This is a genomic window from Neobacillus niacini, from assembly GCF_000759675.1.
GTDB classification, from domain to species: Bacteria; Bacillota; Bacilli; order Bacillales; family Cytobacillaceae; genus Neobacillus; species Neobacillus niacini_A.
Window position 1 is genome coordinate 173,014 of the sequence record NZ_BAWM01000152.1, and the last position, 57,671, is coordinate 230,684.

At 38.3% G+C, this 57,671-nt stretch carries 54 protein-coding genes and 1 other annotated feature (2 of these 55 only partly in view); of the genes, 10 read left to right on the plus strand and 44 right to left on the minus strand.

What is annotated here, in order from left to right; all coding sequences use genetic code 11:
• From TR08_RS27245 to sppA, 6 genes are all read right to left on the minus strand, one after another.
• Nucleotides 1-626: the 5' portion of a class I SAM-dependent methyltransferase gene (locus TR08_RS27245; protein WP_045523629.1), read on the minus strand. The gene continues 358 nt to the left of window position 1, outside the view; only the first 626 of its 984 coding nucleotides appear in the window; its start codon is at nucleotides 624-626; its stop codon lies off the left edge, out of view.
• A gap of 71 nt (nucleotides 627-697) precedes the next feature.
• Nucleotides 698-1,198, minus strand: coding sequence for a thiol peroxidase (gene tpx, locus TR08_RS27250; protein ID WP_045523632.1), 501 nt, complete (start codon nucleotides 1,196-1,198; stop codon nucleotides 698-700).
• 169 nt (nucleotides 1,199-1,367) lie between these two features.
• Nucleotides 1,368-1,850 carry a GerW family sporulation protein gene (ytfJ, locus tag TR08_RS27255; protein ID WP_045523638.1) on the minus strand — a complete coding sequence of 161 codons (483 nt, stop codon included), beginning with the start codon at nucleotides 1,848-1,850 and terminating at the stop codon, nucleotides 1,368-1,370.
• 17 nt (nucleotides 1,851-1,867) lie between these two features.
• Nucleotides 1,868-2,560, minus strand: coding sequence for a DUF2953 domain-containing protein (locus TR08_RS27260; RefSeq protein WP_045523640.1), 693 nt, complete (start codon nucleotides 2,558-2,560; stop codon nucleotides 1,868-1,870).
• 84 nt (nucleotides 2,561-2,644) lie between these two features.
• Nucleotides 2,645-3,190: an RDD family protein gene (locus tag TR08_RS27265; protein WP_081954674.1), complete on the minus strand. Its 546-nt coding sequence runs from the start codon at nucleotides 3,188-3,190 to the stop codon at nucleotides 2,645-2,647.
• A gap of 12 nt (nucleotides 3,191-3,202) precedes the next feature.
• Nucleotides 3,203-4,213, minus strand: coding sequence for a signal peptide peptidase SppA (gene sppA / locus TR08_RS27270; RefSeq protein WP_045523642.1), 1,011 nt, complete (start codon nucleotides 4,211-4,213; stop codon nucleotides 3,203-3,205).
• Nucleotides 4,214-4,371: 158 nt separating this feature from the next.
• Between sppA and TR08_RS27275 the strand changes: the two genes are divergently transcribed.
• A complete protein-coding gene (locus tag TR08_RS27275) occupies nucleotides 4,372-5,190 on the plus strand; it encodes an NAD kinase (RefSeq protein ID WP_045523644.1) in 819 nt (272 codons plus the stop codon).
• 44 nt (nucleotides 5,191-5,234) lie between these two features.
• Here TR08_RS27275 and mbcS read toward each other — a convergent pair whose 3' ends face one another.
• The 6 genes from mbcS to refZ all read right to left on the minus strand — a co-directional run bounded on the left by mbcS (nucleotide 5,235) and on the right by refZ (nucleotide 12,448).
• The gene (gene mbcS / locus TR08_RS27280; protein WP_045523646.1) at nucleotides 5,235-6,818 is read right to left on the minus strand and encodes an acyl-CoA synthetase MbcS; all 1,584 of its coding nucleotides are present in this window, start codon (nucleotides 6,816-6,818) and stop codon (nucleotides 5,235-5,237) included.
• 153 nt (nucleotides 6,819-6,971) lie between these two features.
• Complete coding sequence (locus TR08_RS27285) at nucleotides 6,972-7,178, minus strand: alpha/beta-type small acid-soluble spore protein (RefSeq protein ID WP_045523648.1); 207 nt, start codon at nucleotides 7,176-7,178, stop codon at nucleotides 6,972-6,974.
• A 102-nt stretch (nucleotides 7,179-7,280) separates the two neighbouring features.
• Nucleotides 7,281-8,486 carry a tRNA uracil 4-sulfurtransferase ThiI gene (gene thiI, locus TR08_RS27290; RefSeq protein WP_045523650.1) on the minus strand — a complete coding sequence of 402 codons (1,206 nt, stop codon included), beginning with the start codon at nucleotides 8,484-8,486 and terminating at the stop codon, nucleotides 7,281-7,283.
• A 1-nt stretch (nucleotide 8,487) separates the two neighbouring features.
• Nucleotides 8,488-9,630 carry a cysteine desulfurase family protein gene (locus TR08_RS27295; protein ID WP_045523657.1) on the minus strand — a complete coding sequence of 381 codons (1,143 nt, stop codon included), beginning with the start codon at nucleotides 9,628-9,630 and terminating at the stop codon, nucleotides 8,488-8,490.
• A gap of 206 nt (nucleotides 9,631-9,836) precedes the next feature.
• Nucleotides 9,837-11,522: a septation ring formation regulator EzrA gene (ezrA, locus tag TR08_RS27300; RefSeq protein ID WP_045523659.1), complete on the minus strand. Its 1,686-nt coding sequence runs from the start codon at nucleotides 11,520-11,522 to the stop codon at nucleotides 9,837-9,839.
• Nucleotides 11,523-11,818: 296 nt separating this feature from the next.
• On the minus strand, nucleotides 11,819-12,448 hold the full coding sequence (refZ, locus tag TR08_RS27305; protein ID WP_045523661.1) for a forespore capture DNA-binding protein RefZ: 630 nt from the start codon (nucleotides 12,446-12,448) through the stop codon (nucleotides 11,819-11,821).
• A 155-nt stretch (nucleotides 12,449-12,603) separates the two neighbouring features.
• Between refZ and TR08_RS27310 the strand changes: the two genes are divergently transcribed.
• Nucleotides 12,604-13,086 (plus strand): GAF domain-containing protein, encoded by a 483-nt coding sequence (locus TR08_RS27310; RefSeq protein ID WP_045523663.1) that lies wholly within the window; start codon nucleotides 12,604-12,606, stop codon nucleotides 13,084-13,086.
• 27 nt (nucleotides 13,087-13,113) lie between these two features.
• Here TR08_RS27310 and megL read toward each other — a convergent pair whose 3' ends face one another.
• Nucleotides 13,114-14,301: a methionine gamma-lyase gene (gene megL, locus TR08_RS27315; RefSeq protein WP_045523665.1), complete on the minus strand. Its 1,188-nt coding sequence runs from the start codon at nucleotides 14,299-14,301 to the stop codon at nucleotides 13,114-13,116.
• Between the two features lie 431 nt (nucleotides 14,302-14,732).
• On the opposite strand from megL, the gene rpsD reads away from it, so the two are divergent.
• The gene (gene rpsD, locus TR08_RS27320) at nucleotides 14,733-15,335 is read left to right on the plus strand and encodes a 30S ribosomal protein S4 (RefSeq protein ID WP_045523667.1); all 603 of its coding nucleotides are present in this window, start codon (nucleotides 14,733-14,735) and stop codon (nucleotides 15,333-15,335) included.
• Nucleotides 15,336-15,472: 137 nt separating this feature from the next.
• The gene (locus TR08_RS27325; protein ID WP_370576417.1) at nucleotides 15,473-15,901 is read left to right on the plus strand and encodes a hypothetical protein; all 429 of its coding nucleotides are present in this window, start codon (nucleotides 15,473-15,475) and stop codon (nucleotides 15,899-15,901) included.
• A 55-nt stretch (nucleotides 15,902-15,956) separates the two neighbouring features.
• Here the strand turns inward: TR08_RS27325 and TR08_RS27330 are convergent, their stop codons facing one another.
• The 14 genes from TR08_RS27330 to TR08_RS27390 all read right to left on the minus strand — a co-directional run bounded on the left by TR08_RS27330 (nucleotide 15,957) and on the right by TR08_RS27390 (nucleotide 34,405).
• Nucleotides 15,957-17,543: a SagB family peptide dehydrogenase gene (locus TR08_RS27330; RefSeq protein ID WP_045523669.1), complete on the minus strand. Its 1,587-nt coding sequence runs from the start codon at nucleotides 17,541-17,543 to the stop codon at nucleotides 15,957-15,959.
• A 22-nt stretch (nucleotides 17,544-17,565) separates the two neighbouring features.
• Nucleotides 17,566-19,503 (minus strand): TOMM precursor leader peptide-binding protein, encoded by a 1,938-nt coding sequence (locus TR08_RS27335; RefSeq protein WP_045523670.1) that lies wholly within the window; start codon nucleotides 19,501-19,503, stop codon nucleotides 17,566-17,568.
• Complete coding sequence (locus tag TR08_RS27340) at nucleotides 19,503-21,449, minus strand: putative thiazole-containing bacteriocin maturation protein (RefSeq protein ID WP_045523672.1); 1,947 nt, start codon at nucleotides 21,447-21,449, stop codon at nucleotides 19,503-19,505. The genes TR08_RS27335 and TR08_RS27340 overlap by 1 nt, the downstream gene beginning before the upstream one ends.
• Nucleotides 21,450-22,021: 572 nt before the next feature.
• Nucleotides 22,022-22,357, minus strand: a complete 336-nt coding sequence (locus TR08_RS27345) for a heterocycloanthracin/sonorensin family bacteriocin (protein ID WP_193747861.1) — start codon at nucleotides 22,355-22,357, stop codon at nucleotides 22,022-22,024.
• 261 nt (nucleotides 22,358-22,618) lie between these two features.
• Complete coding sequence (locus TR08_RS34135) at nucleotides 22,619-22,693, minus strand: hypothetical protein (RefSeq protein WP_370576427.1); 75 nt, start codon at nucleotides 22,691-22,693, stop codon at nucleotides 22,619-22,621.
• A gap of 193 nt (nucleotides 22,694-22,886) precedes the next feature.
• Nucleotides 22,887-23,399: a hypothetical protein gene (locus tag TR08_RS27350; protein ID WP_045523676.1), complete on the minus strand. Its 513-nt coding sequence runs from the start codon at nucleotides 23,397-23,399 to the stop codon at nucleotides 22,887-22,889.
• A gap of 179 nt (nucleotides 23,400-23,578) precedes the next feature.
• Nucleotides 23,579-24,148: a molecular chaperone TorD family protein gene (locus TR08_RS27355; protein ID WP_238579260.1), complete on the minus strand. Its 570-nt coding sequence runs from the start codon at nucleotides 24,146-24,148 to the stop codon at nucleotides 23,579-23,581.
• A 44-nt stretch (nucleotides 24,149-24,192) separates the two neighbouring features.
• Entirely contained in the window at nucleotides 24,193-27,291 is a 3,099-nt protein-coding gene (locus TR08_RS27360; protein ID WP_045523680.1) for a molybdopterin-dependent oxidoreductase, read from the minus strand.
• Entirely contained in the window at nucleotides 27,281-28,558 is a 1,278-nt protein-coding gene (gene nrfD, locus TR08_RS27365; protein WP_052427651.1) for an NrfD/PsrC family molybdoenzyme membrane anchor subunit, read from the minus strand. The genes TR08_RS27360 and nrfD overlap by 11 nt, the downstream gene beginning before the upstream one ends.
• Nucleotides 28,559-28,571: 13 nt before the next feature.
• On the minus strand, nucleotides 28,572-29,465 hold the full coding sequence (locus tag TR08_RS27370; protein ID WP_045523682.1) for a 4Fe-4S dicluster domain-containing protein: 894 nt from the start codon (nucleotides 29,463-29,465) through the stop codon (nucleotides 28,572-28,574).
• 16 nt (nucleotides 29,466-29,481) lie between these two features.
• Nucleotides 29,482-29,685 carry a twin-arginine translocase TatA/TatE family subunit gene (tatA, locus tag TR08_RS27375; RefSeq protein ID WP_045523684.1) on the minus strand — a complete coding sequence of 68 codons (204 nt, stop codon included), beginning with the start codon at nucleotides 29,683-29,685 and terminating at the stop codon, nucleotides 29,482-29,484.
• A 292-nt stretch (nucleotides 29,686-29,977) separates the two neighbouring features.
• The gene (locus tag TR08_RS27380; RefSeq protein WP_193747862.1) at nucleotides 29,978-31,321 is read right to left on the minus strand and encodes a sigma-54-dependent transcriptional regulator; all 1,344 of its coding nucleotides are present in this window, start codon (nucleotides 31,319-31,321) and stop codon (nucleotides 29,978-29,980) included.
• Entirely contained in the window at nucleotides 31,290-33,398 is a 2,109-nt protein-coding gene (locus TR08_RS27385) for a PAS domain-containing sensor histidine kinase (RefSeq protein ID WP_238579261.1), read from the minus strand. The genes TR08_RS27380 and TR08_RS27385 overlap by 32 nt, the downstream gene beginning before the upstream one ends.
• Entirely contained in the window at nucleotides 33,398-34,405 is a 1,008-nt protein-coding gene (locus TR08_RS27390) for an ABC transporter substrate-binding protein (protein ID WP_045523687.1), read from the minus strand. The genes TR08_RS27385 and TR08_RS27390 overlap by 1 nt, the downstream gene beginning before the upstream one ends.
• Before the next feature lie 136 nt (nucleotides 34,406-34,541).
• Here TR08_RS27390 and TR08_RS32880 point away from each other — a divergent pair, with 136 nt between their 5' ends.
• Both TR08_RS32880 and TR08_RS33745 read left to right on the plus strand, forming a co-directional pair.
• Nucleotides 34,542-34,694 carry a hypothetical protein gene (locus tag TR08_RS32880; protein WP_193747863.1) on the plus strand — a complete coding sequence of 51 codons (153 nt, stop codon included), beginning with the start codon at nucleotides 34,542-34,544 and terminating at the stop codon, nucleotides 34,692-34,694.
• 55 nt (nucleotides 34,695-34,749) lie between these two features.
• A complete protein-coding gene (locus TR08_RS33745) occupies nucleotides 34,750-34,881 on the plus strand; it encodes a hypothetical protein (protein ID WP_274521061.1) in 132 nt (43 codons plus the stop codon).
• On the opposite strand, the gene TR08_RS32270 is transcribed toward TR08_RS33745, so the two are convergent.
• A complete protein-coding gene (locus TR08_RS32270; protein WP_152597540.1) occupies nucleotides 34,878-35,066 on the minus strand; it encodes a DUF6954 family protein in 189 nt (62 codons plus the stop codon). The two genes, TR08_RS33745 and TR08_RS32270, sit on opposite strands and share 4 nt — an antisense overlap.
• A 218-nt stretch (nucleotides 35,067-35,284) precedes the next feature.
• Nucleotides 35,285-36,541, minus strand: a complete 1,257-nt coding sequence (gene tyrS, locus TR08_RS27400; protein WP_045523690.1) for a tyrosine--tRNA ligase — start codon at nucleotides 36,539-36,541, stop codon at nucleotides 35,285-35,287.
• Between the two features lie 54 nt (nucleotides 36,542-36,595).
• Nucleotides 36,596-36,811: a binding site (T-box leader), on the minus strand.
• Nucleotides 36,812-36,956: 145 nt separating this feature from the next.
• Between tyrS and TR08_RS27405 the strand changes: the two genes are divergently transcribed.
• A complete protein-coding gene (locus tag TR08_RS27405; protein WP_045523692.1) occupies nucleotides 36,957-39,701 on the plus strand; it encodes a transglycosylase domain-containing protein in 2,745 nt (914 codons plus the stop codon).
• Nucleotides 39,702-39,738: 37 nt separating this feature from the next.
• On the opposite strand, the gene TR08_RS27410 is transcribed toward TR08_RS27405, so the two are convergent.
• From TR08_RS27410 to TR08_RS27420, 3 genes are read right to left on the minus strand one after another with little or no spacing between them, the layout of a single operon-like run.
• Nucleotides 39,739-40,914 carry an acetoin utilization protein AcuC gene (locus TR08_RS27410; RefSeq protein ID WP_045523694.1) on the minus strand — a complete coding sequence of 392 codons (1,176 nt, stop codon included), beginning with the start codon at nucleotides 40,912-40,914 and terminating at the stop codon, nucleotides 39,739-39,741.
• Nucleotides 40,911-41,558: an acetoin utilization AcuB family protein gene (locus TR08_RS27415; protein ID WP_045523696.1), complete on the minus strand. Its 648-nt coding sequence runs from the start codon at nucleotides 41,556-41,558 to the stop codon at nucleotides 40,911-40,913. Before TR08_RS27415 ends, TR08_RS27410 begins: the two co-directional genes overlap by 4 nt.
• Nucleotides 41,559-41,587: 29 nt before the next feature.
• Complete coding sequence (locus TR08_RS27420; RefSeq protein ID WP_045523697.1) at nucleotides 41,588-42,220, minus strand: hypothetical protein; 633 nt, start codon at nucleotides 42,218-42,220, stop codon at nucleotides 41,588-41,590.
• Between the two features lie 201 nt (nucleotides 42,221-42,421).
• On the opposite strand from TR08_RS27420, the gene acsA reads away from it, so the two are divergent.
• Nucleotides 42,422-44,140: an acetate--CoA ligase gene (acsA, locus tag TR08_RS27425; protein ID WP_045523699.1), complete on the plus strand. Its 1,719-nt coding sequence runs from the start codon at nucleotides 42,422-42,424 to the stop codon at nucleotides 44,138-44,140.
• A gap of 103 nt (nucleotides 44,141-44,243) precedes the next feature.
• Here acsA and ccpA read toward each other — a convergent pair whose 3' ends face one another.
• From ccpA to TR08_RS27450, 5 genes are all read right to left on the minus strand, one after another.
• Entirely contained in the window at nucleotides 44,244-45,242 is a 999-nt protein-coding gene (gene ccpA, locus TR08_RS27430) for a catabolite control protein A (protein ID WP_045523701.1), read from the minus strand.
• A gap of 223 nt (nucleotides 45,243-45,465) precedes the next feature.
• The gene (locus tag TR08_RS27435) at nucleotides 45,466-46,542 is read right to left on the minus strand and encodes a bifunctional 3-deoxy-7-phosphoheptulonate synthase/chorismate mutase (RefSeq protein WP_045523703.1); all 1,077 of its coding nucleotides are present in this window, start codon (nucleotides 46,540-46,542) and stop codon (nucleotides 45,466-45,468) included.
• A gap of 217 nt (nucleotides 46,543-46,759) precedes the next feature.
• The gene (gene ytxJ / locus TR08_RS27440) at nucleotides 46,760-47,092 is read right to left on the minus strand and encodes a bacillithiol system redox-active protein YtxJ (protein ID WP_045523705.1); all 333 of its coding nucleotides are present in this window, start codon (nucleotides 47,090-47,092) and stop codon (nucleotides 46,760-46,762) included.
• An 88-nt stretch (nucleotides 47,093-47,180) separates the two neighbouring features.
• Nucleotides 47,181-47,549, minus strand: a complete 369-nt coding sequence (locus TR08_RS30590) for a YtxH domain-containing protein (protein WP_052427652.1) — start codon at nucleotides 47,547-47,549, stop codon at nucleotides 47,181-47,183.
• 28 nt (nucleotides 47,550-47,577) lie between these two features.
• Nucleotides 47,578-48,039, minus strand: coding sequence for a DUF948 domain-containing protein (locus TR08_RS27450; protein ID WP_045523707.1), 462 nt, complete (start codon nucleotides 48,037-48,039; stop codon nucleotides 47,578-47,580).
• A 213-nt stretch (nucleotides 48,040-48,252) separates the two neighbouring features.
• On the opposite strand from TR08_RS27450, the gene TR08_RS27455 reads away from it, so the two are divergent.
• Nucleotides 48,253-49,368, plus strand: a complete 1,116-nt coding sequence (locus TR08_RS27455; RefSeq protein WP_045523710.1) for an aminopeptidase — start codon at nucleotides 48,253-48,255, stop codon at nucleotides 49,366-49,368.
• 192 nt (nucleotides 49,369-49,560) lie between these two features.
• Here TR08_RS27455 and murC read toward each other — a convergent pair whose 3' ends face one another.
• The 7 genes from murC to TR08_RS27490 all read right to left on the minus strand — a co-directional run bounded on the left by murC (nucleotide 49,561) and on the right by TR08_RS27490 (nucleotide 57,389).
• Nucleotides 49,561-50,862 carry a UDP-N-acetylmuramate--L-alanine ligase gene (murC, locus tag TR08_RS27460; protein ID WP_045523713.1) on the minus strand — a complete coding sequence of 434 codons (1,302 nt, stop codon included), beginning with the start codon at nucleotides 50,860-50,862 and terminating at the stop codon, nucleotides 49,561-49,563.
• 347 nt (nucleotides 50,863-51,209) lie between these two features.
• On the minus strand, nucleotides 51,210-53,756 hold the full coding sequence (locus TR08_RS27465) for a DNA translocase FtsK (RefSeq protein WP_081954675.1): 2,547 nt from the start codon (nucleotides 53,754-53,756) through the stop codon (nucleotides 51,210-51,212).
• Between the two features lie 93 nt (nucleotides 53,757-53,849).
• Nucleotides 53,850-54,662, minus strand: a complete 813-nt coding sequence (locus TR08_RS27470; protein ID WP_045524271.1) for a DUF1444 domain-containing protein — start codon at nucleotides 54,660-54,662, stop codon at nucleotides 53,850-53,852.
• Between the two features lie 98 nt (nucleotides 54,663-54,760).
• Nucleotides 54,761-55,075 carry a thioredoxin family protein gene (locus TR08_RS27475; protein WP_045523716.1) on the minus strand — a complete coding sequence of 105 codons (315 nt, stop codon included), beginning with the start codon at nucleotides 55,073-55,075 and terminating at the stop codon, nucleotides 54,761-54,763.
• Between the two features lie 16 nt (nucleotides 55,076-55,091).
• Complete coding sequence (locus TR08_RS27480) at nucleotides 55,092-55,583, minus strand: hypothetical protein (RefSeq protein ID WP_238579262.1); 492 nt, start codon at nucleotides 55,581-55,583, stop codon at nucleotides 55,092-55,094.
• A 153-nt stretch (nucleotides 55,584-55,736) separates the two neighbouring features.
• Nucleotides 55,737-56,255 (minus strand): DUF84 family protein, encoded by a 519-nt coding sequence (locus tag TR08_RS27485; RefSeq protein WP_045523718.1) that lies wholly within the window; start codon nucleotides 56,253-56,255, stop codon nucleotides 55,737-55,739.
• A 60-nt stretch (nucleotides 56,256-56,315) separates the two neighbouring features.
• The gene (locus TR08_RS27490) at nucleotides 56,316-57,389 is read right to left on the minus strand and encodes a M42 family metallopeptidase (protein WP_045523720.1); all 1,074 of its coding nucleotides are present in this window, start codon (nucleotides 57,387-57,389) and stop codon (nucleotides 56,316-56,318) included.
• A gap of 168 nt (nucleotides 57,390-57,557) precedes the next feature.
• On the opposite strand from TR08_RS27490, the gene TR08_RS27495 reads away from it, so the two are divergent.
• Nucleotides 57,558-57,671: the 5' end (the start) of a PepSY domain-containing protein gene (locus TR08_RS27495; RefSeq protein ID WP_045523721.1), read on the plus strand. It continues 213 nt past the right edge of the window; the window shows 114 of its 327 coding nt (coding positions 1-114); it begins with the start codon at nucleotides 57,558-57,560; its stop codon lies off the right edge, out of view.

The following is a 57,671-nucleotide window of genomic DNA, read 5'->3' on the forward strand; positions in this document are numbered from 1 at the left end:
GCCTTTAATTGATAATCTGACGCCCGGACATCATTGGGATAAAAGCCTACTGGTAAATCAGCTATCACCGCATCTACCGGATCAATAAATAAAGGTTCAAGACTATCCTGATTAAAAAGCTCTATCGGATGCTCTTGTAAATTTGCATTTATATAGGCAAGTTTAATTAACAGGTCATCTATATCAATACCAATCGATTGTACATTTTTTTGCAATTGATTTAATACAGTTGTTAATAAATTTCCTGTTCCTATAGCCGGGTCTAGCAAGCGGAAGGAAGACTGCTTCATAAATTTATCCACTAGATAGCTAATTAACATTCCCACACTATCAGGCGTCATTTGATGGTTAGGCTGAACATTTTCTTTCATCCCTTTTAAGATGACGAGCTGATAGGCTTTTCGAATTTCTTCTTTTGTAAAATTGTCTAAATTGATTTCTTTGTATTGTTTCTCAAGTCTTTTAAAGGTTATTTCACTTACTTCATTCTGGAGAACAGAACCGTTAAATAAATTTTCTCCTGTTTCGGCTAATGCCTCTAAATATGTACATGATAGTTCTTCCTGTAAAACGAGAGCAGTTTCATTGAATAAAGTGAAAAGCTGCTCGACTGGAGCCATTTTCATACTGTACCTCCTAATACAAATAAATAAAAAGGCCTCATCCAATTGACGAGGCCTTCTATCGTCATTATTAATTACTTTGCATCCCTAGCTGCTTCCAATGCTGCTTCATAGTTCGGGTGATTTGTTGCCTCACTTACATATTCCACATAAGTAACAGTATCACTAGAATCGACAACAAATACGGCACGAGTCAATAATCGTAGTTCTTGAATCGCAACACCGAATGCTTCTCCAAAAGAAAGGTCACGATGGTCTGATAATGTTTGGACATTTTCAATACCGTTTGCTCCACACCAGCGTTTTTGCGCAAATGGCAAGTCCATGCTGATTGTTAAGATTTTTACATCTCCTAAGCTATTTGCTTCTTCATTAAAACGGCGTGTTTCTGCATCACACACTCCGGTGTCTAAAGAAGGAACGGCACTGATTAAACGAACCTGCCCTTTAGTACTTTCTAACGTTACAGGTGATAAATCATTTGCTAATACACTGAAATTAGGAGCTTTGTCGCCCACCTTTACTTCGTTACCTAGCAATGTTACTGGGTTCCCCTTAAAAGTTACGTTTGCCATTTTAACATCCTCCTTTTTCGTACGAACAAAAGCGATTTAATTACCGCCCTCATTACAATTATGTACAGTGTAAATATATCTTTTCAGAATTTTTTTTGCAATGATTTAGACTCCCTCATTCATGAAAAAAGTTAACCTCCCCTTATGTTCGGAAGATTAACTTTTGCACCTATATATCAAACTCTTGCTTAGGAGATTCGTTTTTTTTGGATTGCCCCGATCCCTGTTGCTCATTTTTCTTCGAGAACATTTGCTGAATCTTATCCACGGCTTGAGGTGCCATTTCTAAAATCTTCTCATAAAGATGGGTACTTTCGTCAAGATGAAGCATTTTTACTCCACTAGAATTAACAATTAAGAAAGCAATTGGAGTAATGGAGACTCCTCCACCGCTACCCCCGCCGAAAGGAAGCTTTGATTGACCTTGACTTTGACCTTGTTCCTGCTGACCCTTCGATTGCTGCGAAGAACCACCCTCTAGTTTAAACTCGCTTCCACCTGCAGCAAATCCAAAGCCAACTTTCGAGACGGTAAGAATGACGCTGCCATCAGGAGTTTCAACAGGATCACCAATGATCGTATTAACGTCGATCATTTCTTTTAAACTTTCCATTGCAGTTGTCATTAAACCTTGAATTGGATGTTCAGACATGGCTGTTTCCTCCTCTTTTACACAGTTTTAGTTTTTTCCTTCGAATAGGCAGTATTCATTTTGAGATTCGGGCGTCCGCCCTTCCAGAATTTAATAAGTTTTAATCCTGCTAAAATAGCATACCCGATACGAAACTGAAAAATACATGTGATTCTGGTTTGAATGATCGCCAATTGAAAATGGGGCGTTACCGATAATATCGGCATTTCCTTCATCCTTAAAAAGTTACTGAGCATACCCACGATACTCCCTTTAATGGTCCAAAGTACACCGGTAATGATGCCTGTATGTGCAGCATCACCTACTCCAACTAATGAATGCCATTCGAAATGCTTAATTATCGTTTTTTTCAAAAATTTACGAACGATGACACTCATATGAAAAACATGCTGCATCAATTCTCTTGCGTTGGTTAATTTTGTCATAATATAATCCTCTGTAATTTGTTCTACCTTTGTTTGGGATGTATATACGTTTGAATCTCCCATTTGAGTATTTCCCTTTACGACAATACTCGGCGAATTATCATCAATTTTTATTAGTGGGATATTCACTTTATATTTAATTAATCCAAACCAGATTCTAAACTCTATTTTTAAATCATCACTGTCATTATGATGAAAATAATTAAGACAGATTGTTAATTTCGAAAAAATGATTAGTAGAATTAGTAAAATAATTATGATGAGTGCTGTGTACAGCCAAACCAATTTTTTCACACCCTTTCAGCCTATTAGTATCACCTTAAGAGAAAAAAATAAACCCGCTAACGAGTCGTTAGCGGATCTTGAGTTTTATCGTTCGACATGGACAACAGAGGTGTCTGTAAATAGGTCGTGTAGACCTTGTTTCTTTGGCAAAAAAGCAACAAGGATATATCCTACAACCACTGTTGCAGAGATAAATCGACCAATCCATTCTCTAAAAAGAATTGTTCCCCATGATAATTTTTCACTCTTCAAATCAATTACTCTTATCCCAAATACCATTTTCCCAAGTGTTTGATTAAAATACTTTGTCATTAACACAAAATATAAATAAAATATGATTGCTGAAGCTATAGAAATAGGGGCAAACATATTAAATTCTAGTAACGGAATCTCAAGCATTCGAAATAGAGGCTTAACAATTAACCGCTCAATACTCCCTATAACAATCAAATCTAGCAGGTATGCCCAGAACCGCATCCAAAAACCAGCATACCGAATAGAGTTTTTATCAAGGTCATAAGTTGAAGTGGTAGAAAATTGCTCTTCATTTGGTACCAAATTTTCCTCAGCAATAGTTGTGCCTATGGTTTCTTCTGACTGAGTTAAGCTTTTTTGATTTTCATTTTCCATTTGTTGTCCCCCCTACTCTGCATATAGATACATTAGACGCGGAGAATTAGGTCTTGATAAAATTTCCATAAGTCCAGCCATCTCACTATCAGCTCCGATTAATTTTTGGACCTTTAAATTTAGCAGGGAACCAAATCCAATTGCATCAGTGTAGCGGACAACCTTAGCATCTTTTAACTTCTCCTCTTCCATCATCTGCTCGATCACATCTTCTAGGTACCCAAAACCATCAATTAAGTTTAGCTCTTTCGCTTGTCTTCCATCGTATATTCTTCCATCGGCTATCTTTTTCACCTGATCAGTTGTCATATTTCTGCCTTCTGAAATTACCTTAACAAACCCCTCATAAGAGTTGTCGATCATTTTTTGAAGGATTTGCCGTTCTTCTTCTGTCATTTGACGGGTTGGGCTCATGATATCTTTATATTGACCGCTTTTGATGGTTACAAAATCCACCCCATACTTATCAGCCAATCCTTCATAATTAATTCCTTGCATGATTACTCCAAGAGAACCTGTAAGAGTTTCTTCGCTTGCATAAATCTTTTTAGCAGGAGCAGCAATATAATAACCACCAGAGGCTGCCATGGAGCCCATTGAAACATAAACTGGTTTCTTTGTCTCCTTTTGAATTTCTACTAATTTATCATGAATTTCAGCACTTTCGACTACACCGCCACCAGGAGAGTTAACCTTAAGAATAACCCCTTTAATGGTATCATCATCTTTTATGTAATCTAATTTTTTCATAAATCCTTGATGATTGTATCCAGCAGCTTGAAATAAAGACTCTGCATCAGTTGTGTCCTGAATAACACCATCAACGTCCAGAACCACAATCTTTTTCATTTCATTTCCTTCTTGCACAATTTCCTCTGTAAAAGGCTGCTCCGTTGCTGCTAAAAGCTCACTTATATCGGTTTCAACACCCTTAAAAGCAAATGCAGATAAAAAATTAATCATGACAGATACAAAAAATAATGCCGCTGCAATTCCAAGAGCTGCCCAGCGTTTCCCATTCATGTAGAGAATCCTCCTATAATTCATATTAATTTCACTTACATAATTTAATATTGTTTCAAAATAATGCTAAAATTAAAGCAGACTATCTAAGTTTATCAAAAAATAAAAGCTTCATGAGTATTTTTTTCAAAATTTACAACCAAAATTTGGAGGGTATTATGACAAATAGACGTAATATTTACTTTTATCATCATTTAGATAAAGAAATGCTGGAAAAAGTCGGCAATTTAGATGAGTCCGCACAGCAGTACGGTTTAACGATTGTAAATGACCACCGCAACGCCAATATTATTGCAAGCATCGGTGATGATGGTACTTTCCTTCAGGCTGTCAGGAAGACCGGTTTTCGTGATGATGTACTTTATGGTGGTATCACAACAAAGGATAGTTTGAGTATGTATTGTGATTTCAAAATTAATGATTCCTCAAAAATGGTTGAGGCTGTTTCTAAAGTTGAGGCTGTTTCCAATGAGGATTTAAAGGTACGTCGTTATCCTATTATCGAAGTAATGGTAGACGGTCAAGGGATATTTCCATGCCTGAATGAGTTTAGTATTCGCTCATCCATCATTAAAACACTTGAATTAGATATTTTTATTGATGATCTACATTTTGAAACCTTTCGTGGAGATGGATTAATTGTCGCTACACCAACAGGTAGTACAGCTTACAATAAATCCGTTAATGGCGCAGTAGTAGACCCGTTAATACCGTGTATGCAGGTGAGTGAGGTTGCGTCTATTAATAATAACAAGTATCGTACATTGGGTGCTCCGTTTGTTATAGGGGGTAACCGTGCCCTTACACTGAAGGTTATTTCCGAAGGCAATGCGCATCCTACAATGGGCTTAGATAATGAGGCAATCAGCATTCGCCATGTTGATAAAATTCAAATTAGACTCAGTGATAAAAAAATCAAAACCCTAAAACTAAAAGACAATTCCTTCTGGGAAAAAGTTAAGAGGACTTTTTTATAAGGTAAAAAAGGCTGTCGAAAATTACGACAGCCTTTTTTGCCTTACTATTGTTTAATGGATTGTAATTCTTGTTGGCGAAGTTCAATTCGACGAATTTTACCTGAAGTTGTTTTTGGCAGTTCAGACAAGTATTCGATTTTTCTTGGATATTTATAAGGTGCAGTGAGTGTTTTAACATGCTCTTGAAGATTTTTTGTTAATTCAGGGTCATTTGCATCGACATCCTCTTTTAACACGACAAAAGCCTTTACAATAAAGCCGCGAATTTCATCAGGACTAGCCACAACCGCACATTCTTTTACAAATGGATGTTTTACAAGTGCATCCTCTACTTCGAAAGGACCAATGGTATAGCCTGAGCTGATAATGATATCATCACCGCGGCCTTCAAACCAAAAGTATCCATCTTCATCTCTTTTTGCCTTATCTCCTGTTATATAATAATCACCACGGAATTGCATGGCTGTTCTTTCTGGATCCTTATAATAATTTTTAAATAAGGCTGGTGTTTCCACGTGCACTGCAATGTCCCCAACCTCGCCTACTGAACAGATTTCACCATCTTCATTAATGATTTCTACCCGATTGCCTGGAGTTGGTTTTCCCATTGAACCAGATTTTAACTCCATTCCTTTTGTTATGCCAACCAGCAAGGTATTTTCTGTTTGCCCATAGCCGTCACGGACATCAATATTAAAATGTCTCCTAAAAGTATCAATAACCTCACGATTAAGTGGTTCCCCAGCGGATACTGCACTATGAAGATGAGGTAATTTGTATTCACCTAGGTTCTCTACTTTTGCCATTATCCGATATTCTGTTGGCGTACAGCAAAGGACATTAACGGAATATTTCTCTAGCAAGCTTAAATATTTTTGTGGCTCAAACTTGCCATTATATACTAGCCCTGTTCCTCCTGAACCAAGCACAGATAAAAATGGACTCCATATCCACTTTTGCCAGCCAGGCGCCGCCGTAGCCCAAACTGTATCACCATCTTCAATACATAGCCATTTTGGTGCAGCTGTTTTTAAATGTGCGAATGCCCATCCGTGTGTATGTACAACCCCTTTTGGATTACCGGTTGTTCCTGATGTATAGGATAAAAACGCCATATCTTCACGGAGTGTGTCAGCAAGTTCGAAATCTTGTGAAGCCGCTTTCATCTCTTCTTCTAAATAAATCCAGCTTTCCTGCTTTTCTCCAACCGAAAACTTCACAAGTGGTTGCGGACTTGTAATATTTTCAAATTGAACGACAAACGGGTAATAACTGACTACCGCTTTTACATCCCCATGTGAAATACGATATTGCAGGTCCTTTTCTCGCAGCATTTCTGAGCTTGGAATGACAACGAGTCCAGCTTTTAAAGCCGCTAAGTAAACAACATACGCTTCAATTAGTCTTGGAATGATAACAAGGACAACATCGCCTTTTTTAAGACCATTTTGTGTAAAAACATTTCCCGCTTGGTTCACCCTTTTTAATAATTCTTCATATGTAACCTGTTTTGTTTCACCTAATTCATTTTCCCATTTTAATGCTAATCTTTTTGGATCTTTTGCAAATTGTTCAACTTCCGATACAAGATTATACTTTTCTGGTGCAATAAATTCTTCGCGGTTCATGTTTCTCCCCCTCATTCGAAATAAATACTTCATCACAAATATTATTATACAAAATTATTCAAAAATTTAAAATTATTATATTAAAAAAAATACTTTTACAAATTAAAAAAAGAGTGGGAAAAATCCCACTCTCTGTAGCCATCTTATTCATTTTTATCGTGAAAATCCGCCGCCTAATTGAGACTCAGCCATTGCGACTAAACGCTTAGTGATTTCACCACCAACAGAACCGTTAGCGCGTGAAGTAGTATCCCCACCAAGTTGTACACCAAATTCAGTAGCAATTTCGTATTTCATTTGAGAAAGAGCTTGCTCTACACCAGGTACAAGTAATTGATTTGAGTTGTTGTTATTAGCCATGTGATATCACCTCCTTGTGAGTATAGAATGTGTAGAATCACATGGCTATATTCCATTTTAAAATTGGTAATTGTTCACAAATATTTAACAAATTCTTTAGAATTAAAATAAATCATCGAATTCTGAGCCTGGTTTGCTGTCGGGTTTAATTGTAAGTGTTTCTGTTCCCTGGATGGCTTCCTGAATCAAATGTTCAAAATCAAAGAAACTTTCGTAGTGCATGACTTTTTCCCTTTTCGGCTTTGTTTTTGGTGAAGAAGGAACAAAAATCGTACAGCAATCCTCAAAAGGTCTTATAGAAATATCATAGGTATCAATGTCTTTGGCTATTTTAATAATATCATTTTTGTCCATTGTCAGTAGTGGCCTTAGGATAGGCGTATTCGTTACTTCATTGATTGCGAACATGCTTTCCAATGTTTGACTGGCAACCTGCCCAAGATTATCTCCGGTAATAATTGCAAGAGCTTCCTGTTTTTTTCTAATCTCATCAGTAATTCGAAGCATGAATCTTCTTGTCGATGTCATCGAATAATTTTCAGGAATTTGTTCTTTTATTGTTTGCTGTATGGCAGTAAACGGGACAATATGAAGCTTCATTGAGCCAAAAATTTCAGCTTGCTTTTTGGCTAAATCAATTACTTTCTCCTTGGATCTTTCACTTGTATATGGTGGACTAAAAAAATGCACAGCTTCTATTTCTACCCCGCGTTTCATGGTCAAATAGCCTGCTACCGGACTATCAATTCCTCCTGAGAGCATTAACATCGCTTTTCCACTTGAACCAACAGGTAACCCGCCTGCACCTAAAATGTTCTCACATGACATATAAATTGCGTCACTTCGAACCTCAATTTTTAAATTAATATCTGGATTTTTCACATCAACCTTTATTCCAGGGATATTTTCTAAAATATGACCACCAAAAGTATGGTTGATACCCTCAGTATCCAATTCAAAAGATTTATCAGACCGTTTAGGAGTTATTTTAAAGGTTTGCCCCTCTTTGTATAGTCTTTTAACTAATGAAAGTGCAGCAACTTTCATTTGTTCAATATCCCTCTTCACTTTTATCGCAGGACTAAAGGATTGGATACCAAATATATTTTTTAATGCCTTATTGATTTCTTGGGCATTCTCACCATTTAATAATACATACATTCGATCTCGCTCAGCCCGTATTTTAATCTTTGGAAAGGGAGCCAGCGCAATTCGAACACTCTTCCGTAACTTGTCTACAAACTTATTTCGATTCCTGCCTTTGGTGGAGATTTCACCATAGCGAATCAGTATATGATCATAATTCATATTATTTCATAACCTTTCTTAATTGTTTGGCAGCTTCTTCGATTGCCACAATTACTTTTTCTGCCTCATCTTCAGTATTATCATACGATAAGCTTATTCTAAAAGCACTGTCAGCCAAATCATCAGGAACCCCCATCGCTAAGAGTGTCTGACTTGGTAATTGTTTCTTAGAAGAACAGGCACTTGTTGTCGATAAATAGATTCCTTTTTGCTCTAAAGTATGAATTAAAACTTCTGCTTTAACTCCTTTGATTGAAAAGTTTAGAATATGGGGGGCAGAATTTTCTAGCGGCGTATTGATCGAAAGGTCATCTATCCTGCTTAACCCTGTTCTTAAAAGTGATTTAACCCGTTTCATTCTTTCTAAATCTAATTCACTTCTAGCTAACGTCATCCTTAGAGCCTTTGCCATAGCGACAGCACCTGCTACATTTTCCGTACCACTTCTAACTTTCCATTCTTGGTTTCCGCCCGAAAGGAGCGGGTCCAATCTAACACCTTCTCTAATAAAAAGCGCACCAGTCCCCTTTAATCCATGAAACTTATGTGCTGAAAATGAACATAAATCCACACCATTTTCAATTAAATTTACTGGAACTTTTCCGACCGCTTGTACAGCATCTACATGAAAGAGAATGGTCGGATAATGCTTCAAGAGTTTTCCAATTTCTGCAATTGGCTGTATGGTCCCGACCTCGTTATTTACCTGCATAACCGAAACAAGTATTGTATTCTTTTGTATAGAAGCTTTTACATCCTCTAAATTAACTCTTCCAGTATGGTCAGCTGGTAGATACGTAATGTCGAATCCTAGCATTTTTAACTGTTCCATTGCCCCGCGAACAGATGGGTGCTCAACACTAGATAGAATCAAGTGTCTCCCTTTATTTTTATGTAACATCGCTGTTCCTTTAATAGCTAAATTATTACTTTCTGTACCACCAGAGGTAAAATATATCTCTGTTGGTTTTACAGATAGAAGGTTAGCTACTTGTGAACGCGCCTGTGTGAGAAGTTTTTCAGCTTCCAGCCCTAAGCCATGCAGGGAAGATGGATTGCCAAAAAATTCACTAGAAACCTTCACAAAAGAGTCTAAAACCTCCTTAAAAGGTCTGGTTGTCGCACTATTATCAAAATAAATCATCTTTTAAACACCTCACCTTTGCAGGACTAAATCTTACCACAAACTTAATCAATTGAAAAAGGTTTGTGGATGGCTTTGTTAAACAATACTGTTGATTTCCACTCCAGGCGCTTCGCGTTCCGCTCCAATTAACAATGAGCTTTAACAAAGCCAAACAAATAAAAACCGATTCACCATTTTTTGGCGGAATCGGTTTTTATTTTTTATTACTTTCCAACGGTTTCCTTAATTTTCTTTAAGACTCCCGGGTCAATGGATTCAAGGGAAGCAGCAGCCTGCTCTAAAGCTTCCTGATACTCAAACTGTCTAAATGCCTGTTCTGCATCAATTAGTCCTTTAGCAACAGATGGATGCTGACTCCGGTATCTATTTCCATATTGAATCGCCTTTTCAGCGAGCATTACATTTTCAATCAGTTCAGTTGTTGTATTAGATAATTTTTCAACTGTTAAAACGGCAATCTCTAAATATTGATTTAGCGCTGAAACGTTAAGTGGCTTTTCCTGAAGCTGGAGCTTTACGTTTTGGATGCTTTCATTTGTATCTTCAAATAGATACTTATAATCTTCTGGTAATCCTGGAATATTGCTCTTAGATACTAAACGGATCGTTTCGCCCACTTTTTTGGTTAATTCCCTTAGTGTTTCACGCGCTTCGAACTCATCTTTTCTAAGTGCCTGGAGCTTTAGACCAAAATTTTCTTGCTCTTCCTGAATCATTTCAATATGCGTTTTAATTTCTTTAAGTTCTTCACAAAGAATCGTTAATGCCGTTTCATTGATATTTATTTTTTCAATCAAGATGTCATAATGCTTTGTAACAGAAGCAAGCTGTTTTTCTAAGTGCCTTTGAATTTCAAAATCAATTTCCGTTAGATGATAGCTTTCTTGAACATGCTTTACTTCATTAGAGAGATGGTCATGTTCTTCAAGGACAGAGGATAATAGTCCACTCATACCTTTTTCATTTTGAAGGATAAAACGCTTGGCATTCACTTCTTTTTCTAGTAAGTCAAAAAGAATGTCAATTCGTTCTTTCACTTCACTAATGCCTTCAAGCGCTTCTTCCATTTTTGTCTCTTCAATAAAGGCTAAATACTCAACCAATTTTCCTCGTAAACTTTCGATTTCATTCTCTAATTGAATATGACTTAGATAATACCCTTTTTCAGTCATTTCACGATACCCTTCTAGAATATCAGTCAATTGAGCTGGTATTAGAGATTGACACTCTATTAACAGCTGAGGAATGGTATCCATACTATTTTTAACATTCATTAGTCGATCATGGATCGCTAAAACAAGTTCGCGTGCTTCAAGATAGTTACCATGTTCAGTTTTCTCGTCAAATTCATGAAACTTTTTCGTAACGTCATCCAGTTGAGTTTCTAAATATTTTTCGGATTTTCCAAAGCTATGACGATGAGCTAGCAGCGTTTTTTTCGTTTCCCGGTATAATTCTTTTAACTGCTCAATTTCAGTTCTGTTCTTTTCTTCACTTCCGACAAGTTCATGGAGTTCCTCAACAATTTTATTAATCTCATTTTCAGTTGCCTGTAACTTTTCTTTGGTTTCCTGTTGTATAGCTTTTGCTTTATTAAAACGGTATTTGTCGATATATTCTTCAGCGTCAAATAACATCTCTTCCAGATTTGGTAATTTAACCGTAACAATATCGTCCCATTGATTACGCCAGCCCTCGAATAATTCTTCGGTTTGTCCGGTCATATTCAATTGTTTTACCTTTGACATTTCATCCAATATTGGTCGATTAAACAAATCGATTTTCCAGGCTTCTAACCTATCCATTTCTTTAAAATACTTTTTCTTTATAAAATACCCCATTACAAATAAGGCTAGTAGTAGGATAATAAATCCAATAAAATATTTCACATTCAAGCCCCCTGTTTCAAACACTTCATATAAATCTTCAAAGCGCTAGATACTAATCTATTAAAAACCATCATTATTCGGTAAAGTTCAATGCCTCTATGATACCATGTAAACGACATTTTTTGACTATTATTTTCAATTTTATTGAAAAAGAAATTTTCATTTATTATTTTATGACAAAAATCTAAGTGAAAAGAGGATTAGCTTTTAAACTACAAATTAAAAAGCACTTGCTTGAAGGAAATTTGCTTTCCAAGCTAGTGCTTATCATATAAATATCCGTTTATTTGTCTCAACTACAATATAGCCTCTTTCTTTTCAATAATTTTTGATCCTAGTGTGTTTTCAATCCAACTGTTGATTTCTTTTAAGTACTTTTGTTCAAAGAACCTTTCATTTGGAAAAATATAAAGTACCTCTCGTAAATAATGAGCATTAATAAACGGCATCATAAGTAAGCCCTTGTATTGGATAATCAAGTAAGCAATAGAATGCGGACGGAATTCTTTTCTTTCAAACCCTTTTTCAAAAATCTTTTGAAAAAAGTACTTCTCCTTTAAGGCATAGGTGGACATAACTTCTCTGACTACCTGAGAATCCATTGACATTTCTCGGTATACGAAGCTTGAAAGTTCAATATTTTCACATTGATAGTGGAGCAAGTCAGCTGTTATCCGTTTTAAACAATCCTTTACTCCTGTATCCATTAAAGAAAACTTTTCTTCAATAATGCGTAAATATTGCTCAAAAAAGTAAGTAAAGCAATATTCTAATAATCCAAGCTTATTCTCAAAATGGTAGGCGATGGTTGCTGAGTTTACTTTCGCTACGGTTGCGATATCACGTATCGATGTTCCAGCATATCCATTTGAATTAAAAAGCGATATCGCTGCTTTCACTATTTCTTCTTTAGAATCCTTTTTCATCGTACACCTCCTGATACTCCTGCCTTTTTATCCTTACTATAACAATTCTTTTTTGGTTGATGGATTCCTTTAATAAATTATCGACAAAGTATGCTCTTTTTCTTGTCAGTTTGATAAAATAAACATGAATTGTAAAAAGGGATGGGTGAAAAAACATGTTTAATGTCGAAATGTACAAAGGAAGCCGCAAAGAAAATTATGAATTGGTAAAAAAACAATTACAGGCCCTACTCCATGGTGAGAAAAACCAAATCGCTAATCTTAGTAATACTTCTGCATTATTAAACCAGTTTCTTGATCGGATAAACTGGATTGGCTTCTATTTAATGGATGAAAACAATGAACTAGTATTGGGACCCTTTCAAGGACTGCCAGCATGTGTGCGCATCCCGCTTGGCAAAGGTGTATGCGGAACGTCTGCAAAAACAAAAGAAACACTCCGGGTGGAAGACGTTCATCAATTTCCTGGTCACATTGCCTGCGATGCTGCCTCTAATTCAGAAATCGTTATACCACTAATAAAAGACGGAAAATTACTAGGTGTCTTGGATATTGACTCACCAGATAAAAATCGCTTTGATGAATTAGACCAAGAGAAGTTAGAAGAAATTACAGACATTCTTGTTGATCATTTGTAAAATTAAAAACTCGCCGTGGCGAGTTTTTTATATTTTTTCAAGTGCTTGGTCTAAGTCTTCTTGTATATCCTCCCATGCTTCAAGCCCCACTGACAGTCGGAGTAATGTGTCCTCTATTCCCATTTTTCTTCGTTCTTCTACTGGAACGACAGCATGCGTCATGGTGGCGGGGTGCTGTATCAACGTTTCAGCATCCCCTAAACTCACTGCTATTTTTATCAATTTTAATTGATTCATAAATAATTGAGCTGTCTGCTTTGATCCTTTAATCGAAAATGAAATTAAGCCACCTGGTTTTTTCATTTGTTTTTGCATGATCCTATTATCGTCTACATAGTCACTATTGCCAGGAAAATAGAGCTTTTCAACTTTTGGATGATTACGTAAAAATTCAACGAGCTTGCTTGCATTCTCACAATGACGATCCATCCTTACGGGAAGTGTTTTTATCCCTCGTAGTAAAAGCCAAGCATCAAAGGGAGAGACAGTGCCGCCGATGTCTTTTTGTGTTGTTCTTGAGACCTGTTGGATAAAATCACTTTTGCCAACAACGATTCCAGCAATAACATCACCGTGACCACAAATATATTTTGTTGCACTGTGAATAACAACATCACATCCAAGGCTGATAGGTGTTTGTAAATACGGAGAGCAAAATGTATTATCCACCACAACAGGAATTCCACGTTGATTTGCGATGCTGGCAACTAATTCTAAGTCAACTAGTTTCATGGTTGGATTAATCGGGGTTTCTATATAAATACATGCAGTATTTGGGCGAATCTCTTCCTCTAGAATTTCTTTTGATGACATTAATGAAAAATCATGAGCGATGTCATATTTATCTTTTAACAATTGTAGTAACCCATACGTACAGCCATATACACCTTGCGAACACAAGATACGGTCACCTGTTTTGGTTAATGCGGTTAACACGGCTGATACTGCTGCCATCCCTGAGGAAAAGGCCAAACCTGCTTCCCCTTGTTCAAGCTTCGCCATCCGGTCTTCGAGAATTTTAACTGTTGGATTGCCCAGACGGGAGTAAATATATCCTTCTTCTTGACCTGCAAATCTCCTTTCCCCTTGCTCTGCACTAGCAAAGGTGAATGTAGAAGTTTGATATAAGGGAGGAACTAGACTTCCTTGATGTTCATCTGAAAGATACCCCGAATGAATTGCTTCCGTTTCAAAACGAAAATTTTTATTTTCCAAGCTGACCCCTCCAATTTTTTTGTAAACGTTTTCAATTCTATTCGTTTCTATTATACTATTCATTTACACTAGGTGAGGCACTCAAATTCATTTTCATTAAAAAGTGCCATACTATCAGTTCTTGAAAAATCCAGCGTGTCCGGTGCCACAACTTGAATAACACCTTTAGCATGTAAAAAGTGTATTTCCTGAAATTGACTTGACATATTGATGAATAAAATTATATAATATTCTTTGTGTAAAATAACTGCAGCCTATGTGAACACGTGAATGGTCTCATTTCGTTCCTCATAAGTCATTTTTACTTATGATGGTGTATCTTGTAACCCTCTGCTGCTAGGGCGAAGGTGCATGAAAACAAAATGGCTATCATTGATGTTTCATAACGGTTTTTATTTTACCAAAATAAAAACACTAAGGAGGAGTCATTCATGGCTCGTTATACTGGCTCTAGCTGGAAAATCTCTCGTCGTCTTGGAATCTCTCTAAGCGGCACAGGTAAAGAATTAGAAAAGCGTCCTTACGCTCCTGGACAACATGGTCCAAACCAACGTAAGAAGCTTTCTGAATACGGATTGCAATTACAAGAAAAGCAAAAACTTCGTCACATGTATGGAGTAACTGAGCGTCAATTCCGTAACCTTTTTGACAAAGCTGGCAAAATGGGTGGGGTTCACGGTGAAAACTTCATGATCCTACTTGAATCACGTCTTGACAACGTAGTTTACCGTTTAGGTTTAGCTCGTACTCGTCGTGCAGCTCGTCAATTAGTTAACCACGGCCACATCTTAGTTGATGGTTCTCGTGTAGATATCCCATCATACCGTTTAGCTGCTGGTCAAACAATCAGCCTACGTGAAAAATCACGTAACCTTGATGTTGTTAAAGAAGCAATTGAAGTTAATAACTTCGTACCTGACTACTTAACATTTGATGCAGACAAGCTTGAAGGTACTTTCACTCGCTTACCAGAGCGTTCTGAATTACCAGCTGAAATTAACGAAACTCTTATCGTTGAGTTCTACTCTCGTTAATTGATTTGCTTATTAAATAGCAATCACAAAAACCCTAGAAACTGCGTTAAATCAACGCTTCTAGGGTTTTTTATTTTTATTATGCTTAGTAGAATATTGTATTCTCCCCCAAAGAAATGGGGGGAATTGGGGGGCTCTTGGGGGAAGTTTTAACAAAATTATTCAAGTGGACAGACGTATACTGCTTTGTAAAAATCCATTTGACATCGCTCCCGACGGTACCATTGGCCCAAAGGCAAACGCTGTTGGGATCGCCATCGAAAATGTTGGCAACTTTGATCTTGGCCGCGATGTCATTGACTGCGGAACAAAAAGAAACAATTGTTACCGTTACCGCGTTACTTTGTATAAAATTTGGCTTAACCCCTTCGATTGACAGCATCACCTACCATCATTGGTGGGATTTAAGAGCGAAGGCAAGAGTGTTAGATAACGGTCCGGACTATAATGTTAAAACCTGCCCCTGTACTGGATTTTTTGGAGGCAATTCAACAACTAGTGCAATAAATAATTTTTACCCGCTAGTGTCCCGTAAAATACAAGAATTAATAAATTCGAATCAATGAGAAAAACTAAAAAACCCGCATGAATGCGGGTTTTATTAGTGCACACTTGTTTTTCCTAGCTAATCAAACTCCCTTTTAACCAGGCGCGGGGACGGTATGGACCGACCGGGATTTGTATTAAGCTTGTTTTTTCTTTCGAATTAATCCCATAAAGTCCATCACATCGGTTTGCGTCAAATCCTAATAGCGGGTGCCCTCCCATTCCTAAAGCACACGATACCAAGAGCAATCGTTGCAAGAGTATGCCCGCTTCCATTTGCTGAATGCGGTATCCTCTATATCCCAATTCCTTTTTGAGATGTTCCCTGTCTCCAACAACATGCAGACAGAGCGGAACTTGAAACAGATTTACATTGGGCATTGTTAATCCATTTTGTAAAAACTCTCGAAAATCTCCCTGAGTTATTCTTCGAAGTGCATGAGTGGCATTGTCATAAGAATAGGCACCATTTGGAACTCCTTCCACGTTGTAAAAACTACCATATAAAGAAACAGGACTCTCCACATTCCCATGTGTACCATCAAGGTCATTCTGATACGAGAAGGAAAAGGTCTCTTTTAACAAAGTGGATAGCTGCGTTTGACGGACTTGCCCCATCATAAAATCGATATCTGGAGAATGCCGCTCCCTGCAAACGGATGCAAGATCGTATGAAAAGCGCTCTGCAAAGGGAAGCAGGATCATTTCCGAATCTAAGGAAACTTTCACACTACTATCTTTCTTTATCTTCACAAACGACTCTGTTGTTTCAAACATGGATGCTTCATTGAATTTTCTCAAGATAGGATAATCTATTACCTTCTTAGAACGGTTATAGGAGGCATGCTCCAACAGCGGCACTTCCCGGCACAATTCAGTGGCAGAAACAATTTCCATTCTATTATGATTGTTGCCTGCACTATTGACGTTTTGATTAACAGATAAAGGAATAACGGCATATACACTTTCATCCTGATCAGACAGCCCAAGCAAATGATTAATAGACCTATCAAGAAATTGGTAGCATACCCGAGATGAAAACCCTATTCGTTTGGCCACTTCTAAAGATTGCCCAATTAACACACCTGCATCTAACCCTTGGAGCCTGTAGGAAAAATTATTGTATTTATAGAAATTTTTCCAAAATAGCGTCGAGACAAAAACAGTACAGAAACAGTCAGAAAGATCACAGCTATTTCCAAGACTTCTTGATAAGTATGAATCGTAATTTCCTTCTCGCAGCAAGAGGAGGCGATGGTGTGCCGCATCATAATGGTAAATTCCCATTGGTGTGTCCTTCAGCTTCACATACACATATAATTCATTGGGATATAACGCCCCGCCAGAGGGTACAAATCTGCGTAATAACTGGGCATAGCTCACAGCACCTTTTTCCTCGGTGTCCTCGATTAAAGCGATTTGCGAGTATTTAGTAAGGCCGTATACATACCATAAGAAATGACCTAGCTCCTCCCGGCTGGGTTCAGCCTTAGCTTCCCGTCCGCTGAGTGTTAACGGTACATCTGCGTTCAGCGGAATCTCTGGCAAGCCCCGGTACAGTTTATAGGGAAGTGGTGCATCCTCCCAATCCACTTGCCAATCTGGAGGAGCAACTTTTTCCGTATCAAAGTGAAGATGATGTACAAATGTTTCTAGTTCCAATTTTACACCTCCTCCATTTCAATTATGGGAATGGGTGGGGATCTGAATTAAGCTGTTCATACGATAACGGCTGTTCCATAAATCCAAGTTTCATTGGCACTTTAAGGACCCTCTCCAGCCCTTTTACACGGGTCAGGTGATGTCCGAATGTCATCGGTAACATACCAGGGATCAATACCTTCACACAGAATAATCCATTCCGTTTGGTTATCGGTGTCGTTTGATCCACCACAATTACCTCCAGATCTAACCGGTGGAACCTCTGAAGAATATCCTGAAGATCTTCCTTCAAATCAGTAGTTGCAGGCGTCTCCTTAAATTCTTCTGCAAATGTACGTAATGGACGTTGATCATCCAGTAAAAAATTCAGCCGTTCCTCTGCTTCCCGCAGCCCGTATAGCATACCATGGTCCTCCATGGTACGTACTTCGTACGGATTCTGTAACATATGTTGATATTTTTGCTCGTTTGCCTCCAGTTTTTCGTCATGCACCATCATTCCCGCAAGCTCGTAAATTGCGCTTTTTACAGCCCTTACAGGATCAGGGTTAGCTCCGGCTGCACAAATGAGGTTTACCCCCTTGGATCTTCTGTTTTTTGCTACTGCCCACACACTTGGAATTCCATGCTCCATCGTCGAATTGAAAAAATGAAGGTCATATCCCGCCACCTCACGCATACGGTCGACCATCAGCTGTAATTCTTTATCGTTAGCCGAACTAAGGTCAAGACGTGGAAGTGGAAGTTTTGCATACCAGGTTAACAAGAAAGAATCTCGCTCGACAACCTCCATAATGGCATGAAAAATGGCTTCTTCTAAACTGCCCCCTAATGCACATCCATTAGATGTTTCATAAACAAAGCCCTCCCCATGTCCCAAACTGTAATAGGCGAGTAACTGCGGAACCAATACAGAACGTTCTTGTAAAAACGAATAGCCCCAGACCCAATTCATTGGAGTATCAGGATCAAACGGTTTAAAGGGAAACTGAGGCTTTGTATATTGTTCCTTTTCATGCAAACCTACTCTTTCAGGGTTTAGTGCATTTTGCTTTAAATTATGATAACTATCACGAACTACCGTCCTTTTGCCTCGAGGCTCGATTCCGCAATATCGTTCCAAACCCTCTAAAATGGCAGTCAGCTCACTCATTTCATAAGAATTAGACCGGCCAGCAACTCCCTCGTCCGCTTCAAATAAAGGCATGTTCACTAAAACATCAGCAAATGGAAGGGTGATATCCTGCATCTTTCCATTCATGATACCAGTACGGTAATCCAGATAGTCTTTGACCAGTACTGTTTTAAATTCATCCATCGAACGGCTGCGATAACCACTGCTATTAAATTTAGGACTAGATTCTAACCTAATTTGAGCTAATTCTGGTGTATCTTCAGGTATTGGACTGCAAATTGGGCATGAGGAATTAGGCAAGAAATAGTGATTAAAATTTGTTAACGTTCTCAAGTTAATAATGAACACTCTTTCTTCTAAATTGCAGGGTTCTCCTTTAAAAACCCTCTGCACTTCGTTACATATCAAAGCTGCCATTTGTGATAGTCCTGTTCTTGATGCCCATGCATCTTGCATGACACCTTCTCCGGCTGCCATCTTTAGCTGTAGCTGCCACATTTCTTTCCGATCGGATCCAGCTATCATGCGCCGGATGTCAGCGCAGAATGAACATCCCGGTGTATCGGGGCGAACTAAAGGACCAATGATTCCCTCTCCAAACGAAACGAAACCTCGAAGCCACGGGATCATAGTGTTCCTGTATTTTTCTTCTGCTTTTTGATGAATGGCTGGATTCCAGGCATCGCTCAGCACCAGAGCTAATTCTGTTTCTTCGGGTACTTCTTCTAATAGGCTTTGACGCCTAACAAGATAATTGCCGGACAATTGATCAAAAACATAATCCGCTAATAAACCCTCTCCGTCAATGAGAATATGGGCGGCCATTAGGATTCCTCCTCTCGAACCTGCACACCATACACCCCTGCTAATTCCTGTTTTAAAAAAGGTTCGAACGCAAGATCATAAACGATTAGACGTTTGCTGTTTTGGTTCAAAACCTGAATGGAAGATTGTAATAGCTCCAATTGTGTTATTTCTTCACAAGAAGGTGCTTCGAGTTTAAATTCCTTTTCTTTCAAAAAAACAGCTGACTCCGATATTCTTTCGGTTGCATGCACCTGATTTTGTTCATCCAAAAGCGCTTGTTGTAATGCATTCCGTAAAGCCATCGTGGTATTTAAACCTATACAAGTGTACTGACGCCCCTGCGACTTTACCCATATTACGGGGAAGCCTAGTATTTCATTTTCTAAACCGATGGTCGGTGTACCATTTAAGGTAGTCAGGGCATTTAAATAAAATCTGCAGCATTGATCTTCAATTTGTCCCAATTGTACGCGAAAAACAGGATTCAGTGGATCCTCCTTTTTATTTCTCAATTCTTTCTCTAAATAGGCTTGCAAGCCGCGACAAACTGCCTCTTCGATTGTTTCCCCTGCACCAATGCCGATCAAATCTCCTGCTATGTTTTCACCAGCCTTATCTTTTAGATCACTACATTCCTTGAACATTTGTAAAACATACATTTCAATACCAGTCAGTCCCGCTTCCCTCTTTGCCTCCTCATGTGTAAAACCCGAACAGACAACCGCTGGCAGTAGGTCTGCTGGCCCCTCTGACACTGGATTAGCCGCTTGAACATAGCACTGCGAAAGAGGAAGCTGTGTCAAGTTTCGCTCCTCCCAGGTATGGAAAATTCCTGTTTCTTCCGAAGTTAATAGACTGAAATATTCCAAGAGGTTACTCGAAGGTTCGTTTTTACTCTTTTCTTGCTTTATCCTTACATCAAGATCTTCCATCAGTTCAGAAGGGGCAGCTTTATTGGAAACCAATGGATGTGTGATGAATGAAATCCAGTCTCCCTCAAGCGTTTCAAGATCAAGTTTGTAAATTTGGTTACTCTGATTTGACTCTGCAATTCCTGTAGCCTTCTTAAAAAACTCGAATACGGTGACATTGGCCAGAATGGCTCCGACAGTTGTAGAGAAAGATTGGGGCTGCCGATCTAATTGCAATGAAGATTGATGGATTCGGCGCCATGCTGACTCCCAGCATCCCTCTGATTCCGGATGAACCAATGGACCAGCAAGCCCCACTTGGTCTAAACATATGGCAGGAAAAAATTCTTTCTTTTGCTCTTTACAAACCATATTCAGATTCCTAAGTTCATTTACATTTCCATCCGGTGTGACATATAGAATCCAATCATACGGACGCAAAGCTTCTTGCCAAAAACTCCTTCCCTCCCTTTTTTCAAATGGGACCTGCTCAACCTCCACTTCAGAATCAGCATAGTAGGCATTGCGCACTAACTCATTTATCCGCAATTGATTTGATGGTACTGAATCAGTCAACATGAAATGGAATTTGGGAAGTCCCGATTCAATTAATGCGGCAGCCAATGAAACCATAAAGGCTCCAGAACCGATAGCCAAAACTTTAGTTTGACGGAATTCTTGAAAACGGTACGCACCAGAATCTACAAAATTCTCGATAAATTCAATTTGTGAAGCATACTTTTCTAGGACTTTTGGGTTTAATTCATGTGTCCTATCTTGGCTAACATCTCGAACAAAGCCATTCTTGTACAACGTTTCTCCAAGCTCATATACCCTGTTACGATACTGCGCCGTTAATCCCTCTGTTATATCTCCCAATGATTGCTCCCCGTTAAACAGCGGCATTAATTTTTCAATCCATTGATAAATCGTATTTCCTTCCATTCGGAATGAACTTAAGTTATTTCGAAAATACACACCACCCTTTGGATCTGGTAGATAAAATGAATCCCTTTTGACCTTCAAACGTGTGGACGAGGTAAGTTTTGTCATTCAGCTCCTCCTTCATTCAAAGCAATCCTAATTATGCACTATCATTATATGTTCATTTATTTGTCCATTATGAATAGAAAAGTGGAAGCGCCCTGGTCAGCGGCGTATGGCCTCCTCGAAAAAGCTAACGCATTTTCTTCGTGCGATGCCTATGCTGCCGAAGCTTTCCCTGTGGAGCGCTCCAACTGAGATAAAGGAAAACCGAAAAGCGCAAGCGCCTTGCTCAGGGGCGACAGGCATAAGACGAGCCGGCGAGAAGGCTGTTTTTTAGCCTTCACGACGGATTGGCTTATGACCCCGAGCCCATAGGCGCTGAAGCTAGACAACACGAAGATCCCAGAGCGCATTCGTGCTTGACTTATCATAGGTAGGTAAAAATCCTAAAGGATTTTTACTTGTGGAGACCGAAGGACACTAGCCGCTAGGGCGCTGGAGATGGACATTTCTCAACGTCTAATGATATAAATTCTGATATTACCCCCAAAAAAGAAGTGCCTCCTGCGGCACATATCCATGCAGGGGGCACTTCCTTTTCATAAAATAACGTATTTTTTTCTGAGATTCCAAAACGACTAAATAAAACCGAAGCCAAAACAGCCAAAACCCAAACCGAAACCGAAACAGCCAAAACCGAAGCAGCCACCACATCCGCCACAGCCGCCACAGCCGCCACAACGGAAACCGCCACAACCAAAACCAAAACCGCCACAACGTCCGAAGCCACCGCAACGACCAAAGCCTCCGCAACGACCACAGCCTCCACAACGACGCATATCACCAAACTGAAGCGCATCTTGGCTCTGATAATCTATAGGAATTAGCTGACCAACCTGGTAATTATCCATCCCCAACATTTGTAAATCATTTTGAAAATTATGCATTTTTTCCTCCCCTTTGTATTTATTCAACAGGATGCACCTGAATAGAGAGTGGAAACGAAGGTAATTATGTCAGTTTGGTGTAAATCAAACTTTAAAGTACCACGAGTACTCTCTTCATCAAATTATGATTTTTTTAGGTTGTTGCCACTAATTTAACAGCCTATTTTTACGTTGAAGGTGTGAATAGAATATTGACCACTTTAAGAAGCATTTCGTAGTCAAAAGCTATTTTTAGAGCAAAAAAAGACCCCCAACCATATCGGTTGCGAGCCTTTGAAACGCCAATAATTAACGTTTTGAGAACTGAGGTGCACGACGAGCGCCTTTAAGGCCATACTTTTTTACGTTCTTTAATTTATATATATTATGAAGAAAATCGAAACAATATAGTACCTAAGCAAGCCTGATTAAAAGGCTTTTTTAGGTTACATGATTCGCGGTCAAAATGCGGTCAAAAATCAATTCGAATAGTTACATCATGCCGCCCATTCATTTTCATAAATAATAGAAGAAAATCTGTAATAAAAAACCTCTGTAAATCAACATTTTGTGAGTTTTATTTTAAATGAACTGAAATAGTTAATAAACAAGTCGAGGACAAACCCGAGGAAAAAAAAAGCATTAATAGCCCGTGAATTCCATACACATCTGGTTCTAAGAAATACGGATTAAATAAAAAATGTTCTAATTCTGCAGGCAAAACATCTCCAGCAGTTCTTATTTTACGTGTATATGGTTCACCATCGCCTGGATGAACTTTAAGTTCGCCATCATCAAAAAAACGGAATAGTGCACTGGCATCTGTAACGGGGATATCTGGAATAATTTTCCCCGAACCATAAAAACAACTTACCAAGACGAAAGGTCTAAAATTCAGGCTCTCAAGTTCCTCCATTTTTATGTTGAATCGATCACAAAATTCTTCTGGATTTCTCCTAATAAATAACTCTGCCTGCTCTGCTTGTTTAACACCAATATTAATTTTTTTATCTGCCCCCCAATAATCCTGTGGCTCAAGAGGTTCAAGTCGGTTCTTCAATTGTCCCAAAAATAAATAATTACCCTTCATGGCTATAAGATCTACCTGTCCCCTATTGAGTTTAGGGAACAGGCAGCATAATTGGTGCTTTTTCGTTGTCTCATTTTAATAGGTCAGTTCACTTGTTAAAATCTTTCTCCTCACTCTTTACTTACTTTTATCGACAATTTTCTACTGTGGATAACAGGTATTGGTGGTTGTTATCTTTTTTAATAAATTGCAATCATTATATCTGCATAAAATTTTAGAAACTCCTTAAAAAATGAGTGACTAACCTTCTTATTGGCTTGTTTTAAAAATGTATTGATTAAGGGTTGAATATACTGTATTAAAAATTTATTTTCTAGTTCTTCCAGCTGTTGCAAATACACAAAATCATCTTCTTGATTTGCAGTAACTTGCTCCTTCAGTACAGAACTTAAAAAGGCTGTTAAGCACCCGATATGATCAGGAAACCGATCAATTTCAAGCGGATACAAGAATCCGGTTTTTTCATAAAGATTAATAAGGCATAATAAATTCATTTTTCGAGTTTCTTCATCTTCGATTTCTTGTGTATAGGAAGAGAAGTAAGGGGAGATAAAATGATCTCCTGGTATAAAAAAGTGATTATCATACCATAACGAAACTTCCTCCCGGTTATATGAAGAATGAAATGGCAACTCTGCTTTCACTGCCTGAGGAATCTCCTCCATAATCTCTTCATATTTATCCCACTCTCCAAGCCAGATGTTTGTCATTATATTTAACATTGAGAGTTTTCCATATCGTTCTTCCATCATGGTCTTCACCTTCAACCTTTTGTAGTGTACTACTGCAAAACTTAAGCCTTCTCAATATCCACAAATACATCCTGCTGTGCCGGTCCACCTACTAAGAGATCAGCAAGGTATCCTTCAAAATAACTATCATCTTTATCTGTCAGCGCATTAACTGAGAATCCGCCTCCCCTAGGTTTGGCATATCCTGATTCTTCGTGGAGTGGCTTGTTAAATTCGAATGGAGTGTGTCCATATTTTTCGGCTGGCTCCATTTTCTTTCCATCAACCGTTATAGTTTGTGACCCATATGCATAATGTCCGAAACTGAAGTTTGCTCCAACAACACCCGGCTTGATTCCCGGAGTAACCAATGCTCTTCCTTTAACCTTTGCACTACTCGATGCAATGTAAATTTCATCATTGGTTTGAATCCCTTTTATCTTGGCATCAACAGGATTAATCCAGACATAATTCTCTGGCTTAATCTCACGGAGCCAGACGTTTCCTTCTGTTCGATGTGTAGCCATATTTCTGGATTTCCAGTTAATAAATTGAAGAGGTTTTGTTGGTTCATAGATTTTACCGTCATAGGTTTTAATCTCATCTGCAATCGGAACACCTTCAAAGAAGTCACCAGTATAAGCACTCTTAAAGCCAGCTGCCTTTTCATCATAGAAATGGACTTGCTTCGCCCACTGATATTTTAGCTTGTTGCCGATGTATTCATCTCCAACAGGCTCAAATCGGCCGCCACGATTTAAAATATAGACAACCTTTTTCCATTCGTCCGGTTTTACAGCATTTTCAAGTGTTTGTATTTCAAAATACTTCCCTAAAGCATTCTTCCTTGCTTTTTCAAAAATAGATATTTCTTCTGAATTAGCATCCTGCACTGGCTTTTTACCATCATAAGCAATGTTGGCTATACGTTTTAAATAATAGTCCTCCGGAATGTTTAAAGCAGTTCCATCTTCAAATGCTTTTTCTCCCACTCCTGGAAGTCCCATTCTTTTTAATAAATCGATATATACTTGTTCTGTTGGACGTGCTTCTGGTACTACTCTAGTAACAGGTTGAATCACACCAGCAAACTTATACTTTAGTATTGGGAAGATTTCATCCGTATTCCAACTTTCTAAATAAGCAAGGTCTGGAAGAACGAAATCGGCATATTTAGTGGTTTCTCCTATCATGACATCAGAAGAAACTACAAGTTCAACAACCTTCGGGTCACGAATAAATTTTGCTTGAATGTCTGAACGTGGTCCAGCCATAACTGGCGAAGTCCTATTGATAATGAGTCCTCTTAGTTTGTAAGGGTATCCTTCAGCTGCGCTTGGCAGAACGTCACCAATTAGCCGATTGCCAAGTGGGTACCATGGACGTTTGGCTGGATAACCGTCTTTAGCAAACAAAGATGTTTTTTCGTAAGCAATTTTATGACGAGTGATTGGTATTCCCCAAGCCATATTTGCATTTGGTACAGTTTTAAGGTCATAGCGGCCCTCTGTTGTTTTGAACTTAGCCTCTAATACCGTGTCTCCACCCTTCCAGTCGTGATTTCCAACAAGATGGTTCAACATATTGATTGCACGGACATTATAGTAGCCATTTGAGTGCATGGCTGGGCCTCGGTAAGAATGAATGCCCACTTTCTTGCCGTGAGAAGTGAATTCACGGGCAAGCTGGATAATCTGTTCAACAGAAACATCACATAATTGTGAGTATTGCTCCATTGTTTTTTCCATCACTTTATCTTTAAAAACTTTAAAAACTGATTTTACTTTTATGCCATGGATAGTCGTATCTACATCTAGTTCACCATTTACTGCTTGCGTGTGAACGGTTGGTTTTCCGTTTTCTATGACAACCAATTCTTCGTCTCCGATTCCAAGATCCTTCGAAAGTATAAACGGCCGCTTTTTGTCACTAACATTTACTAAGAAGGAGGCATCACTCCAAGTGGTTTCTCCATCTGCATTTGCAGCGCCCTGATTGGGATTCCTGAGGTAGATTTCATCAAAGCGATTATTTTCGATAATCCAGCGGCACATGGCCATCGCAAGTGCTCCGTCACCACCTGGCTTAATTGGAATCCATAAATGTGCCTTCTCTGCTGTTTTACTAAATCTTGGATCAACCACAACCATCTTCATGCCGCGCTCAATGGCATTGGTGATTTGTGGAGCAAAAGTAGTTGGTCCACGATTGGCAACCATAGGATTGGTACCCCAAATGATAACCATTTCAGCGTTATCAAAATCCGGAATCATTCGCTGCTTTGGCTTCGCTGCATCATGTGATCTCGCGTTACCTACTACACTCATCACGCCGCAATAACCACCGTGATCATAGTAGTTTGCAGTTCCAAGACTACCAAGCGCAAGCCGTTCAATAAATTCACGGCGATGGCCAGCCAAAATTGCCAACTGATTTGCTTTTGGCCCAAAATCAGGATGGTTAGTATCAATAAGAATATCCTTATATTTGCTGTCAAACTCAGCCTTTGTCATCTCTCCTGCATTCACAAGATTCCAATCAGCCATTACTGTGGCTTCAGGGGCAAACTTCCAAATATCCTTCAAGCCTGGAGTGCCAAGGTCTTTACTGCCTTCGAGAATTTCCTTATAAGCTTCTTCCCAGCTCACAGTTTTCCAGATACCACTTCCACGCTCACCAACACGCTTTAGTGGTTTTTGAATTCGGAAGGCATCATAGTTAGTCTGAATTCCTGCCTGCCCCTTTAAGCATGTACGACCGCCACGGAATCCACGGCCAAGCTTTGCTACATCACCAGTCCCTTTCACAGCCTGTGCTACAGGAGTGTCGTAGTTTATATGTCCGAATCGAACCATATTCATTGGACTGTACTGGTTACCAGCTATTTTCCTTACAATTGATGAATATGCTCCTCCAGCAGCACCTGTGGTGATATAAGCTTTGATTGTACAGGTTGTATTACATTGCTGACATGAAGTGAAGATGACATTTTCAGCGGTATAATCCTGATAGTCAGTTCCTATCCCATGCGGTTCATCAATCCAAACTCCGCCCATAACTTGTTTAATCGGTCCGACAAACGCGGGTCCCACAAGAGCAACAGCTCCAAAGCTCCCAAGTGCTTTTAAAAATCTGCGCCGATTCATTGCTTTATTTTCCATTATGGCTCACCTCTTCAGATGTTTCTTCAATTGGCAACAATAGTTCTCCAATTGAATAGATTAATAACCCCATTGCCACCACACCGACACTTACCATCCATTCTTTTACAGTAGGAAAGTAATCTCCCCATGGCAGCTCGTGGAATACAGGTACAATAAGTGAGGGAACAACAATATTAAATCGGACCCCGATAATGCCGACAACAATTAAAATTGCAGCAACCAACAGCGCATTGATATTTTGATTTGTTTTTTTCCAAAATACAATCGTAAGCGGAACAACCGCACCTAAAAACATTTGAACACCCCAGAAAGACCAGGAGAGATCACTTGCCATCATCGTCGCGAGTGTATCTAAATGCTCTATCTCTAAACCGTACCAGCCGGTCAGATATTCATAGAATTGAAGACCAAGGTCGATGATCAAAAATCCTGCCATTAATTTTGATAAGCTGATGATCATCTTTTGATCAATTGGTTTTTTCTGTACTTTTCTTTTAATGACATACATCGCTAATAGTAAGGCGGTGCCTGAAACCATGGCCGATACAACAAAGATAATCGGGAATATCGCTGTATTCCAAGCCGGCCTTGCTTTTACCATCGCAAAAATCGTACCAGTTCCACCATGGACCCCCAAAATGGCAATTGGAATTCCAATTGTTCCAAGAATCTTCATCCACATATGATCACGTTTCTTGGTTAATGTATTAATAGTGGAGTTCTTGGATGTTAAGAGTCTTGCAACAAATCCTTTTAGAGTATTTGTATTTGCAGCTCTAACAAGGTCCTCACGCATCGCAATATACAATTCAACCATCAATAGAGCAATATAAACAAGGTAAAAGTGAACTTCCCATCCAAGCGGTGAAGTGACATTCCAATAAATTATTGCGTTCATTAAGCGCTCAGGACGGCCTAAGTCCATTAGTACAAAGGTTAATGCTACAATCATACAGACAATAGCTGTAAACAGTGCTGCCTTACCAATTCTCTCGTACTCTTCCATTCCAAAAACATAGATGAGTGTAGATAAAAGGAAGGAACCGGCACTCAAACCAACAAAGAAAATATAAAAAGCTATCCATGCTCCCCATGGCGTAATACTTGATAAATTCGTAGCAGAAAGGCCGGTAATCATTCGTTCTACAATAAAGTATCCCCCCGCCAAAAAGGCAACAGTAAGGGCTGAAATCCAGATTTTAAAAACCTTGGTATCCGTAGATTTTGTGGATTTGTGTTCCAATTTTAATGCTAGATTTGACATCGTTCATCAACTCCTATCTTAAATATATAACACTTGGTTGTGTTCCCAATTCTTCCTTTAGGCGGAAGGCTCTAGGACTTGCTGCCAGTTTGGAGACAACACTATTTGGGTCATTAATATCACCAAAGAAACGAGCATCACCAATGCAGGTTTCAACGCAGGCTGGTTCTTCGCCTCTTTGAAGGCGGTGGAAACAGAAGCTGCATTTACGTACAGTACCAATTGGGGTCTTTCCTTTTTTTCGTTCACCACGCTCAACACCATATTCTGGGCTCGTAACATCATTGTAACCGGTCATTTCTTGCTCATAGCTATCACCAAAATCAAAGGAGCGTGCTCCATAAGGACAAGCGACAATGCAGTAACGACAGCCGATACAGCGGTCATTGTCAATCACAACAATCCCATTCTCCATTTTATAGGTTGCTCTTGTAGGACATACCTGAGCACATGCTGGTTTATCACATTGCATACATGGTCTTGGTAAATTCATAGCTTTAATGTTCGGAAATTCACCTTCCAGCGACTCCATCACGACATTATAGGATATCCCAGGCGGTGTCCGATTTTCTGCCTTACAAGAAACCGTACACGTATCGCAGCCAATACATTTTTGCAAATCAATGACCATTACCCACTTTGGTCCCTTGTTAGTTTTCTTCGTATCAGGTGTATCAGAAGCATAATAACTGCCAAATTCCATCGTTAGGCTAGAAGAATACACCTTGTGAAAGTCATCAATCTTCATACTTCCATTGATGACTTTTCTTGCATCCCGCGCCATGTTTAACCCTAGCTTTGTATCGTACTGTGATTCATTTAATACCTTCTCTGCATTTGGTAGTTTTTGATCTACTATTTTGTCATAATCCCTAGGCTTCAAATCCCAATTTGAAAATAGCCCCATTTCCTCACCTCATTTACTAGTTCTCGATTTTCTTTATTTCCTTTAATTCCATTTCAACATCGTCAGCGATATCACTCGTAAGCTCTCTTGTTGATTTTTTAAACTCTTTTAATGTCTGCCCGAAAGCTTTCCCGATTTCAGGAAGCTTTTTGGGACCAAAAATAATTAGTGCTAGTGTAAGGATTAAAATCAAACCAGGAATACCTATATTGGAAAACATATCTTCACATCCTTTTGTAAATAATCTCTATTTTTATTAATGCAAGTTGCGTGCCAACTTTTTAGAAATGAGGAGAAAATATTATTTTTTCAAAAAAAAAAACTCTCAAGCCCTTGTGCATTTTATGGATTTATAAACATGACATTATTGTGAACAAAAAAAAACGACCTGAAGGGGATGATTTTTTCCCTTCGGTCGCATTGTATTTTGACATTTTGTCATGGTCTTTTAAAAATATGTATGTCATTTTGTCACAGCAATAGTTTTCTTGCCATTTTGTCATACCTTCCTTTTATTCCTTCAACTGAAAGTGCTCGATCTTTCGATATAGATTGCGTACACTGATGCCAAGGATTTCGGCTGCTTTCGTTTTATTCCACTCCATCTGCTTTAAGGCATTTTCAATATGTTCTTTCTCCATATCTTCAAGGGAACAGAGTTGATTGGCAGCAACCTCAGCAAACACATTATGTTCTTTTTTATCTAGTGGCAAAAGCAAATCTTCCTTCTCAATCATGTTGCCTTTTGAAAGAAGAACACCGCGCTCAATCAAATGACCTAATTCCCTAACGTTTCCAGGAAAACCATACTGTTCAAGCGCAGCTCGCGCAGTAGCAGAAAGCTTCTTATCGGGATTTTTTGTTTTACTAATAAAGTAATCAATCAAAGCGGGCAGATCTGATTTTCTCTCTTGTAGTGCCGGAATCATTAGTTTGACAACATTTAACCGATAATAAAGGTCTTCACGAAAACGACCTTCTGCTACTTCCTTTTCCATGTTGCGGTTTGTGGCTGCAACGATGCGGACAACAATATGCCGCTCCCTTACATCCCCAACCCTTCGAAATTCGCCTGTTTCAAGAAACCGCAGCAATTTCACTTGAAGGGAGAGCGGCATTTCACCAACCTCATCAAGAAACAACGTTCCTCCTTTAGCCGCTTCCACCAAGCCTTTTTTATCTTGGCTTGCGCCTGTAAATGCACCTCTGACATGGCCAAAAAGCTCACTTTCTAGCAAATGCTCCGGCAGGGCACCGGAGTTCACCGGAACAAATGGCTCCTCGGCACGGGTGCTCCAAAAGTGTAAGGCTTTAGCAATCAACTCTTTACCTGTTCCACTTTCTCCTTCAATCAAAACAGGTACGTCACTATCGGCAATTCTTTTAGTCATATTCAACACTTCTTTAAAATTGGGACTGTCGCCAACCAGAGTAAATTCATTATGCTGAGCAATAATAGTTTTCATGCTGTCATTTTTCTCTTTTAATCGTTTATTTTCATATGCTTTGGCAATCATTACCTCCAGCTCTGAAAGATTATAGGGCTTAGTAATATAGTCCATCGCTCCTAGCTTCATTGCTTCTATCGCCGTATCAATTGTGCCATGTCCTGTTAGAATGAGGACTTCACATTCAGGTTGAATTCGTTTCGATTCTTTTAACAGGGTAATTCCGTCCATTTTAGGAAGACGGATGTCATAGATTGCAACATCATAATCATTTTTTTTTAGTAATTGGAGTGCATCTTCAGCATTACCTGCACTATCAACCACGAACTCTTTTCTCTTAAAACGCCTTACTAGGAGTTCAAGCAAATCTTTTTCATCATCCACAACTAATAGCTTTATTTTCGTCATGATATCCCTCCGTTCCAATTGCAGCCAAAAGACGAATGATTATGGTTGTTCCTTCACCGAGTGTACTTGTAATCTCAATGTTGCCGCCAAATTGTTGTATAATTCCATAGCAGACCGATAAACCGAGTCCCGTTCCTTTTCCTACAGGTTTCGTCGTAAAAAAAGGATCAAATAACTTATCCATGACATCCTCTGATATTCCGTGGCCGTTATCGATAACCTTAATAAGTATTTCTTGTTCAACCAAAGTTGCGGAAATGACAAGGTTGCCCTCAAGTTCCATTGCGCCCACAGCATTGTTAATCAGATTAACCAGTACCTGCATAAGCTTTAAACCATCGCCAATAACAGGTGGTAAACCCTTTTCAACGTCAAGCTCCAATTGAATCCTGTTCTTCCGTAATTGATATTCCACCAGACTGACACTGTCTTCAATCGTTTTCTTTATATTGATAACCTCATTCGTCCAGTCTGCTTTCCGGGAGAAATTAAGGAGATTACTTGTTATCTTTTTACAACGTTGCGTATTCTCTTTTATTTTTCCAAGGTAGTATTCCATTTCTTCTGCATCTAATGTTTCATCGTCAATCTGAATACGGTCCATCATATCCTCTGCATAAACATTAATGGTTGTCAGCGGATTGTTCACTTCATGAGCAAAGCTCGAAGCCATTATTCCTAAGGCACTTAACTTATCCGTTTGGACAATCCTTTCCTCCATTTGCTTTTGTTCGGTAATATCCTCAAGAACGACCAAAAATTCCCCTTGTTCCTCGATGGCATGATTGAGTTCAAATACGCGATGCCTAAAGATACGTTCCGCGCTATGATAATCCTTTATCTTCATTAATTTTTCGACGTTACCCGTTAAATTTGAACAGGTTATTGGACAATCCTGACAAGGAGAATCCTCCCCGCCAATACTGGCATAACAAGGCAAAGTCAACCGATCCTCCTGCAACCAGCTTTTTAATATTGGATTCATCCAAGTAATCGAATAATCCTTTGTCACTAGTGCAAGCCCAGAACCAATCCCATTTACGACTACATTTAATCTTTCTTTTTCCTGCTCGAGTAACTTAGACTTTTCAAGCAACTCCTTGCTCATACTGTTGAATGTAATTACAAGTTTTCCAAGCTCGTCTTTCCGGTCAATGTCAATGGTGCGTGTATTCCTTCCTTGTTTAAGCCTATTCATTTCACGGTCAATCTGGACAATTGGCCTTGTAAAATAAAGCCCGGCCGAAATACTTATTAAGCTGACTGTCAATATTACCAATGCTACAGCTGCTAATCCGTTTTGGAGCATACTGTTAATCGGTTCAAAAGCGGTTGCTTTCGGCTGTTCCATGACAAGTTCCCAGTTAATTTGGTTGATTTTCGCCCTAACTCCAAGCACATTCTGATTTTGAACTAGAGGTTGTTTTTGCCATAGCTTGCTGTAATCTTGGTGTGCTATAATCCTACCATTTCGATCAAGCAAATAAATATACGAGGAATCGTCCTGTCGAAGAGATGAAATTTTTCCAATCAATTTCTGTAACTGGACAACCACACCAATCGCTTTCTTTCTATTATTCTCATAAAACGGGACAGCAAGTTTCATAACAGGTTGACCATATTGGTTAAATTCAACCTCCCCAAAAACCTGGTCTTCTGTCTGCAACTTAAACCACATATCATCCGTGAACCAACGTTCATTTTCACCGGGGAGATTCAGTGAATAACGGGAAACTCGTTTCACAACAAACCCTTTTTCATTTGTTACGACTGCTTCTTCAATAGACTCATTTTGAAGCAGTTCATAAAAGGCACTTTCTCCCTGATCCACCTGTAAAAGTGACGCTAACACATGACTGCTTTGGAAAATCTGAGTAAAATCTGCTTCGATCTCGTGCGATAAACTTTCTAGCACGAGATTTTGTTTTTCATAGATTCTTGTTTCAAGATCAGATTTCACATAAAAATAATAGCAAGAACTAATTAATAACAGGGGAATGGATGACATCACCACTCCAAAAACTAAAACTTTAATGTGAATCGTTTGAGATTGGAAATAATTGAACAAGGCTCTCACTATTTTTCCCCTCTCGCAATTTGATCGGGATAGATATACTCGGCGATTGAGAGTAAGTCTTGATTATATAAAACATCTATTGCATCCTTTGTTTCCTTGTTAATCACAAATCTGATGCTATCTGGCAGCTCTACTGGCAAGTCAGCCGGAGAATTACCATTGATAATCAAACTAACAAACCGCGCTGCCTGGTATCCTTGAGAATAGAAACTTGCCCCATAACTTGCAAGCATACCCTTTTCCGCCTCAAACTCATAAAGACCCATGGCGGGAATTTGTTTATCGGTAGCCAGTGAAACTAGTTCATCTGTCAGTGCTTCAATTCGAAAGCTTGGAAGGATAAGGAGTGCTTCTTCTTTCTTGATGCTATTTCGCAAATTTACATTACTATTCTTACTCACATCATATGGGTGAATCCTAATATTCAATTTTTTTGCAGCCTCTTTTGTTTCATTTAGACTTAACTGACTGATTTCTATTTTGCTATCATAAATAACGTGTACCAATTGAATACTAGGCACTAAATTCGTCAATAGTTCAAGCCTTTTCCCTGAAATACTTGTATGGTAATTATTAATACCTGTAAAAAGGCCCCCTGGCGACCGGTAATCTTCAATCAATCCAAGTTCTTTCGGTGCAGCAACACCAGCAAAAACAACCGGTATCCTTTTATTCTCCTCACTCATCTCTTCCTTTAATAAGGTTGACTCCACTCCACCGAGTGTCACGATTATATCTGGATTATCATCAAGAAGAGCAACAATCTGCCGTTTCATTTTGTCTTCATCATCATTGGCATTTTTTACAATGTAGGTAATTTCCTTATTATCAAAACCAAGTTCTTCCAGCCCCTTTTTTAGTCCATTAAATTTCTGGTCTCGGTTTTTTCCTATCATCAATACGCCGACCTCAAATGGTTCCTCCTTTTGATGGAATTGTAAAACGCTAAATATAATTGCAGTAACCGCGATAATCGTTACTATAAACAAATACCATTTAGTTTTCATAAATATATCCACCCCACTATTACTTTTCATTTTCACTATAACGAAAAAAGTAATATTACTATCATGGAAAATAGGAATTTTTATTGAACTTATAAAAATGAAAAAATAAAAGTACTATGGTAAAGGAGGGAAAATGATGACTTATAGAAAATTTCTACCTATTCTTTTTATGATGATTGCTATCTTTTCTTTCATATTTGCCTGTGGAGGAGAAAAAAACAGAAAAAAAATTAATCAACTGAAAGCAACAATGAAAAAAACTGAGTTATATAAAAACGAGTATGGATGACTTAAAGGATAAAAATGATCCCTTTAGTGAATCAGTAAAAAAAGGGTACAAACTAATGAATGAAACACAAGTACTTTTAAATGACTATGTAAGGAATCAATTATCCTGTTCTAGTTGCCATGGCAATGCTGGTCTTGATTCGACTTCAAGCTTTAAAACCGTGCCAGCAGTGGCACGGTTTTTTTAATTCCTTTTTATCCACTTTAGCGCTCTTGAATATAAAAATCCAAGTAAAGCATATAGTAAGACAACTACTGCTGTTGTCCAAATTCGTTCTTGTATCACACCATCAGCATACAAAACTGGACCTAGTCCAAATAAAGTGACGAGTAAAAGGAGAATGATAAAAAAAGCATGGACTAGAAACTTCATAAAGTCACCACCAAATGTCCTTCTTATACTATAAGACGTCGTCCCTCTGTTCGTTGTTACACTCTTAAATATTTTGACCAACTTTATTATTTTGTTACTGTACTCATTGTGACCGAATTTCCACTCCCCCCAATTTTTCGGGCACAATCATGCAACTTACTCTTTAAAATGAATAAAAACCGGTCCCATTATATTCATAAGACCGGTTTTGCTAGTGATTAATATTTAATTAACGAGTATTTCTTTTTACCTCTTCTAATGATCGTAAACTGACCTTCAATTCGATCAGTGTCTTGTAATACATAGGATGTATCTGTAATTCGTTCTCCGTTCACTGTAATCGCACCATTTGTGATATCTTCTCTGGCCTGACGCTTGGATGGAGAAATTTTCGCAGCAACTAATAAGTCAACCAAGTTTCCATCTGTTTCAGCCGCATTAAAGGAAGGAACATCTTTGAACCCTTGCTCGATTTCTGAAGCAGACAGGCTTCGAACATCCCCACTGAATAATGCTTCCGTAATTTTAATCGCCTGTTGCAGAGAGTCTTCACCATGAATAAGACGAGTCATTTCCTCAGCCAATGCCTTTTGTGCTAGACGTAAATGAGGTTCTTCTTGAACAGACTTTTCTAGACCTTCGATTTCTTCGTGGGACAAGAACGTAAAGTACTTCAAGTATTTAACAACATCTGCATCCGCAGTGTTAATCCAGAATTGGTAGAACTCATAAGGGGTCGTCTTCTTAGCATCAAGCCAAATGGCTCCACCTTCTGTCTTCCCGAATTTTGTCCCATCCGCTTTTGTAACAAGGGGAATCGTCAATCCAAATGCCTTAGCACCTTCTGGTTGCATTTTACGAATTAGTTCTAGTCCGGAAGTGATATTACCCCATTGGTCACTTCCTCCCACTTGCATTTTACAATTGAAGTTCTCGTAAAGGTGATTGAAATCCATTGCTTGCAGAATCGTATAAGTGAACTCTGTAAATGAAATACCCGATTCAAGTCTTGAAGCAATGGTATCCTTTGCCAGCATATAATTGACTCCAATATGTTTACCAATATCACGTAAGAACGTAACAATATCCATTGATCCCGCCCAGTCATAGTTATTTACCATGACAGCACCATTTTCACCATCAAAGTCAAAAATCGCTGTTAACTGCTTTTGAATCCCTTCGACATTTTTTTGTACCGCTTCAAGTGTTTGCAGCTTTCGCTCTTCACTTTTTCCACTAGGGTCACCAATTAGCCCTGTTGCACCGCCAACTAAAACAACGGGACGATGTCCATGCTGCTGAAATCTTCTGAGTGTTAAAAACGGCACCATATGACCGATATGCAAGCTGTCTGCTGTTGGGTCTACTCCACAATAAAGAGAGATTTTCTCCTTACCGATCAAATTCTTAAGACTTTCTTCATCTGTTTGCTGGTAGACAAGGCCACGCCATGCTAAATCTTGTAATAAATCCATTTTTTTATCCTCCATATTCTTCAATATAAAACAAAAAAGCGCCCCTGCAAAAAATGCAGGGACGCATAACGCGCGGTACCACCCGGCTTGAGGAAAAAAATCCTCCAACTCGAAAAATTAACGGTTTAGACCGTTCTCCGCTACTTCTATTTTCACAGAGAAAGCTCTGGGACGTAATTCACTCTTCTATATGTGTCAGCTTTCACCAGCCGCTGACTCTCTAATAACAGGGATAGAAGACCTACTGTAGATTCCCTTCATAGCTTGATTATTAAAATTATAACTTATAGAATTTTTACCATAAATTATATCTACTGTCAAACATGAACTGGTAATATCAGAAAAATGTAGAAGTTTGTCATTTTTGCAATCTTCATTATGCTATAATATATGTGATTTTAAAAGAGGTGATTCTATGAATGATAAATTTCAAGCGTGGATTGAAAAAGCAAAGTCCATATCTAACTTGTTTACCCATAAAAAGACAGTAAAAAGCGCACGTATTACGTACCAGGTCTTTTGGAACCTTTTGCTGCTGATTATAACTGTCGTCATCCTTGGGGGAGCATTTGCTACGGGTGTGGGTGCGGGATATTTTGCCTCGCTTGTTAAGGACGAACCTGTCCGGTCTTATGACAACATGAAAAAGGACATTTATAATTATACGGAAACATCGGACTTATATTTTTCTGACAATGTCTATCTTGGTAAGCTGCGTACAGACCTTGAACGTGAAGAAGTGAAAATTGATCAAGTATCTGATTTTCTAGTAAAAGCAGTAATTGCAACGGAAGATGAGTATTTTTATACACACAAAGGAGTTGTCCCAAAAGCTGTTTTTCGGGCACTTTTCCAAGAAGTAACAAACTCTGCTGTTCAATCAGGCGGCAGTACATTAACACAGCAATTAATCAAAAACCAAATTTTAACGAATGAGGTCTCATTCGAAAGAAAGGCAAATGAAATTTTGCTTGCCCTTCGTCTAGAGAAGTTCTTTAGTAAGAAAGAAATTTTGGAAGCTTACTTAAATGTTTCAACATTTGGAAGAAACTCATCAGGTAAAAATATCGGCGGTGTACAAGCAGCGGCAAAAGGAATATTTGGGAAAAATGCCAGCGAATTAAATCTTCCACAAGCTGCCTTTATTGCTGGTTTACCGCAAAGTCCCTTTGGCTACACACCTTTTACAAGAGAGGGTACCGTGAAAAATAATTTAGAACCTGGTCTTACCCGAATGAAAACGGTTCTAAAAAGAATGTATGATGGCGGTCATATCAATGATACGCAGTATGCAGAAGCCGCAGCCTATGATATCACCAAGGATTTTATTCCTGCCGGGGACAACCCGCTTGAAAAATATCCATACTTAACATTTGAAATTGAAGAGCGGGCTATCGAAGTATTAACCAATGTATTGGCCAAAAACGACGGCTTTGAAGAAATAGACTTAAAAGAAGATGAAAATCTTTATTATAAATACAGAACATTAGCGAGCCAAAATTTACGGCAAAATGGATACGAAATTCATACAACTATTAATAAAGAAATTTATGATGTATTCCAGGATGTAAAGAATAACTACCCGAACTATGGACCTGATAAGGACCAGGAGAAGCTGGATCCGGAAACAGGTGAAACGATTATCGTTAAGGAGCCTGTTGAAGTGGGTGCCATGCTTATCGAGAATAAAACGGGTAAAATAATCAGTTTTGTGGGTGGAAGAGACCATAATAAACAAGAACTTAATCATGCAACTAGTGCTGTTCGTCAAAATGGTTCTACGATGAAGCCACTTCTCGTTTATGCACCAGCTATTGAATTGGGGAAAGTATCACCAGGCACACCATTACCTGATGTTGCTTTAAGGCTTGATCCAAGCAATTCAAGACCTTGGCCAAACAACTATGACAGACGGTACAGTGGTATCACATCAGCAAGACATGCACTAAAAAAATCTTATAACGTTCCTGCTGTTAAGCTATATAAAGATATAATAGACCAGCAGCCTGCAAAATATCTTGAAAAAATGGGCTTTACATCCTTAAGAAGTGAGGATTATACCAATCTCTCAACCTCTATTGGATCAATGAAAAATGGGGTAACAGTCGAAGAAAACACCAACGCCTTTGGAACCTTTGCGAATGAGGGTAAATTTATTGATGCATACATGATTGAAAAAATTGTCGATAAAAACGGTAAAACCATATATCAACATGAAGTGAAGCCTGTCGATGTATTTAAACCACAAACTGCATTTTTAACGCTCGATATGATGCGGGATGTTATCAAAAGTGGTACGGCCGCGAGTATTAATAGTAAATTAAAGTTCAGAGCAGATTGGGCAGGTAAAACAGGAACGGGGCACGATTTCCATGACGCGTGGTTTGTTGCTACCAATCCAAGTGTAACATTTGGAATTTGGACAGGCTATGACACGCCAAAATCATTAAATACCGGCGGAATGTCTTACTCACAAAGAACCAATAACCTATGGGCTCAATTAATTAATGCAGCTTATGATATTAAACCAGAATTAATAAATCCGAATGAATCATTTTCTGTACCAGATGGAATTGTAAAGCGCTCGTTTTGCGCCGTTTCAGGCTTGTTACCTTCAGATGCCTGCTCTAAGGCGGGCTTAGTTGAAAGTGATTACTTTAACGCTGAAAATGTTCCTACCAAACGAGATGATAGCTTGATTGCAGGAAACTATGTGCAAATTGGTGATAAAAAGTATCTAGCTTTAAATTCAACACCAGCAGAATTTTCCCAACAAGGAGTTATCCTAAATCCTGATTTCATTGCACAAATGGTGGGCAATAATTTTAGTAATACGAGTCAGCTAATACCTAAAACGGAACGTTGGGGTAAAATCCTTGTTCCAAATGATAAGATCGTCGATAACGGAAAACGTCCTGACGGGGTGACCCTATCTCTATCCGGAAACAATTTAATATGGTCAGCACCAGCGGATAATGATATTGTTGGGTATCGAGTATATCAAAACGGATCAAAGATCACGAGTATCATAAGTGGCTCTAGTCTTTCCTTTACAGCCCCTAACGGTTCATACTATGTAACTGCAGTAGATATCGCAGGGAACGAATCACCACCATCTAATATGGTTGATGTTGGTATTGCAACTACACCTACACCTTAATGAATAACAATAAAGGAGCTTGGATATCCAAGCCCCTTTATTTTTTAGATTCACTTTTTTGATTATTTCTGATTGGATACAGTGCTTTTTCAAGAGTGAGTAAGTTCTTTTCTGTTATTTCAGCTTTACGAGGAATTGGCTTATACATATCATCTGGGTCATCCCAATTCATCGGAAGACTGACAGGTGCTTTATCTTGCCAATAGTCAAGCCAATCCTTTGGTAAACTTCCATAACAGTTTGAGTTTTCAGTCATTTCCATCCATATAAGTGCCCAAGCTCTAGGAACAACACGCCAAATGTCATAACCTCCGCCGCCGACTGCAATCCATTTACCTCCGCAATATTGATGAGCAATTTCATGAGCAAGCTTTGGGATTTCACGATAGATTTTCATCGTAGCTGATAAATGAGTTAATGGATCATAATAATGGGAGTCTGCTCCATTTTGAGTCAGAATAACATCCGGTTTAAAAAAATCAGCTACTTCTTTTAGTGATTGAGTATACATATGAAGCCATGATTCATCTTCAGTGAATGCATCCACTGGAATATTAAACGAATAACCATACCCCTTTCCTTGCCCTCTTTCGTTAACATTACCGGTACCCGGAAAAAGGTATCTTCCCGTTTCATGAATGGACAGGGTACAGACATTGGGTTCATCGTAAAATGACCACTGGACACCATCACCATGATGGGCATCTGTATCTACATAAAGAACCCTGGCATTATATTTATTTTGTAAATATTTAATAGCTACTGAACTATCATTATAAATGCAAAATCCAGAAGCTTTTCCGCGAAATCCATGATGCAATCCTCCACCTAGGTGAAGGGCATGGATTGCCTGTCCTGTCATTACTTGATCGACAGCCGTTAATGCCCCCCCAACAAGTAGAGCGCTAGCTTCATGCATATTAGGGAATATTGGTGTATCTTCCGTTCCTAACCCATAGTTTTCAGCCACTTGCTGCGGAAGCTGGCCATATCCTGCCATTTTTACTGCGTTAATATAGCTTGGGTCATGTACAAGGCTGAGTTCCTCCTCTGTTGCCATTCTTGGAGGAACCACCTGCATATTGTCTAAGGCATATAATCTATTTAACAAATCTACAGTTAGTTTAAGTCGAAACTGATTAAAAGGATGATTATTGCTGAATTTATAATTCAACAATTCTTCTGAAAATACAAATGAACATGGATCGGTCATAGGGAAACACCTGGCAGATTTGGCCATAGAACGTCATAGCCAGATTGTTTTAAATCCTGGATTAGTACAGTAGGATTCATGGTTTGCAATCTAACAACGAGTATTTTGAATTGGTCATCCTTTTTGTCTGGATAAACGAGTACACTCAAAATATTGGCTTTCCGATTCTTTATTATACTCGTAATATCACTAAGCTTTCCTGCAAGATTAGGTACCCTTATTTCAATTTGAGAACCAGGTTGATGGGCACCAGTCAACTCAACGAGCGTTCTTAACAAATCGGTTTCAGTAACAATTCCAACGAGCTTCTGATTGTTTGTGATCGGAAGGCAGCCAATTTTATGCTCATAAAACACTGCTGCTATCTCCTCCACAAAATCAAGAGGATGGCCAGTGATAACGTCTTTTTTCATTATGGAATCAACAGGTTTTTGCAGATCCTCCAAATGTTCGTTTGCACGAAATATAGATGGAGCAGCATCACGTATATCAGATAAGGTTACAATGCCTACAAGCTGTTGATTGGCATTTATAACGGGTATATGCCGGATTTTTTTTGACTCCATTAATCTCATTGTGTCAGTAATTGAAACCGTTGGATTAACCGTGACAATCTCCGTTTTCATTATTTCTTCTACTATCATCCGAATGGCCTCCTCAATTGAATTTCGTATCAATACATAAATCGATTCATAAATCGAAGTCGATCAAACCTTTGGATTGTCTCCACATCCACCCTTTTTCCAATTCTCGCCATCAAACAGTTAGCAGGGTGTGAACAAATCTCAGGGTCATCCGTTGCATACCATTGGAGGCCGCCCGCAGTCATCATTTTCTCCATGATTTTTCGATACTCCCAAACATTTAATCCTGTTCCCTTTAAATCCCAATGCCAATAATATTCCGTGGTAATAATTAAGTAATCCTCCATGGCATCATCCATCATAGAAACGGTGAGGAGATTTTTTCCGACAGCGCAGTCTCTAAATTGAGGAATTACCTCAATGGCTCCCAATTCAATTAAATTATCCATTTTGTCTTCAGACCATCTTTCAAGAGGATCTGGAAAAAGGTATGTTACATAACCAACAATGGTATGGTGATGCCTTGCAATAATAATTCGCCCCTCTTCAAGTTGTGCAATCCCAACTAGCGCTTGATGCTGCTGGTCTGGGGGACGAAAAGCGGTAAGATGTTCGTGAAATTCATATTTAGCAAGTTTATCTGAGGAAATAGGACCTTCGATAATTAAGTTTCCTTGAGGGGTTTTTATTTCTTTCGCATTGTACGTTTTTTTGTGTTCCATCCCTACACCACCTGAAAAATCATTCGCGTATCATTTCTATTATACATAATTTTTATCATTTTTTAGCTACTCTCCATAATTTTCTGTTTAATTAGAAAACTATGTGACAATTTCCTGAAATAAAGAAAAACTTTTTTAAAAATTGAGAATAGTTTCTATTTGTACTATAATAATCTCATACTAGCATAAGGGGGAAATTGAATGAAAGTGGAAAAGCTGCCAGTTATGCAAGGGGAGCATAATTTAGCAAATTATAAAGAAAAGTATAAGAACTTCAGTTGGGAGGAGACTGAAAAGGAATTCTCCTGGCATGAAACAGGACTTGTTAACATGGCTTACGAAGCTATTGACCGTCATGCAGAAACTTTTCGAAAAAATAAGGTAGCCCTTTATTATCGTGATAATACTAGAAATGAAAAGTATACCTTTAAAGAAATGAAAGAGCTTTCAAATAAAGCTGGTAATGTCTTAAAAACTTATGGAGATGTAGAAAAAGGAGATCGCGTTTTTGTATTTATGCCTAGATCACCTGAACTATATTTCACTGTATTGGGTGCAATCAAGCTTGGAGCGATAGTTGGCCCATTATTTGAAGCCTTTATGGAGGGTGCCGTCAGGGATCGTTTACAAGATAGTGAAGCGAAAGTCTTGGTGACAACACCTGAATTATTAGATCGTGTTCCTGTTGATGAGCTGCCAGCATTAAAGCATATTTTCCTTGTCGGTCAAAATGTAGAAGAACAAGGACCATTCATTGACTTTTTGAATAAATTCGAATCTGCAAGCAACAAGTTGAGAATTGAATGGGTGGATCGTACAGATGGACTCATTCTTCATTATACTTCTGGTTCAACTGGTAAACCAAAAGGAGTATTGCATGTACATAATGCAATGATTCAACAATATCAAACAGCCAAATGGGTTTTGGATCTAAAAGAAGACGATGTTTATTGGTGTACAGCTGACCCAGGATGGGTTACAGGGACATCTTACGGTATTTTTGGACCATGGTTAACGGGAACTTCCAACGTAATTGTTGGGGGACGTTTTAGTCCTGATACTTGGTACAAAATGATTGAAGACTTTGGTGTTACCGTTTGGTATAGTGCTCCTACTGCTTTCCGGATGTTAATGGGGGCAGGAGATGAAATTGTAAAGAAATATAATTTAAGCAGCCTTCGCCATGTCCTAAGTGTTGGGGAGCCATTAAACCCTGAGGTAGTAAAATGGGGCGTAAAGGTCTTTAACAAAAGAATTCATGATAACTGGTGGATGACGGAAACAGGAGCACAGCTGATTAGTAACTATCCTTGTATGGAGATTAAACCAGGGTCTATGGGTAAGCCGATTCCGGGAGTTGTAGCTGCTATCGTCGACGACCAAGGCAATGAACTTCCTCCTTACCGCATGGGGAATCTTGCTATTAAGAAGGGCTGGCCATCCATGATGTACACCATTTGGAATAATCGTGAAAAATATGAATCCTATTTCATGCCAAGCGGATGGTATTTTTCTGGTGATTCAGCCTATATGGATGAGGATGGATACTTCTGGTTCCAGGGACGTGTGGATGATGTTATTATGACATCTGGTGAACGAGTTGGACCGTTTGAGGTGGAAAGCAAGCTTGTTGAACACCCTGCTATTGCAGAAGCTGGAGTAATTGGAAAGCCTGACCCTGTACGTGGCGAAATTATTAAGGCTTTTATTGCACTAAGAGACGGCTATGTAGCTTCAGATGAACTTAAGGAAGAAATCAGGCTTTTTGTTAAAAAAGGTCTTGCAGCACATGCAGCCCCTAGAGAAATTGATTTCCGAGATAAGCTTCCGAAAACTAGAAGTGGTAAGATTATGAGACGTGTCTTAAAGGCATGGGAGCTTAACTTACCAACAGGTGACCTTTCAACAATGGAAGATTAAAATGAAAAAAGCAGTTCTAAACATATGTTTAGACTGCTTTTTTTCGTTTTGTCCAGCTCCAGCTCCAACGCATAGCCCCTCGAGGTCGCTTCCGCTTTTCTTTTTAATTAGTTGATTGACGGTGCTCGATGCGATGTGGAAGTACAACAGTTTGTTCCTCAACCTCTTCTTTGTTCATTAATTTGGTGAGTAAACGCATAGCCACAGCTCCGATATCGTATAAAGGCTGAACGATTGTGGTCAGCTGCGGGCGAACCATTAGTGAAAGCCTTGTATTATCAGATGTTATTACTTCAAAGTCTTCAGGAATTTTATATCCTTTATCCTCAGCACCATGAACAACACCCAGCGCCATTTCATCTGAGCCAACTAGTATTGCAGTTGGTCTATCAGGGGCTTCTAATAATTTATCGAATGCTTCTAAGCCAGAGTCGTAGGTGTAATCACCTTCTACAATAAGTGACTCATTAAAAGTTATTCCTGCTTCTACTAGAGCTCGTTGATAACCCTTAAGTTTTTTGTGGATATTTTTCGGCTCTTGTAATGGTCCAACTACAAATGCAATATGCTTATGACCTTTTTCAATAAATTCATTTACTGAGTCATAAACGGCTTGCTCATAATCTATATTAACAGACGGAATCTGTTCAGATTCTTCAATAGATCCAGCTAAAACAATTGGAACTGGTGACTTTCCAAATTCCTCCACATGTTCTCCTGTAATATTTCCGCTCATAAATACAATACCATCCACTTGTTTTCCTAGCATTGTATTTAATAAGTGTAATTCTTTCTCTAAGTTTTGATCGGAATTGCTTAAAATAATATTGTACTTATACATGGTTGCTATATCTTCGATACCACGAGCTAGTTCTGCAAAAAAGATATTCGAAATGTCGGGAATAACTACCCCAACCGTTGTTGTCTTTTTACTAGCCAATCCCCTGGCAACAGCATTAGGACGGTAGCCAAGTCTTTCAATAACTTCTAATACTTTTTTTCGAGTAACAGGCTTTACATTTGGATTTCCATTGACTACACGTGAAACGGTTGCCATCGAAACATTTGCTTCCCGGGCAACATCATAAATTGTAATATTCACGTTTAACACTCTCCTTAAACACGCAACGTATTTTTCTTTATTTTACAGCATTTTTCAACAATTTAGTCATTGTGAGAAAATATACAAACTTTTATATGTATTTAATCATACGATAAGTACAATCAAGTCGCAATGATATATGTTCTCATTTTCACTATATTTTCATTATTTAATGTAAAAAGACCTTCTGCAAGACATACAGAAGGTCTCTTTTACTTATACATTAAATTCTAACTAAGTTGGAAGCGAGCAGTTCACTATAAAAAGTATTAAACTGATCAAGATTCATTTGCTGCTGAGCATCAGAAAGTGCTACCGCCGGATCTGGATGAACCTCAGCCATTACCCCATCAGCGCCAATCGCAAGTGCAGCTTTAGCAGCTGGAAGAAGTAAATCTCTTCGACCTGTTGAGTGAGTCACGTCCACCATTACTGGTAAGTGTGTTTCTTGCTTTAGAATCGGTACGGCAGAAATATCAAGGGTATTTCTTGTTGCACGTTCGTACGTTCTAATTCCACGTTCACAAAGAATTATTTGCCCATTTCCTTGTGCCATAATATATTCGGCAGCATTAATAAATTCCTCAATAGTAGCAGCTATACCACGTTTTAAAAGAACTGGCTTATTCACTGCACCAGCTGCTTTTAATAATTCAAAGTTTTGCATGTTACGGGCACCAATTTGAATAACATCAATATAATCAATAGCCATCTCAATGTCCGCTGGATTTACAATCTCACTAATGACAGCCATATCATATTCATCTGCCACTCGTTTTAAGATTTTTAACCCTTCAACTCCAAGACCTTGGAAATCATATGGAGATGTTCTAGGCTTATAGGCACCACCACGAAGCAGCTTTAACCCTTTTTCTTTCATTGCTTTTGCAACAGTTGCAACTTGTTCATAAGACTCGACAGCACATGGACCAAAAACAAAATGTTGCTTCCCGTCTCCAACTGTTTCACCTTTTAAAGTAACAATTGTGTTTTCCGGCTTCTTCTTTCTAGAAACAAGAAGTGCTTTTTGGTGATCATCTTTTTGCAAATCTAATCCAGCCTTGAAAATTTCCTTAAATAAATGGTCAATGGTTGCATTATCAAATGGCCCATCATTATGCTCTTTAATAATATCAAGCATTTTTCTTTCACGGACGGGATCGTATTTATAAACCCCTTGAGTTTCTTTTGCTTTCCCAATCTCTTGGACGAGTTGAGCTCTTTCATTAATTAGTTTCAATAATTCTAAGTTAAGATCATCGACACGGTTCCTTAATAGTTCCAAATTACTTTTGCTCATTTTTTGCCCCCGCCCTTTCAATAGCTGACAGAATAATCCAGAATACTGTCAGTTAGTTCCCATATAATAAATTAATTAACAATTCAATAATTAGGGTTTATTATATCTGATAAGTTCTTTTTTGTCACGTCTTTTTTCTTTAACAATTAAACGCTTTTAAGCGCTAAAGTGTTATCGTTTATAAAAGACATTCTATGCAGTGAAGTTTATATTGTGCCTATAAATTTTCACTTGTTGCATTTGTCAAAGAACGTTTTGTAATTTTCCAGTGAGAGGCATTCCAAATCGCCTCACCCTTATTTATTAACAATGCTTGAGGGGATTCGTGTTTAATTTCAAATTTCTCTGCAATTTCATTAGATAGTGGTCGTGCGTCTTGAACGGCTAAATAATAGGTTGGCACGCCTTGGTTTTCCCCTGCGTATTTTTCATATTCCTGATAGGCTGCATGACTAATTGGACAAGTTAAACTATGTTTTAAAAGGAAAAATTTATCTTTTTGCTTTAATAAGTCTTCAAATTGTTCTAATGTATCAATTTTTTTTAGCATATTCTATCCTCCAAATAATAAACGGTGAAGTCATTCTATCACTTCACCGTTTTTGACACAAATAATTCGATTAATTTTTTGAAAATTCTTAATGTGTTACCTTATATTCTTCCTCTTCAAACGCTTTTTTTGCTTGTTCTAATTTTTTTCTTATCGCAAGTTCATCAACTGAACCTTCTTTATTTGCTTTTGGCACACCACCAATTGGAATATAATTTTCTTCTTCTACATCCAGTGGTGTCCTTGTTTTATTCATTAGTTGAACCGTTTTTTCCTTTAATGTACCCGCTTGATTGTTAAGTGTACTTCGAATCTCTCTACCTGATTTAGGGGCTAAGAAGATTGCTGCAGCTGCACCCACAAGTCCGCCAATCAGTGCACCTAGGAAAAAACTGCTCGATGAGTCTTCACTTTTGTTTTGGTTTGTTTCTCGCAATTCGTAATCTTTACTACTCATAATGGATTCCTCCCTTATATAATAAATACTATCTTGATCTAACTCTCTTAATCTCCACATCATTACTTTCTTTTTTTACTTGCTTCTTAGCATTCCATTTATCTTTTAGTTCAAGGAAAACGTTACTCCATTGCACAATTTGGGAGATTTTTTCTTTATTTTCTTCAACTTGTATATCAAAAGATTCTGTTAAAGTTTTTAATGTACCATTGAATTTATTTACTGTCGTCCCAACGTCTTTTACCACAGAGACAACACTATTTAAACTCTGTGATTTCTCCTGAATATCATCCGCAAGAGCATTCGTTTTCTGTAAGAGTACAGTCGTTTCTTGTGTGACTCCATCCAACTGTTTTTCTAATCCAGTTAACGTTTTGGAAACACTTGATAGAGTTTCTTGGAGAGATTTTAGTGTTTTGGCTAAGTAAATGACAAGCACTAAAAACGCAATCGCAATCAAAGCGACGCTTAAGTATAAAATAATTTCCATTCTTTTTTACCTCCGCTTATATACCATTATGTATTACCTATCTCGAGCAGTGTTAAACCTGGATAGGTATCTTACACTACTTCAAGATGATTGTCTCATTTTCCTGCAATGGATTACAATACGTTTTACTATTAAGTTAAATATTTCTCACTTTATCAAGGAATCGGTTACAATAGATTATGTATTTACATTTTTTTGTTGGAGGCGTAAAACATGAGGGATCTACGTATTGAAAAACTAGCAAAAAATTTAATCAACTACTCGGTAGAGCTGCAAAAGGGTGAAAAGGTTTTAATTGAAAACTTTGGCCTGCAGCGTGAGCTTGTTACAGCACTTGTTAAGGAAGCCTATCTTGCTGGTGGATATCCATTTGTACTTTTAAAGGACCAACAAGTAGACCGTGCTTTATTACTTGGTGCCCAGGAAGAACAATTCAATATGATTGCTGATTTTGAAGCAAATGTTATGAGCAAAATGGATGCGTACATAGGCCTGCGATCTGGTGATAATATTAACGAGCAGGCTGATGTTCCAGACGATAAGGTGAAGATTCACGGCAATACGATTGGTAAAAAGGTTCATCGCGACATCCGCGTTCCGAAAACAAAATGGGTTGTCCTTCGCTACCCTACATCAAACATGGCCCAGTTAGCAAAAATGAGTACAGAGGCATTCGAGGACTTCTATTTTGATGTTTGTAATTTGGATTATGGAAAGATGGATAAAGCCATGGACAGCCTTGCCGAATTGATGAACCGTACCGATAAAGTCCGTCTCACAGGACCTGGAACCGACCTTAGCTTCTCTATTAAAGATATCCCTGCAATAAAATGTGCTGGACATGCAAATATTCCTGATGGAGAGGTATATACCGCACCAGTACGTGATTCAGTAAATGGAGTTATTTCTTATAATACCCCATCGCCTTATCAAGGGTTTACTTTTGAAAATGTAAAACTAACATTTAAGGATGGTAAAATTGTTGAGGCGGTTGCCAATGACACTGAGCGAATTAATAAAATATTTGATACAGATGAAGGGGCACGCTATGTTGGAGAATTTGCTATCGGCGTTAATCCATATATCTTAAACCCAATGCAGGATATTTTATTTGATGAAAAAATCGCGGGCAGTTTCCACTTTACACCAGGTCAATGTTATGATGAGGCATTTAATGGTAATCACTCAAATATTCACTGGGATATGGTTAACATTCAGCGTCCAGAATATGGCGGGGGAGAAATCTATTTCGATGATGTGTTGATTCGTAAAGACGGTCTTTTTGTTATTCCTGAATTAGAAGGATTAAACCCTGAAAATCTTAAATAATTCAAAAAAGGATGTCCGTTTGGTTACGGGCATCCTTTTTTGTGGCTAGTTCCAGCGACCAGCGGCTAGTGTACTTCACCCTTTTCCCTACAATAAGTCAACATCGGATCGCTAACGCTCTCCGTGTTTCCTTTATCTCAGTCAAAGAGCTCCAGTCCATACGCCTCTAAACGGTCGCTTGCACTTTTCTTGTTATAGGGTTAACTGGTTTTCATAGGATTCTTGGAATTTTTGGATATCTCCCGCACCCATAAAAATAATTACGCTATTTTTATGTTTCTCAAGCAAAGAGGTATTTTCTTCCAATAAAATTTCCGCACCTTCAATTCTTGTCTGTAGATCTTTTATCGTCAGTTTTCCATGGTTTTCTCTTACAGAACCAAAGATTTCACACAAATACGTTTTATCCGCAAGTCTCAAGCTTTTTGCAAAATCCTCTAGAAAAGCCTGTGTTCTTGAAAAAGTGTGCGGCTGAAATACGGTTACAATTTCTCGGTCTGGGTACTTTTGATTAGCTGCATCGATAGTAGCTTTTATTTCTGTTGGGTGATGGGCATAATCGTCAATTAAAATTTGTGACCCAATTCTTTTTTCGGAAAATCTTCTTTTCACACCTTGGAAGGTGTTCAATTCTTCCTTAACAATTGAAACATCGATTTCTTCATAGTGGCACACCCCAATAACAGAAAGCGCATTTAATACACTATGCTCACCGAAAGTAGGGATGGTAAACGTATCATAAAATGTATTACGAATAAATACATCAAATGTTGTTCCACTAGTACTTTTCACAAGATTTTTGGCTTGGTAGTCATTTTCCTCACCAAAACCATAAAACAATACAGGGACCTTTGCCTGGATTTTTTGAAGTTGTTCATCATCCCCATATGCGAATATCCCCTTCTTAACTTGAACAGCCATTTCTTGAAATGCCGAAAAAACATCATCAATATTGGCGAAATAATCAGGATGATCGAAATCTATATTTGTCATGATCGCATAATCAGGAAAATAGGACAAAAAGTGTCTTCTGTATTCACATGCTTCAAAAACAAAATATTTAGAGCCCTCTTCGCCCTTACCTGTACCGTCACCAATTAAAAACGAAGTCGGCTTTGCGCCCTTAATGACATGCGCTAGCAGTCCAGTTGTAGACGTTTTACCATGTGCACCAGTAATAGCCACACTAGTGAAATTATGCATAAAATCGCCTAAAAATCGGTGGTAACGAATAATCGGCAGCCCGAGCTTCATAGCCTCTTGAATTTCCTCGTGAGTATCAGGAAATGCATTACCAGCAATAATTGTCATCCCCGGCTTAACGTTTTCCTTATTAAAGGGGAGAATCTTTATTCCTGATTGTTCAAGGGCCAGTTGAGTAAAAAAGTGCTTTTCGACATCGGAGCCTTGTACATCGAATTTCATATCATGGAGAACTTGTGCTAATGCACTCATTCCTGACCCCTTTATACCTACAAAATGGTAAATAGTCATATAAAGAACCTCCAACCAACGTCTATCTGTAAAACAGTATATGACATCTATCTTGAAATGCTAATTTTTAAAGCGAAAAGCGGAAGCGCCTTGCACAGGGGCGACAGGCATTAGACAAGACGTCAAGAAGGTTGTTCTTTACCTTCTTGACGTCTTGGCTTATGACCCCGAGCCCCTAGGCGCTGCAGCTAGACAATACTAAAGCGCCCTGACGCTTTAACTTGCTAACGAATAAAAATTTATAAGTGATTCACATTTAAGTATTATAACATTGTTCATCAATAAAAACTATTTGATACTTCATTATCATTATATTTTTTGTTTATCTTAACAAAAAATACTTAAGATTAGTTCATTGTACCAGCATCTTGCATGGACTCCAAGTCCTCCAATGTAATCAAGACCTCTCGTGGCTTACTGCCATTAGCACTGGTAATAAAACCATTTGATTCGAGCATATCCATTAATCTTGCTGCACGGTTATACCCGATTTTAAATCTCCTCTGTAAGCTAGAGGTCGAAGCAAGCCCCTGTTCAATAATAAATTCACAAGCTTCGTAAAAGAGCTCATCTTCTTCTTCTGTTACCTGTGCCTTTTTTAATAGTTCCTCTTGTTCAAACAAGTAATCAGGCTCCCGCTGATCTCTCACGTGCCCAACCACAAGGTCAATCTCCTCATCTGAAACAAAGGTGCCTTGTAGACGTACGGGCTTTGATGAGCCATTCTCTAAAAAGAGCATATCTCCTCGACCGAGTAATTTTTCAGCACCACTAATATCTATAATAGTGCGAGAATCCACCTGTGAAGAAACAGAAAAGGCAATCCGTGTTGGAATGTTGGCCTTAATTAATCCTGTAATGACATCCACAGACGGTCTTTGAGTAGCTACAATTAAATGAATTCCACATGCTCTTGCTTTTTGAGCAATCCTGCAAATCGCTTCTTCCACATCTGCAGGCGACATCATCATTAAATCTGCTAATTCATCAATAATGATTACAATAAACGGAAGTTTATCAGAATATTGTTTATGCTTGATGGCAAGCTCATTAAATCGATTTATGTCGCGCACTCCTGAATGCGCAAATAACTCATAGCGTCTCTCCATTTCATCTACAGCCCATTTCAAGGATGCGGTTGCTGCCTTTACATCCGTAATGACTGGACTAACTAAATGCGGAATTCGATTATAGGGAGCAAGCTCTACCATTTTAGGGTCAATTAATAATAGCTTTAAATCTTCTGGACTAGCTTTAAATAATAAACTTACTAGTATGGTGTTAATACATACACTTTTACCAGAACCTGTTGCTCCAGCGATTAACCCATGGGGCATTTTCTTTAAATCTGTAACAATCGGTTTTCCGGAAATATCAAGGCCTAGTACAGCAGTTAACGGAGAAGATGATTCTCGAAATACTGGGCTCTGTATAATTTCATTGATTAACACAGGACGTGATTTTTGGTTCGGTACCTCAATACCTATGGTATGTTTACCTGGAATGGGTGCTTCAATTCGTATATCTCTGGCAGCAAGACTTAATTTAATATCATCGCTTAAATTTGTAATTTTGTTTACCTTAACCCCAGGCTCAGGTTGGACTTCGAAACGAGTCACAGCTGGTCCTTGAGTTACATTCACAACACTTGCACCGACATTAAAATTTTGCAAGGTTTGATTTAAAAGTTCTTCTTGGTATAATAACCATTCCGTATCGTCTTCTACAATCACAGGAGGATTTAACAAGTTCATCCTAGGAAACTCATATAAACCTGATTCTACTAGGGGGTGTTCTATCGGCAAATCGGTTTTAGGCACTGATTCAACTTGGATATCTTGTTGAATCGTATTCGGTTCATCAACGATAACTTCAACTTTTGGAAGATCTGCATGAACTTCTTCTTTTGATTCGATATTGTCTGTCTTTAGCTTTACTTCAGGTGTTTCTTTCTTAATCTCTTCTTTTTCCTCAGGCAAAGTACTTCTTCTTTTTCTTTCTTCCCATTTTAACTTATCCTGTTTTAACATCATAACATTGAACGGAAGATGGGATCGTTTTCGGCTGTGTACCTTTCTAGGATCCTCCGATTGTTCTTCTACCTTGGTCTCATTTACTGGCGACTCTTCATTTACCTGGATCACTTCAGATATCGCAACGGCGGTCTCAGAGGCAGCTAGTTCAACTTCCGGCATAGTCTCTTGCTCTGATGCCTGAGTACTTGAATCCAGCAGTTTTTCAGATTCATCATCTAGAAAATGGCTTAACTCATGCTCGACAACTTTATTTGAATGTCTAGCCGGTCTGCTAAACCCATAAATTGGTGAAGGAATTTCTGTCAGCTGGAACGGTTTTTTATTTATCGGAGGTGTAATTTTCTTATTTACCTGCTTATTCTTTGTTTCTGAACTTCTTATTTCTGAACTTCTTATTTCTGAACTTCTTATTTCTGAACTTCTTGTTTCTGAACTTCTTATTTCTGAACTTCTTGTTTCTGAACTTCTTATTTCTGACCTTCTTGTTTCTGAACCGCTTGTTTCTGAACTTCTTATTTCTGACCTTCTTGTTTCTGAACCGCTTGTTTCTGAACTTCTTGTTTCTGAACTTCTTGTTTCTGAACTTCTTGTTACAGAACTTTTTACTTCAGAACGTTGCTCTACCCTCATTTGTCGGTTTGGTTTTTCAAATTTCACGATTGGAATTTCCGGTTTCAATTTGAAATGTAGTTGACCTTTAGGATACTGATAAGAAATTTTTGTATCTAGATGATGACTACCCTCGTTTATTTTATGAGGCAGCGACCTTACCTGCTGCTTGTTATGTATGTCATAATCAGCATATTCATCTCCATTGTCCTTTATAAACTTTTGAAAAAAGTTTTGGATCCAACTCAAAACTATCACTCTTTCTACTATTACTATCACTCTATTTTAACAGGTATTATTACTTTTTCGACAAAAAATCTTAGAATAAGCAAAAAAGACCACTTACCGTGATCCTTTTCCATCCTTATTTCGTGTCTTTCCTAATATAAAAATCGGTTCTAATTCTCCATCTTCATACAAAAAGGATAACGCCGTTATAGGTACACGTCCACTAGCAAAAAAGCTCATTGCCATTTGTGCTAAAACATCATAACCCGTATGGTTTTGAATATCAGCAATAATTAAGACATCCTGATGTGGAACGGCAAGGACCATTGTCCCTGTTATCTTTCGTTTCATATCATTTAAGAAGCCTTTATTCAGAATCCTGCTTGCGTCATAACCATCGTTTGAATTAAGAAAATAAAAAGTATTACCTGCTACTTGATCCTCTTTTAATGAAGTTTTTAAAGACCTGACATTAAATAAGGCGATTTCTTTAATTCGACTTGCCTGCCATCCCTCTTTTTCCATGATTCGCGAATCAATTAATCGGTAAGTTGTCCCCATATCATATGCATAATATATTTTTGTTTCAGCAGTGTGATCATCTGTTAAGAATGGAACACTCTCTTCCGCTTCAAGCGGAAAAGATGTTGAGCGTATAACCGGAAAAATCTTTTTCTCATGGTCCGTTAGCTGGACTGTGTCGGTCATAGCCCTTAGTCCCTCTTCCACATAATAAACCACTTCATCAATTGCCTTTTCTTTCTCGGAATGCCATTTAGCAACAATACCACCCAGCGAGATGGTGATTCCTTTTCCAATCTTTTTATTTTCGATACGTAATTGATCCTTTTCACGATCATATGTTATTAGCCGATCATCATCAGCTAAGCGTGATTCTAATTCTCTTTTCATTTTAATACTATCCATTTTCATATTAATCCCTCCATAACTAGGAGTTACCTACCTTCTTCATTGTACATTAAAAAACCTCCATCTCAAAAGAAGATGGAGGGTGGATGACTGAATTATTTTAGACCATTAATAAATTCTTCTATTTCCTCTTGTGTTTTCCTATCTTTACTTACAAAGCGACCAAGCTCTTTCCCATTCTCGAAAGCAATAAAACTTGGAATACCGTATACATCTAACTGTTGGCATAAATCAATAAACTGATCCCTATCAACATGAAGAAAAGTAAATTCACTAAACTTCGCTTCTATATCTGGAAGTATAGGTTCGATAATTCGACAATCGGGACACCAGTTTGCTGAAAACATAAAGATTGTTTTTCCTCCATCACGGAGTTGTTCAAATTGCTCCATAGATACTAAATTCTTCAAACGTAACGCCTCCTTCTTATTTTTCATTTACCACTGATTTAACTATTTGCGTCATTACTGCCGCTTCATTTTTCAAGCTGCTAGTTTTAATCAAAGTAGTAATCTTTGTACCACCAATACCAATAGTCATTTCATTCATATCTTCTTCTAGTTTCTTTATGATTAGGTATCCAAACTGATTATTTTTTTTAAATTGTTGATTTATATCTAAGTCTTTATTTTGTGCAACAGTTGATTTATAAACTACATCGCTTACTTTATTTTCTTGCGGATTATTAAAAAGAATATATTGTTTTGATCCATTTTTTAAAATAATGTTATTTGGAGATTCTTCTAGAATTTCATATCCAAAGGGCAAATAAAAGTTAATATTACCGCTTGTTTTATTTGTTTTTTTCGCCTTTTCATTTAGCGTTTCTTTCACTGCATCAATTGTTTCTTTACTTTCTGCTTTAAAATTTGTTTTTCCACAGGCACTAAGGAAGAGAACAGATACGATTACGATCAATATGGCATTAAAGAATTTCAGCTTTCTTCGCCTCCTAATACGACAATTGATTGTCCTATCTATATCATACCTTTCATAATATTCAAAAGACAAGTCTTTTGTCGATTTCTGTTGTCGAAAAAAGCATTTATTTCTTTAGTAGTAGTTAATTTTTCACTTCTTTGAGGCTTTTTGATAGTGCAACTGCCCTACTAGGAGATCCATTATATGTGAAAACATCTCTGAACGATTAACTAAGCCATTGGTAAAGATTCCAACAGCCCCTTCTTTTTTACGAACATTTTCCTTTTTTGCATAGTCATCCATGACCGGTCCAAGCTCTTCTCCGGCTCTTAATCGGTCCGCAATTTCAATGGGGAGGAGAAATCTAGCTCCCCCTGCAATAATTGGTTCCATATCTTTTGAGGCTAGGGCACCCCAATTACACAGAAGTAAACCTTGAGTGGATTCATGTACACCTCCCTCAAGCCCGATTCCTATTTCTCCGCTTCCCATTTCTAAAGCACCAATTGCCCGATTGATTGCTCCTTTAATCGTTTCTTCATCTGAAAATGGCTGGTCACTTATACCAGATGGGATGTCTAACGATATAAACTCTGATTGTTGATACTGAAAAGCATTTTTTACGGCAGCAACTTTTGCAGGATTATTGGACCCTATAATTATTTTCATTTTTTCCTCTCCTTTTCCATATAAAAAGAAGGCATATCGATGCCTCCTCAATTTATTAACTCAACTGGTTGCCTTGATGGTATCTACTGTTGTTTGGTCACAGGCTTTTACAAGCTTTACGATTAATTCTTTAGCAGCAGCGTAGTCATCTATATGGATCATGGAAGCATGTGTATGAATGTAGCGTGAACAAATTCCGATTACACCGCTTGGAACACCTTCGTTGGATTGATGAACACGTCCTGCATCGGTTCCACCTTGTGAAACAAAGTATTGGTACGGAATATGGTTTGTTTCTGCTGTATCAAGAATAAACTCTCTCATTCCACGGTGAGTTACCATTGATCGATCAAGAATTCGGAGTAGTGCTCCCTTACCTAATTGGCCAAATTCTGATTTACTACCTGACATATCGTTTGCAGGGCTCGCATCTAATGCAAAAAAGATATCTGGATTAATCATATTGGCAGCTGTTTGTGCACCGCGGAGGCCTACTTCCTCTTGAACGGTTGCACCAGAATAAAGAATATTCGGTAATGTTTCATCTTTTACTTCTTGAAGCAGTTCAATCGCAAGACCACAGCCATAACGATTATCCCAAGCTTTCGCAAGTATTTTCTTTTCATTCGCCATTGGAGTAAATGGACAAATAGGCAGGATTGCCTGACCTGGTCTAATACCAATCGCTTCCGCGTCCTCTCGATCGTCTGCACCGATATCAATCAGCATATTTTTGATTTCCATTGGTTTGTTGCGCTGTGCTTCAGCTAATAGGTGAGGCGGAATGGAGCCTATGACACCAATAACAGGTCCATTATTTGTGATGACTTGGACACGTTGGGCTAATAGAACCTGACTCCACCAGCCTCCAAGCGGTTGAAACCTCAGCATCCCATTATCGGTAATTGCCGTTACCATAAAACCAACTTCATCCATATGACCGGCAACCATAATCGTTGGACCATTTTGATTCCCTTTTTTGACACCAAAAATACTCCCTAATTTGTCTTGGACAATTTCATCCGAGTATTGAGATAATTGCTCTCTCATGAAGTTTCTAACTAAATGCTCATTACCTGGTGCTCCTGGAAGCTCAGTTAACGTTTTGAATAGATTTAATGTCTGCTCATTCAAAGTAAATTTCCCCCTCAATTGTGTATGTAATCATTATGTATATTTTCATCTTACTGAAATTTATCTTATCTTACCAACAATTAATTTGTCTGAAGGATTTATTATGTTCTAGCTAATAAATGAGATATACTGGAAACAAGAGCAAATTTGAAATTTTGGAGGTGCCTTATGAACTGGAAATCATTTATCCTTGGAGCCACAGTCGGAGTAATCAGCGGCTATGCTGTTAAGGAAATCATTTCACAAAAAACATATGTATCACCTGAAAAGGTTTTGGAGAAT

Bases quoted from the DNA above. Each gene is read 5' to 3' on its own strand.
- TR08_RS27410 (WP_045523694.1), bottom strand. From the start codon at position 40,914: ATGACCGATCCATGTTCATTTGTATTTTCAGAAGAATTGTTGAATTAT.
- TR08_RS27415 (WP_045523696.1), bottom strand. From the start codon at position 41,558: ATGATAGTAGAAGAAATAATGAAAACGGAGATTGTCACGGTTAATCCA.
- TR08_RS32880 (WP_193747863.1), top strand. From the start codon at position 34,542: ATGACTTATAGAAAATTTCTACCTATTCTTTTTATGATGATTGCTATC.
- nrfD (WP_052427651.1), bottom strand. From the start codon at position 28,558: ATGTCAAATCTAGCATTAAAATTGGAACACAAATCCACAAAATCTACG.
- TR08_RS27470 (WP_045524271.1), bottom strand. From the start codon at position 54,662: ATGGATAGTATTAAAATGAAAAGAGAATTAGAATCACGCTTAGCTGAT.
- TR08_RS30590 (WP_052427652.1), bottom strand. From the start codon at position 47,549: ATGAGTAGTAAAGATTACGAATTGCGAGAAACAAACCAAAACAAAAGT.
- sppA (WP_045523642.1), bottom strand. From the start codon at position 4,213: ATGAATGGGAAACGCTGGGCAGCTCTTGGAATTGCAGCGGCATTATTT.
- tatA (WP_045523684.1), bottom strand. From the start codon at position 29,685: ATGTTTTCCAATATAGGTATTCCTGGTTTGATTTTAATCCTTACACTA.
- TR08_RS27405 (WP_045523692.1), top strand. From the start codon at position 36,957: ATGAATGATAAATTTCAAGCGTGGATTGAAAAAGCAAAGTCCATATCT.
- TR08_RS27335 (WP_045523670.1), bottom strand. From the start codon at position 19,503: ATGGCCGCCCATATTCTCATTGACGGAGAGGGTTTATTAGCGGATTAT.
- TR08_RS27420 (WP_045523697.1), bottom strand. From the start codon at position 42,220: ATGGAACACAAAAAAACGTACAATGCGAAAGAAATAAAAACCCCTCAA.
- TR08_RS27435 (WP_045523703.1), bottom strand. From the start codon at position 46,542: ATGAGCAAAAGTAATTTGGAACTATTAAGGAACCGTGTCGATGATCTT.
- TR08_RS27485 (WP_045523718.1), bottom strand. From the start codon at position 56,255: ATGAAAATAATTATAGGGTCCAATAATCCTGCAAAAGTTGCTGCCGTA.
- ytfJ (WP_045523638.1), bottom strand. From the start codon at position 1,850: ATGTCTGAACATCCAATTCAAGGTTTAATGACAACTGCAATGGAAAGT.
- TR08_RS32270 (WP_152597540.1), bottom strand. From the start codon at position 35,066: ATGAAGTTTCTAGTCCATGCTTTTTTTATCATTCTCCTTTTACTCGTC.
- tpx (WP_045523632.1), bottom strand. From the start codon at position 1,198: ATGGCAAACGTAACTTTTAAGGGGAACCCAGTAACATTGCTAGGTAAC.
- TR08_RS27275 (WP_045523644.1), top strand. From the start codon at position 4,372: ATGACAAATAGACGTAATATTTACTTTTATCATCATTTAGATAAAGAA.
- TR08_RS27295 (WP_045523657.1), bottom strand. From the start codon at position 9,630: ATGATTTATTTTGATAATAGTGCGACAACCAGACCTTTTAAGGAGGTT.
- refZ (WP_045523661.1), bottom strand. From the start codon at position 12,448: ATGAAAAAGGATTCTAAAGAAGAAATAGTGAAAGCAGCGATATCGCTT.
- TR08_RS27390 (WP_045523687.1), bottom strand. From the start codon at position 34,405: ATGAAAACTAAATGGTATTTGTTTATAGTAACGATTATCGCGGTTACT.
- TR08_RS33745 (WP_274521061.1), top strand. From the start codon at position 34,750: ATGAATGAAACACAAGTACTTTTAAATGACTATGTAAGGAATCAATTA.
- TR08_RS27355 (WP_238579260.1), bottom strand. From the start codon at position 24,148: ATGGAAGAACGATATGGAAAACTCTCAATGTTAAATATAATGACAAAC.
- TR08_RS27455 (WP_045523710.1), top strand. From the start codon at position 48,253: ATGAGGGATCTACGTATTGAAAAACTAGCAAAAAATTTAATCAACTAC.
- TR08_RS27380 (WP_193747862.1), bottom strand. From the start codon at position 31,321: ATGACGAAAATAAAGCTATTAGTTGTGGATGATGAAAAAGATTTGCTT.
- acsA (WP_045523699.1), top strand. From the start codon at position 42,422: ATGAAAGTGGAAAAGCTGCCAGTTATGCAAGGGGAGCATAATTTAGCA.
- tyrS (WP_045523690.1), bottom strand. From the start codon at position 36,541: ATGGATTTATTACAAGATTTAGCATGGCGTGGCCTTGTCTACCAGCAA.
- TR08_RS27265 (WP_081954674.1), bottom strand. From the start codon at position 3,190: ATGGAAAATGAAAATCAAAAAAGCTTAACTCAGTCAGAAGAAACCATA.
- TR08_RS27360 (WP_045523680.1), bottom strand. From the start codon at position 27,291: ATGGAAAATAAAGCAATGAATCGGCGCAGATTTTTAAAAGCACTTGGG.
- thiI (WP_045523650.1), bottom strand. From the start codon at position 8,486: ATGAATTATGATCATATACTGATTCGCTATGGTGAAATCTCCACCAAA.
- TR08_RS27340 (WP_045523672.1), bottom strand. From the start codon at position 21,449: ATGACAAAACTTACCTCGTCCACACGTTTGAAGGTCAAAAGGGATTCA.
- TR08_RS27450 (WP_045523707.1), bottom strand. From the start codon at position 48,039: ATGGAAATTATTTTATACTTAAGCGTCGCTTTGATTGCGATTGCGTTT.
- TR08_RS27310 (WP_045523663.1), top strand. From the start codon at position 12,604: ATGTTTAATGTCGAAATGTACAAAGGAAGCCGCAAAGAAAATTATGAA.
- rpsD (WP_045523667.1), top strand. From the start codon at position 14,733: ATGGCTCGTTATACTGGCTCTAGCTGGAAAATCTCTCGTCGTCTTGGA.
- ytxJ (WP_045523705.1), bottom strand. From the start codon at position 47,092: ATGCTAAAAAAAATTGATACATTAGAACAATTTGAAGACTTATTAAAG.
- TR08_RS27350 (WP_045523676.1), bottom strand. From the start codon at position 23,399: ATGAAGGGTAATTATTTATTTTTGGGACAATTGAAGAACCGACTTGAA.
- mbcS (WP_045523646.1), bottom strand. From the start codon at position 6,818: ATGAACCGCGAAGAATTTATTGCACCAGAAAAGTATAATCTTGTATCG.
- TR08_RS27370 (WP_045523682.1), bottom strand. From the start codon at position 29,465: ATGGGGCTATTTTCAAATTGGGATTTGAAGCCTAGGGATTATGACAAA.
- TR08_RS27285 (WP_045523648.1), bottom strand. From the start codon at position 7,178: ATGGCTAATAACAACAACTCAAATCAATTACTTGTACCTGGTGTAGAG.
- murC (WP_045523713.1), bottom strand. From the start codon at position 50,862: ATGACTATTTACCATTTTGTAGGTATAAAGGGGTCAGGAATGAGTGCA.